This window comes from Pontibacter vulgaris (assembly GCF_022758145.1).
In the GTDB taxonomy this organism is placed as follows: domain Bacteria; phylum Bacteroidota; class Bacteroidia; order Cytophagales; family Hymenobacteraceae; genus Pontibacter; species Pontibacter vulgaris.
On the sequence record NZ_JAJVDH010000005.1, the window covers coordinates 230,687 to 287,779 of the forward strand.

58 protein-coding genes (1 of these 58 running past the window's edge) are annotated in these 57,093 nt (G+C 44.8%); 36 read left to right on the top strand and 22 right to left on the bottom strand.

The features are described from left to right. Positions 1-652: the 3' end of a SulP family inorganic anion transporter gene (locus tag LWP20_RS13425; protein WP_242928666.1), read on the top strand. It extends 920 nt beyond the left edge of the window; the window shows 652 of its 1,572 coding nt (coding positions 921-1,572); its start codon lies off the left edge, out of view; the stop codon is at positions 650-652. A gap of 56 nt (positions 653-708) precedes the next feature. Further along, positions 709-1,359 (top strand): carbonic anhydrase, encoded by a 651-nt coding sequence (locus tag LWP20_RS13430; protein ID WP_242928667.1) that lies wholly within the window; start codon positions 709-711, stop codon positions 1,357-1,359. 182 nt (positions 1,360-1,541) lie between these two features. Here LWP20_RS13430 and LWP20_RS13435 read toward each other — a convergent pair whose 3' ends face one another. Both LWP20_RS13435 and LWP20_RS13440 read right to left on the bottom strand, forming a co-directional pair. Beyond that, a complete protein-coding gene (locus LWP20_RS13435) occupies positions 1,542-2,156 on the bottom strand; it encodes a porin family protein (RefSeq protein WP_242928668.1) in 615 nt (204 codons plus the stop codon). A gap of 197 nt (positions 2,157-2,353) precedes the next feature. Further along, complete coding sequence (locus tag LWP20_RS13440; RefSeq protein WP_242928669.1) at positions 2,354-3,211, bottom strand: SWFGD domain-containing protein; 858 nt, start codon at positions 3,209-3,211, stop codon at positions 2,354-2,356. Between the two features lie 507 nt (positions 3,212-3,718). Between LWP20_RS13440 and LWP20_RS13445 the strand changes: the two genes are divergently transcribed. Further along, on the top strand, positions 3,719-4,120 hold the full coding sequence (locus tag LWP20_RS13445; RefSeq protein WP_242928670.1) for an Ig-like domain-containing protein: 402 nt from the start codon (positions 3,719-3,721) through the stop codon (positions 4,118-4,120). A 71-nt stretch (positions 4,121-4,191) separates the two neighbouring features. Here LWP20_RS13445 and LWP20_RS13450 read toward each other — a convergent pair whose 3' ends face one another. After that, positions 4,192-6,642, bottom strand: coding sequence for a type IA DNA topoisomerase (locus LWP20_RS13450; protein WP_242928671.1), 2,451 nt, complete (start codon positions 6,640-6,642; stop codon positions 4,192-4,194). A gap of 443 nt (positions 6,643-7,085) precedes the next feature. On the opposite strand from LWP20_RS13450, the gene LWP20_RS13455 reads away from it, so the two are divergent. The 4 genes from LWP20_RS13455 to LWP20_RS13470 all read left to right on the top strand — a co-directional run bounded on the left by LWP20_RS13455 (position 7,086) and on the right by LWP20_RS13470 (position 9,706). After that, positions 7,086-7,907, top strand: a complete 822-nt coding sequence (locus LWP20_RS13455) for a metallophosphoesterase family protein (RefSeq protein WP_242928672.1) — start codon at positions 7,086-7,088, stop codon at positions 7,905-7,907. 11 nt (positions 7,908-7,918) lie between these two features. Further along, positions 7,919-8,533: a hypothetical protein gene (locus tag LWP20_RS13460; protein ID WP_242928673.1), complete on the top strand. Its 615-nt coding sequence runs from the start codon at positions 7,919-7,921 to the stop codon at positions 8,531-8,533. 44 nt (positions 8,534-8,577) lie between these two features. Beyond that, positions 8,578-8,796, top strand: a complete 219-nt coding sequence (locus tag LWP20_RS13465; protein ID WP_242928674.1) for a DUF2905 domain-containing protein — start codon at positions 8,578-8,580, stop codon at positions 8,794-8,796. Between the two features lie 145 nt (positions 8,797-8,941). Beyond that, entirely contained in the window at positions 8,942-9,706 is a 765-nt protein-coding gene (locus tag LWP20_RS13470) for a YdcF family protein (RefSeq protein ID WP_242928675.1), read from the top strand. Between the two features lie 55 nt (positions 9,707-9,761). Here the strand turns inward: LWP20_RS13470 and LWP20_RS13475 are convergent, their stop codons facing one another. After that, positions 9,762-11,126 carry an NAD-dependent succinate-semialdehyde dehydrogenase gene (locus tag LWP20_RS13475; RefSeq protein WP_242928676.1) on the bottom strand — a complete coding sequence of 455 codons (1,365 nt, stop codon included), beginning with the start codon at positions 11,124-11,126 and terminating at the stop codon, positions 9,762-9,764. A gap of 193 nt (positions 11,127-11,319) precedes the next feature. Between LWP20_RS13475 and LWP20_RS13480 the strand changes: the two genes are divergently transcribed. From LWP20_RS13480 to LWP20_RS13510, 7 genes are all read left to right on the top strand, one after another. Next, complete coding sequence (locus LWP20_RS13480; protein ID WP_242928677.1) at positions 11,320-11,874, top strand: RNA polymerase sigma factor; 555 nt, start codon at positions 11,320-11,322, stop codon at positions 11,872-11,874. Beyond that, on the top strand, positions 11,867-12,724 hold the full coding sequence (locus tag LWP20_RS13485; RefSeq protein ID WP_242928678.1) for an anti-sigma factor: 858 nt from the start codon (positions 11,867-11,869) through the stop codon (positions 12,722-12,724). Before LWP20_RS13480 ends, LWP20_RS13485 begins: the two co-directional genes overlap by 8 nt. A gap of 147 nt (positions 12,725-12,871) precedes the next feature. Further along, positions 12,872-13,600, top strand: a complete 729-nt coding sequence (locus tag LWP20_RS13490; RefSeq protein WP_242928679.1) for a TIGR04282 family arsenosugar biosynthesis glycosyltransferase — start codon at positions 12,872-12,874, stop codon at positions 13,598-13,600. Between the two features lie 137 nt (positions 13,601-13,737). Continuing rightward, positions 13,738-14,076 (top strand): arsenosugar biosynthesis-associated peroxidase-like protein, encoded by a 339-nt coding sequence (locus LWP20_RS13495; RefSeq protein WP_242928680.1) that lies wholly within the window; start codon positions 13,738-13,740, stop codon positions 14,074-14,076. Between the two features lie 2 nt (positions 14,077-14,078). Further along, entirely contained in the window at positions 14,079-15,146 is a 1,068-nt protein-coding gene (gene arsS, locus LWP20_RS13500; protein ID WP_242928681.1) for an arsenosugar biosynthesis radical SAM (seleno)protein ArsS, read from the top strand. Between the two features lie 18 nt (positions 15,147-15,164). Continuing rightward, the gene (locus LWP20_RS13505; protein ID WP_242928682.1) at positions 15,165-15,674 is read left to right on the top strand and encodes a rhodanese-like domain-containing protein; all 510 of its coding nucleotides are present in this window, start codon (positions 15,165-15,167) and stop codon (positions 15,672-15,674) included. Continuing rightward, positions 15,667-16,281: a TIGR04282 family arsenosugar biosynthesis glycosyltransferase gene (locus LWP20_RS13510; RefSeq protein ID WP_242928683.1), complete on the top strand. Its 615-nt coding sequence runs from the start codon at positions 15,667-15,669 to the stop codon at positions 16,279-16,281. The genes LWP20_RS13505 and LWP20_RS13510 overlap by 8 nt, the downstream gene beginning before the upstream one ends. A gap of 18 nt (positions 16,282-16,299) precedes the next feature. On the opposite strand, the gene LWP20_RS13515 is transcribed toward LWP20_RS13510, so the two are convergent. After that, on the bottom strand, positions 16,300-17,466 hold the full coding sequence (locus tag LWP20_RS13515) for a L,D-transpeptidase family protein (protein WP_242928684.1): 1,167 nt from the start codon (positions 17,464-17,466) through the stop codon (positions 16,300-16,302). Between the two features lie 517 nt (positions 17,467-17,983). On the opposite strand from LWP20_RS13515, the gene LWP20_RS13520 reads away from it, so the two are divergent. Continuing rightward, positions 17,984-18,664, top strand: a complete 681-nt coding sequence (locus tag LWP20_RS13520; RefSeq protein ID WP_242928685.1) for a DUF2461 domain-containing protein — start codon at positions 17,984-17,986, stop codon at positions 18,662-18,664. Between the two features lie 187 nt (positions 18,665-18,851). Next, a complete protein-coding gene (locus LWP20_RS18265) occupies positions 18,852-18,980 on the top strand; it encodes a hypothetical protein (protein ID WP_262914598.1) in 129 nt (42 codons plus the stop codon). 361 nt (positions 18,981-19,341) lie between these two features. On the opposite strand, the gene LWP20_RS13525 is transcribed toward LWP20_RS18265, so the two are convergent. The 5 genes from LWP20_RS13525 to LWP20_RS13545 all read right to left on the bottom strand — a co-directional run bounded on the left by LWP20_RS13525 (position 19,342) and on the right by LWP20_RS13545 (position 25,171). After that, positions 19,342-20,319, bottom strand: coding sequence for a D-2-hydroxyacid dehydrogenase family protein (locus LWP20_RS13525; protein ID WP_242928686.1), 978 nt, complete (start codon positions 20,317-20,319; stop codon positions 19,342-19,344). Between the two features lie 12 nt (positions 20,320-20,331). Next, the gene (locus LWP20_RS13530; protein ID WP_242928687.1) at positions 20,332-21,402 is read right to left on the bottom strand and encodes a DUF5700 domain-containing putative Zn-dependent protease; all 1,071 of its coding nucleotides are present in this window, start codon (positions 21,400-21,402) and stop codon (positions 20,332-20,334) included. A gap of 282 nt (positions 21,403-21,684) precedes the next feature. After that, positions 21,685-23,016 (bottom strand): MptA/MptB family glycosyltransferase, encoded by a 1,332-nt coding sequence (locus LWP20_RS13535; RefSeq protein WP_242928688.1) that lies wholly within the window; start codon positions 23,014-23,016, stop codon positions 21,685-21,687. A 2-nt stretch (positions 23,017-23,018) separates the two neighbouring features. Next, a complete protein-coding gene (locus tag LWP20_RS13540; RefSeq protein ID WP_242928689.1) occupies positions 23,019-24,473 on the bottom strand; it encodes a cellulose synthase family protein in 1,455 nt (484 codons plus the stop codon). Positions 24,474-24,478: 5 nt separating this feature from the next. After that, the gene (locus LWP20_RS13545) at positions 24,479-25,171 is read right to left on the bottom strand and encodes a glycosyltransferase family 2 protein (RefSeq protein WP_242928876.1); all 693 of its coding nucleotides are present in this window, start codon (positions 25,169-25,171) and stop codon (positions 24,479-24,481) included. A gap of 331 nt (positions 25,172-25,502) precedes the next feature. Between LWP20_RS13545 and LWP20_RS13550 the strand changes: the two genes are divergently transcribed. Further along, positions 25,503-25,979, top strand: coding sequence for a peroxiredoxin (locus LWP20_RS13550; RefSeq protein WP_242928690.1), 477 nt, complete (start codon positions 25,503-25,505; stop codon positions 25,977-25,979). A 77-nt stretch (positions 25,980-26,056) separates the two neighbouring features. On the opposite strand, the gene LWP20_RS13555 is transcribed toward LWP20_RS13550, so the two are convergent. The 4 genes from LWP20_RS13555 to LWP20_RS13570 all read right to left on the bottom strand — a co-directional run bounded on the left by LWP20_RS13555 (position 26,057) and on the right by LWP20_RS13570 (position 30,726). Then, a complete protein-coding gene (locus LWP20_RS13555) occupies positions 26,057-26,617 on the bottom strand; it encodes a hypothetical protein (protein ID WP_242928691.1) in 561 nt (186 codons plus the stop codon). Between the two features lie 56 nt (positions 26,618-26,673). Further along, positions 26,674-27,621 (bottom strand): alpha/beta hydrolase family protein, encoded by a 948-nt coding sequence (locus LWP20_RS13560; protein ID WP_242928692.1) that lies wholly within the window; start codon positions 27,619-27,621, stop codon positions 26,674-26,676. A gap of 166 nt (positions 27,622-27,787) precedes the next feature. Further along, positions 27,788-28,009, bottom strand: coding sequence for a hypothetical protein (locus tag LWP20_RS13565; RefSeq protein WP_242928693.1), 222 nt, complete (start codon positions 28,007-28,009; stop codon positions 27,788-27,790). Positions 28,010-28,203: 194 nt separating this feature from the next. Further along, complete coding sequence (locus LWP20_RS13570; protein WP_242928694.1) at positions 28,204-30,726, bottom strand: cation-translocating P-type ATPase; 2,523 nt, start codon at positions 30,724-30,726, stop codon at positions 28,204-28,206. A 562-nt stretch (positions 30,727-31,288) separates the two neighbouring features. Here LWP20_RS13570 and LWP20_RS13575 point away from each other — a divergent pair. From LWP20_RS13575 to LWP20_RS13590, 4 genes are all read left to right on the top strand, one after another. After that, positions 31,289-33,550 carry a Tex family protein gene (locus tag LWP20_RS13575; protein ID WP_242928695.1) on the top strand — a complete coding sequence of 754 codons (2,262 nt, stop codon included), beginning with the start codon at positions 31,289-31,291 and terminating at the stop codon, positions 33,548-33,550. A gap of 340 nt (positions 33,551-33,890) precedes the next feature. Beyond that, positions 33,891-34,499, top strand: coding sequence for an outer membrane beta-barrel protein (locus LWP20_RS13580; RefSeq protein ID WP_242928696.1), 609 nt, complete (start codon positions 33,891-33,893; stop codon positions 34,497-34,499). A 241-nt stretch (positions 34,500-34,740) separates the two neighbouring features. Continuing rightward, positions 34,741-35,493, top strand: a complete 753-nt coding sequence (locus LWP20_RS13585) for an SRPBCC family protein (protein ID WP_242928697.1) — start codon at positions 34,741-34,743, stop codon at positions 35,491-35,493. Between the two features lie 187 nt (positions 35,494-35,680). After that, positions 35,681-36,277, top strand: coding sequence for a hypothetical protein (locus LWP20_RS13590; RefSeq protein ID WP_242928698.1), 597 nt, complete (start codon positions 35,681-35,683; stop codon positions 36,275-36,277). 52 nt (positions 36,278-36,329) lie between these two features. On the opposite strand, the gene LWP20_RS13595 is transcribed toward LWP20_RS13590, so the two are convergent. Then, the gene (locus LWP20_RS13595) at positions 36,330-37,766 is read right to left on the bottom strand and encodes an FAD/NAD(P)-binding protein (protein ID WP_242928699.1); all 1,437 of its coding nucleotides are present in this window, start codon (positions 37,764-37,766) and stop codon (positions 36,330-36,332) included. 431 nt (positions 37,767-38,197) lie between these two features. On the opposite strand from LWP20_RS13595, the gene LWP20_RS13600 reads away from it, so the two are divergent. The 7 genes from LWP20_RS13600 (at position 38,198) to LWP20_RS13630 (ending at position 44,177) form a co-directional block, all read left to right on the top strand. Next, positions 38,198-39,094 (top strand): M48 family metalloprotease, encoded by an 897-nt coding sequence (locus LWP20_RS13600; RefSeq protein ID WP_242928700.1) that lies wholly within the window; start codon positions 38,198-38,200, stop codon positions 39,092-39,094. 116 nt (positions 39,095-39,210) lie between these two features. Further along, positions 39,211-39,936, top strand: a complete 726-nt coding sequence (locus LWP20_RS13605; protein ID WP_242928701.1) for a head GIN domain-containing protein — start codon at positions 39,211-39,213, stop codon at positions 39,934-39,936. Between the two features lie 18 nt (positions 39,937-39,954). Then, on the top strand, positions 39,955-40,542 hold the full coding sequence (locus tag LWP20_RS13610; protein ID WP_242928702.1) for a hypothetical protein: 588 nt from the start codon (positions 39,955-39,957) through the stop codon (positions 40,540-40,542). Between the two features lie 142 nt (positions 40,543-40,684). Next, positions 40,685-40,888 (top strand): hypothetical protein, encoded by a 204-nt coding sequence (locus LWP20_RS13615; protein WP_242928703.1) that lies wholly within the window; start codon positions 40,685-40,687, stop codon positions 40,886-40,888. An 845-nt stretch (positions 40,889-41,733) separates the two neighbouring features. Then, positions 41,734-42,456 (top strand): porin family protein, encoded by a 723-nt coding sequence (locus LWP20_RS13620; protein ID WP_242928704.1) that lies wholly within the window; start codon positions 41,734-41,736, stop codon positions 42,454-42,456. Positions 42,457-42,564: 108 nt separating this feature from the next. Then, positions 42,565-43,587, top strand: a complete 1,023-nt coding sequence (locus tag LWP20_RS13625) for an SDR family NAD(P)-dependent oxidoreductase (RefSeq protein WP_242928705.1) — start codon at positions 42,565-42,567, stop codon at positions 43,585-43,587. A 65-nt stretch (positions 43,588-43,652) separates the two neighbouring features. Beyond that, positions 43,653-44,177, top strand: coding sequence for an NUDIX domain-containing protein (locus LWP20_RS13630; protein ID WP_242928706.1), 525 nt, complete (start codon positions 43,653-43,655; stop codon positions 44,175-44,177). Between the two features lie 93 nt (positions 44,178-44,270). On the opposite strand, the gene LWP20_RS13635 is transcribed toward LWP20_RS13630, so the two are convergent. Continuing rightward, entirely contained in the window at positions 44,271-44,987 is a 717-nt protein-coding gene (locus LWP20_RS13635) for a hypothetical protein (RefSeq protein WP_242928707.1), read from the bottom strand. Positions 44,988-45,063: 76 nt separating this feature from the next. Further along, positions 45,064-46,911: a glycoside hydrolase family 3 protein gene (locus LWP20_RS13640; RefSeq protein ID WP_242928708.1), complete on the bottom strand. Its 1,848-nt coding sequence runs from the start codon at positions 46,909-46,911 to the stop codon at positions 45,064-45,066. Between the two features lie 193 nt (positions 46,912-47,104). On the opposite strand from LWP20_RS13640, the gene LWP20_RS13645 reads away from it, so the two are divergent. From LWP20_RS13645 to LWP20_RS13660, 4 genes are all read left to right on the top strand, one after another. Continuing rightward, positions 47,105-47,932 (top strand): rhomboid family intramembrane serine protease, encoded by an 828-nt coding sequence (locus tag LWP20_RS13645; RefSeq protein ID WP_242928709.1) that lies wholly within the window; start codon positions 47,105-47,107, stop codon positions 47,930-47,932. Further along, positions 47,910-48,647: a TVP38/TMEM64 family protein gene (locus LWP20_RS13650; RefSeq protein ID WP_242928710.1), complete on the top strand. Its 738-nt coding sequence runs from the start codon at positions 47,910-47,912 to the stop codon at positions 48,645-48,647. Before LWP20_RS13645 ends, LWP20_RS13650 begins: the two co-directional genes overlap by 23 nt. A gap of 525 nt (positions 48,648-49,172) precedes the next feature. Next, the gene (locus tag LWP20_RS13655; protein WP_242928711.1) at positions 49,173-49,685 is read left to right on the top strand and encodes an RlpA-like double-psi beta-barrel domain-containing protein; all 513 of its coding nucleotides are present in this window, start codon (positions 49,173-49,175) and stop codon (positions 49,683-49,685) included. Between the two features lie 273 nt (positions 49,686-49,958). Further along, positions 49,959-50,522 carry an HD domain-containing protein gene (locus LWP20_RS13660; protein ID WP_242928712.1) on the top strand — a complete coding sequence of 188 codons (564 nt, stop codon included), beginning with the start codon at positions 49,959-49,961 and terminating at the stop codon, positions 50,520-50,522. 83 nt (positions 50,523-50,605) lie between these two features. On the opposite strand, the gene LWP20_RS13665 is transcribed toward LWP20_RS13660, so the two are convergent. Beyond that, the gene (locus LWP20_RS13665) at positions 50,606-50,797 is read right to left on the bottom strand and encodes a hypothetical protein (RefSeq protein ID WP_242928713.1); all 192 of its coding nucleotides are present in this window, start codon (positions 50,795-50,797) and stop codon (positions 50,606-50,608) included. 169 nt (positions 50,798-50,966) lie between these two features. Between LWP20_RS13665 and LWP20_RS13670 the strand changes: the two genes are divergently transcribed. Continuing rightward, positions 50,967-51,935: a sterol desaturase family protein gene (locus LWP20_RS13670; RefSeq protein ID WP_242928714.1), complete on the top strand. Its 969-nt coding sequence runs from the start codon at positions 50,967-50,969 to the stop codon at positions 51,933-51,935. A 36-nt stretch (positions 51,936-51,971) separates the two neighbouring features. Here LWP20_RS13670 and LWP20_RS13675 read toward each other — a convergent pair whose 3' ends face one another. Next, on the bottom strand, positions 51,972-52,412 hold the full coding sequence (locus LWP20_RS13675) for a DUF4890 domain-containing protein (RefSeq protein WP_242928715.1): 441 nt from the start codon (positions 52,410-52,412) through the stop codon (positions 51,972-51,974). 117 nt (positions 52,413-52,529) lie between these two features. Continuing rightward, the gene (locus LWP20_RS13680; protein ID WP_242928716.1) at positions 52,530-53,579 is read right to left on the bottom strand and encodes a nucleoid-associated protein; all 1,050 of its coding nucleotides are present in this window, start codon (positions 53,577-53,579) and stop codon (positions 52,530-52,532) included. Between the two features lie 280 nt (positions 53,580-53,859). Here LWP20_RS13680 and LWP20_RS13685 point away from each other — a divergent pair, with 280 nt between their 5' ends. Together LWP20_RS13685 and LWP20_RS13690 are read left to right on the top strand one after the other, a co-directional pair. Then, positions 53,860-54,537, top strand: coding sequence for a porin family protein (locus LWP20_RS13685; RefSeq protein WP_242928717.1), 678 nt, complete (start codon positions 53,860-53,862; stop codon positions 54,535-54,537). Positions 54,538-54,676: 139 nt separating this feature from the next. Further along, positions 54,677-55,675: an alpha/beta fold hydrolase gene (locus LWP20_RS13690; protein WP_242928718.1), complete on the top strand. Its 999-nt coding sequence runs from the start codon at positions 54,677-54,679 to the stop codon at positions 55,673-55,675. A 4-nt stretch (positions 55,676-55,679) separates the two neighbouring features. On the opposite strand, the gene LWP20_RS13695 is transcribed toward LWP20_RS13690, so the two are convergent. After that, positions 55,680-55,910: a hypothetical protein gene (locus LWP20_RS13695; RefSeq protein ID WP_242928719.1), complete on the bottom strand. Its 231-nt coding sequence runs from the start codon at positions 55,908-55,910 to the stop codon at positions 55,680-55,682. Positions 55,911-56,137: 227 nt separating this feature from the next. Between LWP20_RS13695 and LWP20_RS13700 the strand changes: the two genes are divergently transcribed. Next, complete coding sequence (locus LWP20_RS13700) at positions 56,138-56,509, top strand: hypothetical protein (RefSeq protein ID WP_242928720.1); 372 nt, start codon at positions 56,138-56,140, stop codon at positions 56,507-56,509. A 122-nt stretch (positions 56,510-56,631) separates the two neighbouring features. On the opposite strand, the gene LWP20_RS13705 is transcribed toward LWP20_RS13700, so the two are convergent. Continuing rightward, entirely contained in the window at positions 56,632-57,012 is a 381-nt protein-coding gene (locus tag LWP20_RS13705; protein WP_242928721.1) for a hypothetical protein, read from the bottom strand. Positions 57,013-57,093: the final 81 nt, after the last annotated feature.

The following is a 57,093-nucleotide window of genomic DNA, read 5'->3' on the forward strand; positions in this document are numbered from 1 at the left end:
TGTGGGTAATATCTTAAGCGGCCTGGTAGGTGGTTTGCCCATGACGGCAGTAATTGTACGTAGTACAGCTAACATTGCCGCAGGCGGCGAAACTAAGGTCTCAAGTTTTGTGCATGGCGTGTTTTTACTCTTATCGGTAGTATTGCTGGCTGGCTTCCTGAACCAGGTGCCGCTATCGGCGCTGGCTGCAGTGTTACTTATGGTAGGTTTTAAGCTTACAAAACCGGCCTTATACAAAGCGCAGATAAAACTTGGATCGGAGCAGTTTATTCCGTTTATAGTTACCATCATAGCTATACTTTTCACCGACTTGCTTGTTGGTATATGTGTGGGTCTGGCAATCGGGGTATTCTATATTCTGAAGGCTAACTATAAATCGCCATACTTCTACCATAAAGAGGAGCAGAAAGATAAAGATGTTATCCGTATTAAATTAAGTGAGCACGTTTCGTTCCTGAACAAAGCCAGTATCATACTTACTCTGGAACATTTGCCTGGTAACAGCCACGTAATTATTGATGGCGAGAACTCAGAGTTTATTGACTACGATGTGCTGGAGGCGATACAGGAATTTAAGCAAACTGCCCATGAGCGAAATATTATGGTAGAGGTAAAAAATGTGCCCGAAGTAGTAGCTTTGGGAATGCATTAACATCATTCAAAAATAGTAAATCAATTAAAATTTAATAAACCGAAGTATAATCATATATGGAAAAAATATTTGAGAACAATCAGAAATGGGTTGCAGAGAAGCTAGCCCAGGATAGTGAGTACTTTGTTAAAATGGCTCAAGGACAACAGCCACGTTACCTGTTTATCGGTTGCGCAGACAGCCGTGTGCCTGCAGGTGAAATTACTGGCACAGGACCAGGCGAATTATTTGTGCACCGTAACATTGCTAACATGGTGGTTCATACAGACATGAACATGCTATCGGTGTTACAGTATGCGGTGGAAGTACTGAAGGTTAAAGATATTATAGTTTGCGGGCACTATGGCTGCGGCGGTGTGGCTGCGGCTGCCAGTAACAAACAGTTTGGCCTGATAGACAACTGGCTTCGTAACATCAAAGATGTAATTCGCTTGCACGAAGATGAGATTTTGAGTGTCTCTGATGAAGATGCACGCCTGCGCCGCCTGGTAGAACTGAACGTGATTGAGCAGGTGCACAATCTTTCTAAAACATCTATCATCCAGAATGCCATGTTATCTGATAACCCTCCTAAGTTGCATGGCTTAGTATATGATATTAAAGAAGGCTTACTGCGCGACCTGAAAGTGAACATTGATACTTTTAAGCGTTACGAGCGCATATATAACACTGTGCAGGAAACAACTGATGAGGTTGCCTCCTCTTAGTGCATAGTCTGAAATTGTTATTTCAGTTAGTGACCTGGTCTGATGTGGAGCAGATCGGGTAAGTATAAAGTTTACAGCTGTGATTAATTTGGTTGTTCGAGTTAAAAGTAAACACAGAAAAGCCCCGGTTTTTGGCCGGGGCTTTTTTTATTGTTTTCAGTCTTGATTTATACTGTTTTCTGTTAGTTAAACAGGTAGCTAAGCATAAGTGAGATGGTTGAATTACGGCGCTGGCGTCCTGCAAACGGGCCTTCATCATCTATCTTTTTAAGACCTCCGGCATAACGGGCCTCAATGCCGAAGCCATTGCCGGCACGGTAACCAATATCTCCTACATAAGCAAAATCAACACCGTACGGATGGTCTGTAATGTCTGTTTCTACGGTAGTGGTAGTATTGCCATTGGCAGAAGTAATTTCGCTTACACGGCGTGCCTTGGCAATAAAGCTAACCTGTGGGCCAAGATCAAAGAAAAGGCCGCCAGCCGATACGTGCAGCAATACCGGCACATCTACATAATTCAGCCTGAATTTATCTTCTGTTTTAATACCGCTTGATGAAGTGGCCTCAAGTTGTGCACCTTTTGAAGTATACAGTGCTTCTACCTGCACGCCCACTAAATCAGTAATATGTTGCTGCAGCATCAGGCCTGCTGTGTAGCCCAACCTGTAGTCATAATTTTTGGCATCGTTGCCTTTAAAGTTGTTGTAAGTGGCACCAGCCTTAATACCAAGCTGCTGCGCAAAGCCAGCAGTTGCAAATAGGGTAAATGTTAAGAGTAGGATCGTTTTTTTCATTTCCAAAGGTAAAAAAGTAATTACAGAGGTGGCAAATTTATAGTCTGAAAAGGCAATAATTAATACATTTTTAAAGCATAAACATATTTTAAAGATGGCATTATAACACAATCGCCCGGCAAAAATTACCAGGCGATTGTGTAAGTTATAATATGTTATTGCTTACCGCTATCAGTTATAACTAATAGCTGCTAAGTTTACCATTCGTAGTCTCTTCTGGATGAAGAACCATAAGAATAAGGAGGGCCGCTATAGGTGCTGCCTGAATAAGACGAAGAACTGCCGTAACGGTTATAATCGCTGTCATGTCTTCTATCTTCCATTTCGTCCATTCTTCTGCGGCGTTCGGCTTCTTCATCACCAAACCATGATCTTACTTCGTCGCCGGCACGGTCAAAGAAACCGCGGTCTCTGTCTCTGTCGTAGTCTGATGAATAGCGGCTGCCTGAGCTATAGCCACTTCCATAGTTAGAAGTGCCATAGTTAGTGCTGCCATAACCCGTGCGGTCGCGGTCATAAGAAGAGCCTGTGCTGCCATAGCCTGTGCTACCATAAGTAGAACCTCTGTAGCTGCCAGGCGAGCTGCTGTAACCTGAGCCATAGCTTCTGTAAGATGATCTTCTGTTATCATCGTCGTCATCTGTCATTCTGTCCCAGGCATTTGAAACGCGGTCTTTGGTGCGCTCCCAGGCATTTTCAATACGGTTGCCTGCATTGTCCCAGCTGTCGCGGGTTCTGCCTGAACTGCCCCAGCCACCGCTATGACGTGAGCCATAATCGGAGCTACCGTAACGTGAGTTATAGTCTGTGTCGCCGTAGTTAGATGTACCACGACCGTAGGAAGAAGTGCCACCGTAACCAGACGATGCCATACTATCGCGTCCAGAGCCAAAATCACCGGTTCTGTTGCCGTAGTTCTGGCTGCCGTGGGCAGTTCTGGTACGGCCGCTTGTTAAGTCAAATTCATCTGAATAATAGTTTCGGGCTGAGCCCCTGCTTTCCGATCGTTGATTTTCATTGAATGGGTTGTAACCCGAGTTCTCATAGCTTCTCATAGGTCTTTATAGTTTAGTAATACATAATTTGGCACCCAAAGTGCTGCTTTTTTTACGGCATGTTCAGCAGGAGGTTATCAATTTGGTTACTCTTGCTAGTTGAAGTTGTGGTGTTTAAATCAGAAAATCCGGATTGAAAAGCGTTCTGGTGTGGAACAATAAAGTGTTTGTTTTAAGTGTACCTGTTAAATGAAAGATAAATTGTATACTTACTATTGCCTTTAATCTCTTGATTTGGCATTTTAGTCAGAGTAATATTGCAAGTAAATGCCTTTAAGGAGGAATATGTGGATTTTATTTATAACTTTTTTGGTGTAGTGTTTTTGTAGAAAATATAACTTTTTTTCTGAAGTTGTTTTATAAATGCTTTTATGTGAGTAATTTAGCAGCGCGTTAGCGGAGTTTATTTGCTGAAATTTAAGTTGAGTAGTTTTTGAATTAAATTTAATTAAGCTCTGTTGGTGTATTTTTCCAGATAACGATTACAATTTTTAGCCAAACTATAGTATGAATTTGAAAACAATGCTGGCCTCTGTGGTAGCCGTATTAATGCTAACGGCCTGTGAGGATCTTTTTGAGGATGGAAGCCTGCAACCTGATGGCTCAAACCCAAGCGTAACTATTAATGCACCAACCGGTAACCAGTCGCTTACCCGCACCCAGGGCCTGCGCGTTAATATTACTGCTGTAGACAAAGATAAGGTGAAGGATATGGAGTTTACCGTACGCGGTACAACCAGTGAAAAAGACCTTTTTACCTTTAAAAAGTTTCCGGAAAAGAATGTGATCGAGTTTGATACGCTGGTATCATTAGGTACTGTAACACCAGGTAGCTATATACTAACAGTTAAGGCTACCGACAAGCGTACTAATGTGACTTCGCAGGATGTTAACTTTACGGTGAAGTAAGTATAGAATAGAACTTTACACAAGTATAAGCTAAGCGGGCAAGTATAAATTTATACTTGCCCGCTTTCTTTTTAATCAAACTGGTACACGATCTGGCCTTGTTCGTTTATAATCAGGGCAGCATCGAAGGTGTTACCTGTTTTAGCTGAAGTAAAGCCTTTTATCTTCGGCGTTTTGCCTTTTAATAGTAGCGTGGCTATCTGCTTTTCGGAAATCTGTTTTCCGCCCATTTCAAACGGAACTTTAAACTCGCAACCTTCCCGGAAACGGCTGCAACCGTAGGCTGTTTTACCTTTGAGCAAAGGCCCCTGTTTGCAACGCGGGCACTGCGCAAACGGGTCGGCGGCCGGTGCTTTCTCAGCTTTTTCAAACACAAGTTGGGCGCTGGCATCTAACTTAAGCACTGCATCAAAACTTTCGCCGGTTTCCGTTTTAAATCCTTTTATAGTTGGTGTTTTGCCCTTGCTTAGCAATGCCGTAACCTGTTTTTCTGTAAGGTCTTTGCCTTGTTGGGTAATGGGAAGCAAAAAACGGCAACCTTCACTGTAGCGGCTGCAACCAAAAGCTTTAGAGCCTTTTAATATACGGCCCTGCTTGCAGGCCGGGCAGGAACCAAGGCCTTGTGCAGGCGTGGCAGCTTTTGCCATTTCCGTTTTTGCAGCCTTAGGTGCGGCTTTGCTTTTGGCTGCCGGCTGTTCCTGTTGCTGCGGCTCCATGGTAACTACAGACCGATCATACTTTACTTCCTGCACCAGGCTCTCCACAAAGGCCTGCAACTCCTGTAAAAATGCTTCGGCTTTAAACTCGCCGCCTTCTATCTGCCGCAGCTTGCGTTCCCACTGCCCGGTCATCTCGGCAGATTTAAGGGTCTGGTTTTTAATTACGCCAATCAGGTCGATGCCCATTTGGGTAGGCACGATCTTCTTTTTGTCTTTTCGGATGTACTGGCGCTTGTATAAGGTTTCGATAATGGCAGCGCGGGTAGAGGGCCGTCCAATGCCGTTTTCTTTCAGGGCATCCTTCAGTTCTTCATCCTCCACCTGTTTACCGGCAGTTTCCATGGCGCGCAGCAGGGTAGCTTCGGTATACTCTTTCGGAGGGTTGGTCATTTTTTTATCGAGAAGCGGCTGGTGCGGGCCATGTTCTCCTTTATCGAAATGCGGCAGTACACCAGCAGTTTCTTCTTCCTCTTTGTTTTCGCCTTCCTTGCCTGTGGGTTCCGGTTTTATGTCCTCAGCGCCATAGATCACACGCCAGCCGGGCTCCAGTATCTGTTTGCCCCTTACTCTGAAAGTATAACCCGCTGATTCGCCTATTACTGTTGTATTACTTACTATACAATCCGGGTAAAAAGCGGCGATAAAGCGGCGGGTAATAATATCGTATACATCACCCTCGCGGCCATATAAACCTCCGGCAGCTGCACCAGTAGGTATAATAGCGTGGTGGTCGGTTACCTTGTTGTTGTTAAATACTTTTTTGGTTTTGCGGATCTTGCTTTGCAGCAATGGCGCTACTTCCTGGTTATAGTTGCTCAGGCCCTGTAGTATACCTGGTATCTTGGGGTAAATATCATCCGGAAGGAAAACGGTATCAACACGCGGATAGGAAACCACTTTTTTCTCGTACAGGCTCTGCACGGTCTTCAGGGTTTCGTCGGCCGACATGCTTAATTTGTTGTTGCACTCAATTTGCAGCGAGGTCAGGTCGAATAAGTAACGTGGCGATTCAGAACCTTTTTTTGTCTCAACATCAGTAATTGTGAGCTCTTCCTGCCGGATGGCCTCCATTATTTTTTGAGCCTCTTCCTCTTTCTGAAAACGGCCGTTGGTGCTGGAGAAAGTAGTGTCGCGGTAAATGGTTTTAAGCTCCCAGAATGGTTGCGGCACAAAGTTGGCAATTTCGTGGTGGCGGTTCACGATCATGGCCAGTGTTGGCGTTTGCACTCTGCCTATCGACAACGTCTGGCGGCTGCCCTGCGCATACTTCAGTGTAAACAATCGGGTAGCATTCAGGCCCAGAAGCCAATCGCCAATAGCACGGCTTTTACCCGCCTGGTAAAGCGAATCAAATTCAGAGCCTTCGCGCAGTTTGGCAAAACCCTGACGTATGGCTTCTTCTGTCAGCGAAGATATCCAGAGGCGTTTAAAAGGTTTTCTATACTTGGCTTCTGTTAAAACCCAGCGCTGAATCACTTCTCCTTCCTGCCCGGCATCACCACAGTTTATTACTTCCTCTGCATTATCGAGCAGTTGCTGAATGATACGGAACTGCTTTTGTACGCCGCTGTCTTTCATTAGCTTAATGCCATAGCGCTCGGGTAACATTGGTAGGTCGTGCAGGTTCCAGCGTTTCCACTCAGGGCGGTAATCGTCGGGCTCGCGCAAGGTACAGAAGTGCCCGAAGGTCCAGGTTACCTGGTAGCCGTTGCCTTCGTAATAGCCGTCCTTTTTAGATTTGGCACCAATTACCATCGCTATCTCACGGGCTACACTTGGTTTTTCAGCAATACAAACTTTCAAGCTTTTCGGGGTTTTAGAATTCCAACAGAACTCAAATTTACGGCTTTTGTACCTTAAATCCGAACCCTGAAATACCTGTTTTAGGCGGCCTAACTGATCAATATATATATTCCGAATATTATGGTTTATACTTTGTAAAAGCCATGCGAGTATTTACTCAACCAGCCAGTTTATACTTTCAGTTTTCCCTTTTAATGTTAGATAAAGTATAAGTATAGTATAAGAGTTGTGTCGTAGTAAATTGTATTTAAATAATATTTAGTAGCCATTTTAAAATTTGTTTAAGAAAAAATGAATACTGCTATATTAAATTAAATAGCTCTTTTTAAGCGGTATATATAGTTTTTAAAGATCTCTGATAAAATGGTGATGCAAATTGCGTACAACCAATTTTTTGTACTTGAGTTAGTATACTATAGAATAGTAATTGTTGAGTTTATGATATGCAAACGTTATACAAACCCCGATTTATACTTAAGGCCTTGTTTATGGCTGTGTTCCTGTTAAGTCTGCAGGCCTGCGAAGAATTTGAATACAGCCCTTATGAGGTGCGCCTCGATAAGGATGAAAAGAATATAAACCAGCGCAACATCGGGAAAATACAGGCGCTGCCACTTTCCCCCACTGATACACTCCGTTTTATTTTAACTGCCGATTCGCAGGGTTTTTATGAAGAAAATTCTGAATTAGTGCAGCAAATAAATAAAAATGAAAAAGCTGCTTTCCTGTTGCTTGGTGGCGATGTAACTGACTTTGGTCTGGCAAAGGAATTTAAACTGGTGCACGACGACCTGAAGCGGTTGAAGATGCCTTATGTGGCTGTAGTTGGTAACCATGATGTTGTCAATAACGGCAAAGAGGTTTTTCAGGCCATGTATGGCAAATTCGATATCAGCTTTACGGTTGGTCGTAATAAATTTATACTGTTAAACACCAATTACCTGGAGTTTGCTAAAACCGTGCCTGACCTGGATTGGCTGGAGAATGAGTTAAAAGCCTCTGCTGATTTTGATAATGTATTTGTGTTATCGCACATCCCGCCAAAAAATACGGAGTTCGGGCGCGAAAAAGCAGTGCGCTACATACAATTAATGAGCCAGTATAATGTGCGTTTTTCGTTGCACGGCCATAACCACAGCTTCGATTATTATTTTCCTTTTGATGGCAAAGTGCCCTACCTGGAGTCTGGTGCTACCGAGAAAAAGGAATATGTGGTGTTTACTGTAATCGGCCAGAATGTGACGTTTAAGCGTGTTAAGTTTTAGCGTATCAAAAGATGAACATAAGAATATTATTGATCCTGGTAAGTATGCTGGGGATCTCTTACAATAGCCTGGGGCAGTGGTCAGGTGATAGCGCTACCGCTCCCATAAAACGCAAGTGGTATGCGCCCGATGGGGTAACGCTGCAGTTTGCCGGTAACATAGGTATGTTTGCCGGAGGCGCCAGTTATAGCTTTATACACGATAAAATAAATACAGAACTGCTTTATGGCATTGTGCCGAAATTTGATGCCCAGGAAGTACTGCACCTGTTAACTATAAAAGGAGTTTACAAACCATTCAGGAAAGTGCAGATAGATGAGAAGTATAGTATAACTCCATTGCGGGTTGGGTTGGGGCTTAGCTATTATTTCAGAGACCAGGTTTCTACCTCCTGGGACAGCTCTTACCCTACAAAAGACTATTATTGGTGGACCAGCAGCCTGCGTATAACAGGTGCCGCCGGAGCTTCTTTAAACCGAAGTATAAATAACAGCAAGATCAAAGAAGTCAGCCTTTACAGCGAAATCGGTACGTATGACCTTATCGTAACATCGGCATTTAAAGACCCAACACTTGGCCCATGGGATATAATGAGTTTTTCTGTTGGCACCCGGTTAGGTTTTTAGCAAAACCTGGTTATACTTTGCAATCCATTAAATGATGTAAGCCTATGCCAACAGGGAAGTATATCGTTATTATCGGGGTAGTTATAGTTGTAATTGGCCTGGTGGTTTGGCTGGCAGGCGACAAGCTTAGCTGGTTTGGCCACCTGCCCGGCGATATCAGGGTAGAGCGTAAGAACATGCGGTTTTATGCGCCCATTACAAGTATGTTGCTGCTAAGTATACTTTTTTCGCTATTGCTCTGGGTGTTCCGGCGGTTTTTTTAGCTACGTTTGTACGTTGCGGTATTGGCTATACTTTAGTTAATTTGCTCCTGCTTTAGCCACTAAACTTATTCCCAAGAAAATCAGGCTGCACAAAAATGTTAGTGCTGGTTTCCTGCTGCTGAGGCTTGTCATTTGATCTGTCTGCATGTTCTTTATACTTTCAAAACTACTTCAGCTTTTCCTGATGCCGCTCGTGTGGGTTCTGGCGTTGTTGTTATTGGCTATTTTTATTAAGCGACCTTCCCTGAAACGAACCTTCCTGCTGGCTGCTACAGGTTTGTTGCTCTTGTTTTCGAATCCTTTCCTGGAAAATGAAGCCATGCGCGCCTGGGAAATAGGAGCAGTGCCGATGAACCAGGTAAAAAATTACGATGCCGCTATTATACTTACCGGCGTTACCCGATACCGGGAAGATATACCTGACCGCGTGCATACCAGCAAAGGAGCAGACCGTTTTCTGCACCCGCTGCAACTTTACAGGCTAGGCAAGATCAAAAAGTTTATAATTACCGGTGGCGATGGAAAAGTGCTGGGCAAAGGTATACCCGAGGCAGAGCAGATAGAAAAAGTATTGCTGATGGCAGGCGTACCCGAAGAAGCAATTTACACAGAAGGCAACAGCCGCAATACCCGCGAAAATGCCTTAAACACAGCAGCTTTCCTGAAACAGCACCCGGAACTGAAGAAATTACTGCTGGTAACATCTGCTTTCCACATGCGCCGTTCCGAAGGCTGTTTCCGCAAAGCCGGCGTACAGGCAGATACCTTCAGCGCCGATTTTTACGGAAAAGAAAGAGCTTTTACACCCGACGAAATTATTATACCAAGTGCTGATGCTTTCGAAGGCTGGCATTTGCTCATACATGAAATAACCGGCTACATCGTGTATAAGCTGATGGGGTATTGCTAGGCCACTGCACAAGTGAATTTATACTTTTGTATTCAGCGATCCAGCATACTTTTACTTATCCAATCCAGATACTTTTCTGGTTTACAAACTCCCGGATTCCGATATAGGAAAGCTCACGGCCATAACCCGATTTCTTGATGCCGCCAAAAGGCATCTCGGGCGATGAAGCTACCATAGCATTTACAAACACAGCACCCGATTCTATCTGCCGGGCCAGTTTTAAGCCACGTTCTTTATCGTTCGTCCAGATGGAGCCAGCCAGGCCGTAACGGTGGTCGTTGGCAATACGAATAGCTTCCTGCTCATCTTTTGCAATGATTACGCTGGCTACGGGGCCAAACATTTCGTCATCGTAAGCGGGTGTGCCGGGCTTTACATCTTTCAGGATCATGGGCTTAAAGTAGGCAGTGTCTTTGCCTTCGCGGCCACCGTCTAAAACTATGGTTGCGCCTTTGGCTATACTTTCCTGAACCTGCTTTTCCAGTTCCTCTGCCAGGTCCTTGCGTGCCATCGGGCCGTAATCGCAATCTTCTTCCAGGGGGTTACCGGTGCGCAGGGCGGCCATTTTTTCTTTCATCCTATCCAGGAAAGCATCGGCTATACTTTCAACTATAATAAAACGCTTGGCAGCAATGCAGCTTTGCCCGGTGTTTACCATCCTGGATCGCACTGCAAAAGTAGCGGCTTCTTCCAGGTCGGCATCGTGGAGCACAATAAAAGGATCACTGCCACCTAATTCCAGTACCGTTTTTTTGATCTGTTGCCCTGATTTTTCTGCTACTTTAGAGCCCGCCGCTTCGCTGCCTGTCAGGGTTACGGCTTTTACAATATCGTTTTCAATAATCGCATCAACTTCTTTTGACCCAACCAGCAGCGATTGAAATACATTTTCCGGGAAACCGGCATTACGGATGATCTCCTCTATAGCCAAAGCGCATTGTGGCACATTGGAGGCGTGTTTAAGTATACCCACATTGCCAGCCATCAGAGCAGGGGCTACAAACCGGAAAACCTGCCAGAACGGGAAGTTCCAGGGCATAACGGCAAGTATAACTCCAAGTGGTTCGTACGCGATTAGGCTGCGCGATGCTTTGGTTTCCACTTCTTCGTCTTTCAGAAATTCGGCTGCGTGCTGCGCGTAATAATGGCAGGCTGTGGCACACTTTTTTACTTCGGCAATAGCATCTTTCAGGGGCTTGCCCATTTCCAGCGTAATAATGCGGCCATACTTTTCGGCTTGCGCTTCCAGCATTTCGGCGCAGCGCTGCATATATTTCGCCCGATCTTCAAAACTGGTGTTTCGCCAGCTTCGGAATGCTTCGTTGGCAGCTTTTAATTTTTGAGAAACCTCTTCAGAAGTATGCGCCTGGAAGGTTTTTACCACTTCGCCGGTTGCCGGATTTATAGATTGTATTGCCATCGTTTTATGTCAGGAATGTGAAGTAAATATACGCAGTGTCTGCAAAAATCTGTTTACGGCTATTGTGTAACTGCCGCACCAAAACTTATCCAAAACATTTTTAATCAAAACAAGTTTAGCCTAAAGTTTTCCAAGTTAATTTTAATGTTAATATTGTACTCTTAAATAAGCTTAGGCCAGAACGCATACACTTTTGTCGAACGAGCATACACATACTATAACGGAAGAAGAACTGGTAGCGCGCCTGCGTGCCAGAGATGCAGCTGCTGTATCGTTGTTGTATGATATGTACAGTAGTACGTTGTATGGTGTGGTGTTGCAGATTGTAAAAGTAGAAGCAGTGGCAGAAGATGTGTTGCAGGAAGCTTTTGTGAAGATATGGAATTCGTTTCAGAGTTATGATGAATCTAAGGGCCGTTTGTTTACCTGGATGATCAACATCTGCAGAAACTTAGCTATTGATAAAATCCGGTCGAAACACCACCGCGTAAGTGAAGCAACACGTGATTTACCTACCGGCTACCGACCCGAATTTGCTTCAGATGCTTTTAAACCGGAGCACATAGGTGTACGGGAACTGACGGAGCAGCTTAACCCTGAGCAAAAGCAGATTATCGACCTGATGTACTTTGAAGGCCTTACCCAAAGTGAGATTGCCGATGAGTTTAACATCCCGCTCGGTACTGTAAAAACAAGAGCAAGAAGTGCCATTAAATTATTAGGAAAACTATTTAAAGGTCGTGCATAACGAAGATTATATAGCGTCAGGAATTCTGGAACTCTATGCTGCCGGCGGATTAACCGAAGCCGAGCAGCAGGAGGTGGAACGTGTGGCTGCATCGTCGCCGGAAGTGCGTGCTGCCCTGGACGAGGCCTGCGCGACCATGGAAGCTTATGCTGCCCAGTACGCCGTACAGCCAAACCCAGCGCTGAAAACCAGGATACTGGAAACAATAGCTGCCCAAAATGATGCACAGAACCTGCACGAAGAACAAAGTACAGCTGAAACTGAGTTTACGACTCCTGTGGTACCTATGTATGCAGGTGCTGAAGAGAAGGAAACATCAGCTTATAAATGGATGTTTGCGGCAAGTATAGTTTTGTTTTTAGTATCGGGTTTGCTGAGCTACAATTTTTATAACAAGTGGCAGCAGGCAGAAAGCAGGCTGGCACTGGCACTGGCATCGGAGCAGCAAATGGCACAGAACTATAACACGGCTTCGCTTAAAATGGAGCAGCAGGAGCAGTTGCTGACTATTATGCGCAACCCTAACTACAAACCTGTACATTTACAGGGCGTTGAGGCCCACCCTGATGCCAACGTAATGGTATACTGGAACCCTACGCAACAACAAGTATACCTGGATATACTGCAGTTACCTGCACCACCAGCCGGCAAACAGTACCAACTCTGGGCTTTGGATAACGGCAAACCAATAGATGCCGGCATGCTGACAATGGAAGAAGGCAAAGCTACATTACAGCAAATGAAAGCCATACAATCTGCACAGGCGTTTGCTATTACCCTGGAGCCTACCGGTGGAAGTATAAACCCAACCCTGGAGCAGCTATTTGTAATGGGTGAAATAAAATCCTAAAATTTCAGGTATACAGTCAATTTTCTCAGATTCTGAGCTTTGATATCAGCTTTTAATCGCTATCTTGCCCAAAAGCTGCTCAACATAACAGTTCTCGGTAAGTGAAATAGGATTGTGCATAAACAACTTTAACCTGAAGCGTTTTAATTGGAAGCATCCACAAGTGATATCGCCATTTTACTTTTCGCGCATGCCCCTGCCGAGGAAATAAAGTATAAATCGTTTGTTGAGGAACAGGAACGTATAAACTTTAAGATAGCCAAAGCCTTACTCAAACAAACTGCCCGGGTAGCTGCAGCTTCGGGCTTGCCGGTAGTAACTATACTTTCAGATCAGCAGCAGGGCAATACTTTTGGCGAACGCTTAGCAAATGCTTTTCTTGCCGTGTTCGAGGCAGGGTATCAGCGGGTTATCTGCATTGGGAGCGATTGCCCCACACTCAGGGTTTCTAATCTTCAACGCGCGAACGAGGAATTGAATGAGCACAATATAGTGCTGGGGCCTGCTACTGATGGTGGCGTTTACCTGATCGGGTTGCATATTAACAGCTTTGAACCGGAATCTTTTTCTATGCTTAGCTGGCAGAGCGCCAATGTGCTGCAGGAGCTGACCATTTATTCTTACAGGTTACATTCCTGCATGGATTGCATCAGTTTATTACAAGTAAAAAGTGATGTAGACTGCAGCGAAGACTTTAAGAAAGCGCTGAACAGATTGCCTGCACGCAGTCGCCTGAAACGTAAACTGCTCACTATACTTCTGAACGAATATACATTCCGTACTTTCCCTAAATCCATACTAAGGCCGTTTGAGCATTACCTGCAGGAGGTGTTGCTGCGTGCCCCGCCTTTGTTTTTCCTGTTTGAGCTTTTGTAAACCTATCGCTTCGGCTGCTGTTATACTTATCTGGCAGCTTATACTTTTATTTTATACTTTAAGGTAGCAGTAAGTATGGCCGCAATCCGGCATTGCTTCCTGTTCGTACCTGTTTTATACTTTTTCAATTCTCCTTTATGGAAAAATCATCCTACTACAACCCGGCCGATCTCTCTAAATTTGGTAATATAACTGAATTACAACCTGAACTGGGCAAGAAATTCTTTGATTACTATGGCGAGGTTTTCAAGGAAGGCGCCCTTACAGAACGCGAAAAAGCATTGATTGCCCTGGCGGTGTCGCATGCCGTGCAGTGCCCTTACTGCATTGATGCCTATACTTCGGATTGTTTGCAGAAAGGCGCCAACGAAAACCAGATGATGGAGGCCGTGCATGTGGCTGCGGCAATAAAAGGCGGCGCAGCGTTGGTGCATGGCGTGCAGATGATGAATAAGATTAAGGAGCTTACCATGTAACTATGGCCGCTTCTGTTAAATCTTTACAGGGGTTGCAGCATCAGTTTGGCAACCCGGCTTACCAGTTGGAGGTGTTACAGCAACCCATACAAAATGGCACACATTTCCCCGATTTTGCGGAAAAGCTGCTGGCGCATGGTCTTTACCCACTCAAGCCAACCGGAACAACTATACTGCAGGTAAACCTGGGCAAAATGTGTAACCAGGTATGCAGGCATTGCCACGTAGATGCCGGCCCCGACCGAAAGGAAATGATGTCGCGCGAAACAATGCAGCTATGTCTGGATGCGCTGTTATTGGCTCCGCAGATTACAACGATAGATATTACAGGTGGTGCGCCCGAAATGAACCAGCACTTCCGGTGGTTTGTGGAAGAACTTTCTAAACTCAATCGGCAGGTAATTGTGCGCTGCAACCTAACCATTATACTTGCCAATAAAAAGTACCACGACCTGCCGCAGTTTTTTAAAACACACAATGCGCAGGTAGTTTCGTCTTTGCCATACTTTTCGGCCTCGCGCACCGATGCGCAGCGTGGCGAAGGTGTATTTGAAAAATCAGTAAAAGCGCTGCAAATGCTGAACAAAGCAGGCTATGGCATGGCGGGAACCGGCCTGACGCTGGATCTGGTCTACAACCCTTCGGGTGCTTTTTTGCCGGGTAGCCAGAAATCTTTGGAGGGCGAGTTTAAGCGCAGGTTGCGGAGCAGCTATGGCATTGAGTTTAATAACCTTTACTGCATCACAAACCTGCCCATAAGCCGCTACCTGGATTACCTGGTTGAGAGTGGCAATTTTGAAAGTTATATGGAAAAACTGGTAACAGCTTTTAACCCTGCCGCAGCTGCCAATGCAATGTGCCGGAACACCATTTCGGTTGGTTGGGATGGCTATTTGTACGACTGCGACTTTAACCAGATGCTGGCGTTAAATGTAGAGCATTCTGTATCGCAGCACATCCGTGATTTTGACCTGACAAGTTTAGACAATCGCTCAATCGTTTTAAACCAGCATTGCTATGGCTGTACAGCCGGGTCCGGGTCCAGTTGCGGCGGCGAAACCTTAAAATAAGTAACCTTTATACTTTACATGCATCTATTTTTATACTTTATCTTCACCCTGCTTATGCTTTCGCAGCAGGCCTGCGGGCAAACTACAGATAAGGCGTATAAACTGATGCTGGAAGGGCTGTATAAAAATACTGTGCCAAGTATAAGTGCAGTAAACGTATACAAACAACTGCAGCAGAAAGAGCCGGTTGTACTGCTGGATACGCGTACTTACGCAGAGTATAAAGTAAGCCATTTGCCTGGCTCGCAGTTCGTAGATTATGATTCCTTTAATGTGGGTAAACTGGAGCGTATACCTAAAAATGCGCGGGTTATAGTTTACTGTTCGGTAGGTTACCGCAGCGAGCGGGTAGGAGAGCAGCTGCGCGCGGCAGGCTACAGGCAGGTTTATAATTTGTATGGCGGCATCTTTGAATGGGTGAACCAGTCTTATCCCGTATACAACAGCAGTGGCCTTACAAATAAAGTACATGCCTATTCAAAAGTATGGGGCATGTGGCTGCAGGAAGGAGAAAAAGTATATGACTGACAAGCGCTTGCTATTGTTGTTTGTGCGCAACCCGGAATTAGGCAAAGTTAAAACCAGGCTTGCTGCCACCGTTGGCCCCGAAACTGCTCTTGAAATTTACCTGCACCTGCTGCAGCATACCCGTTCTGTTACCGAAAAGCTTTCTGTAGATAAAGCGGTATACTACTCTGATAAAGTGGAACTGCAGGACATGTGGCCTGATAAAGTATACCAGAAAAAGCTGCAACCGGCCGGTGATCTGGGTGAGAAAATGGCAGCTGCTTTCGAAAAAGCTTTTACCGAAGGTTATACTTCAGTGGTCATAATCGGGAGCGATTGCCAGCAACTGACACAGGAAATTATAGAGCGCGCTTTTGAAGAACTGAAATCACATGCTGTAGTAATTGGCCCTGCACTGGACGGAGGTTATTACCTCTTGGGCATGAACAGATTATACCCTGAACTTTTCAGAAATAAACATTGGAGCACCAAGCAGGTTTTTCCGGAAACAATTGAAGATCTGCAGCGGCTGCATGTAAACTATACTTTATTGCCGCACCTTTCCGATGTGGATTATCTGGAAGATCTAGAAAACCCTGAAGAGTGGTTGAACCAGGATAACCATTGAAGGCACAAGTATAAAAGTTTACTCTACCAGTACATGCTCCCTTTCGCCGCGCTCAAAACCATACACATCTTCCCTGAACTGCACCCGCATGTTATCATCAACCCAGGCAGTCTGGTAAGCAATAAGTAAAGGCATGGATTTTTTTACCCTGATGTAATGATCCGGAATACCATCAGTCTTAAATTTTGCGATCATTTTATCTGAATAACCAGACCTGTGTTTTAGGAGGTAATCAGCAAGCGCCATAGGTTGCTCCAGACGTATGCAGCCATGGCTGAAAGAGCGGTTATCATACTTAAACAGATCTTTATCCGGGGTATCATGCAGGTATTGGTTTACATTTGTTTTGAAAAGGAATTTAATTCTTCCGAGCTCATTTATACTTCCGGGCCGCTGCACAATTTTATAGTTAAAGGTATCTTCTGTTACTTTCTTCCAGTTAACGCGCCAGGGGTTGGTTCTTACAAAACCAGTTGGTGAGGGCTGGAAAAGCTGCATGCGTTTCTTGTATAAATAGCCGGGGTTACGCTTTAAAATAGGTAATATTTCTTTGGCTGCTATAGAGCGGGGTATATTCCAGGATGGGTTAAAAACCACGGTAGTCATTTCGCTTTTTACTACCCGCGTCTGATGATCCTTTTTGCCCACAATTACACGCATTTTTAGCACGGTCTTGTTGCTGTCAATTACCTGCAAAGTATAATCCGGAATATTTACAAGAAGGTAGGGTTGCTTCAGGTTGTGGGTAGCTGCTATCCAGTCGTCGTAACTGCACTTCAATTGCTCAAGGCGCTGTTCGGGTGTTATATTGAGAGCTGCAATAGTTTTCGGTCCGATAATTCCGTCGGCCTTTAAAGCATGCCGCTCCTGGAACCGGCGCACAGCCCGCGTTATTTCGTTTGTAAAAGCTGGTTGTTGGGTGGCATTGTCTAAACTAAGGTCGCCGGTTTGCAACAGATTCTCCTGCAACGGAAGAATATACCGGCTGGTATCGCCGGATTGCAGTTTCAGGTTTACAGGAAAAGTGTGCCAGTTATTCGTATCTACAAGTCGCTGATAAAGAAACAATGCCTGTTGCATGCGCTCTTTCTGAGCAATATAAACAGAAACTTTCCCGGCCACATCCTGCGCCTGTACAGCCGGAATTACCGGCAGCAACCATAAAAGCATTAAAATGCGATACATAGCAGAGAGTGTAAACAACAGTTTCTTTTACTACGCAAAATATGGACGCATGACGGGGCTTACAGCAAGCCAAACCTCTTAAACTAAAACAAAACCTGCAGCTGCTAAGTTTGCCTTCTTAAGAAAAGGGGTAAGCTTGATTTTTGCTGTAGCTTTATAAGTATAAATTAGCAGGAAGATTGAGCTACTTAGGGTCTAGTTTTGCATAAAGTATGTAGGTTACTGTTCGTACTTTAAGTTATATTGGAAGTATACTTTCGGGCTGCTCTGGCCTGAACAAGAATGCAGAAGCCAATTGCCAAAACGTTAAAAGCTACACATAGGTAAGCGGATTCTTTAATCGAAATTGAGTCCTGAAAAGCTGCAGGAAAGCGAGCTGACTGGAGCAGGTTGATTACAAAAAGAAACGAACAATGCAACCGAACCCAAAGTATACAAAGCTAACCTGATTGCTATTAAAACAAGTATATGCCTACCGGCAACCAGAATATAAAATAATTGATAAGCAAAAAGCTACATGGCTGCAACTATAGATAAAGCTACCCTCCGTTTTTTAACCGACCTGAAGCAGAACAATAACCGCGAATGGTTTAATGAAAATAAAAAGCAGTACGACGCTGCCCGCAAAAACTACATCGCTTTCCTGGATGAGATGCTGAAACAGATGCAGGACTTTGAACCAGTTGCTTACGGGCAGCAAGGCAAAGACCTGGTATTCCGCATTTACCGCGATGTGCGTTTCTCCAACGACAAGCGCCCTTATAAAGACCATTTTGGAGCTTATATAGCGGAAGGAGGCCGGAAATCTATACTTCCGGGCTACTACCTGCACCTGGCCAGCGGCAATAACTCTTTTGTAGCCGGCGGGCTTTGGATGCCACCAGCCGATCAACTAAAAGCCGTACGCCAGGAAATTGATTACAGCCTTGATGAGTTTGAAAGTATACTTCAGAAGCCGGAGTTTAAAACCAGGTTTGGAAATATATCAGGGGAACAGCTTAAAACCACACCCAAAGGCTATGAAAAGGATAACCCTGCCATAGCATACCTGCGCCACAAAAGCTGGAATGCCATTATGCCTATAGATGATAAATTGGTGTTAAGCCCTGATTTTATGAATGTAGTGTTGGATTCTTTCAAAGCTGTAAAACCATTAAATGATTTCCTGATGGCACCGTTACGGGATATTGGAGAGTAACTCGGATATTGTTTCGACACTAGGAGAAATCTGGTATAGTTTCATAGCTGAGGTTTATACTGGCTTTAATTAAGCTATACTTCCATAGTTATCTCTAATCCTGGGAGCTTTACTTGCCTGCTGTTTTATAGTTGCTTTGGCTCGCTCCAAGCCCGCGAGGGCTCGTCCTCGGGCATCGCGCTGTCTATTGAAGCTGCTCCTCGCCCCGCTGCGGGCTGCCCTTGCGGGCACCGCAACAATAGAAGGCGCTCAACCCAAGGACTGGAAAGGACACTTCTTCGCAGGCGGTTATGCAACAGGAACTACAAAGCAATAGCTTTTCGAAGTGCACCCAAGACGATTCGATGTTTGAGCGTTCAACGAGTGGGGGGAGGGGCCCTCGATAAACGAATTGTCTTGATTCTTTTGCTTACAGGGGTGCAGGGGCCCCTTTTAGACTTTCTCATCAAAGAGAAAAGTGAGGCCCAGCCGGCGAGGCGAAAAGCCTGATCAAAGCCTAGAAGATAAATGTTAAACAGAATATTTACAAAGAACAGTTGAGCTCCCCGCCTTGGATAAGGAGGGGTTGGGGGTGGTTGGACTACGGCAACTATAAGCAAGACACTCGCAGGAGCTGTGTATACTGCAAGGTCTCTGTTTTAGCTGATTTAATAGAAGTGGTTTATCTCTACACCAATTTAGAAAGGAGCAGTTTTTAAAACCTCAGGGTTGGCAATATTGGCAGGTTGGCCTTCGGCAAAAGAGATGATATTTTCAAAAGCTTTGCGGAAGTATAACTCGTAGCTGTTCTTCTCAACGTAGCCAAGGTGAGGCGTGCAGATTACGTTTGGCATTTGTAACAGCGGATGGTTCTGATCATAGATTGGTTCAGATTCATAAACATCCAGCGCAGCAAAACCAGGACGGCCATTTTGTAGCGCAACTTCCAACGCACCTTCTTCAACCAGTTCTGCACGGCTGATGTTTACCAGTATTGCCTCCGGTTTTATCAGGGCCAGGTCATTGGCTTTCACAATGCTTTTGGTAGTCTCGGTAAGTCGTAAATGCAGGCTCACAATATCAGCCCGCGAAAAGAAATCCTGCTTGCTGGCTGCAACCATAAACCCGTCTGCTTCGGCTAATTTTCTTGAGCTTTCGCTGCCCCAAACTATAACATCCGCTTCAAAAGCTTTGGCGTATGCCGCTATGCGCTTTCCGATTTTTCCGTAGCCCCAGATGCCTGTCAGTTTGCCTTTTATAGAGCTGCCGATATTTACCTGCCATTTACCTTCTTTCATGGCTTGAATGGCTTGTGGCAATTGCCGGGCGGCATTCATGATAAGTGCCCAGGCCAGTTCTGCAGGCGCAACCGGCGAGCCAACGCCTTCTGCTACGGCAACATGATGCCTGGTGCAGGCATCCAAATCGAGGTGGTTTGCTATTTTGCCGGTCTGGCTGATGAGCTTCAGATTGGGCAGTTTCGAAAGCAATGCTTCCGTTATAGCGGTTCTTTCGCGGGTCAGCACCAGCACATCTGCTGTAGCAAAGCGCCTGGCCAATTCCTCAGTTTCTGTAACCGTTTCGTTGTAAACAGTTACTTCGTGCCCGGCAAGTAGTTTAAAGCAGTCAAGTGTGCGGACAACATCCTGGTAATCGTCCGGGATAATAATGTGCATATTGCGGTATTATTAATTCTTGTGTTGCGATGCTGCAGCCTCTACTTTTTTCAGGTATGCAATGGCCTGATCGGAGAAAACAAAAGGTTTGGTTTTGTCTTTTTTAGCTGCCTTGTTGTAAAGATAAATGAACTGGAAAGGGTTCTGGATATTTTTAACGAGTTTTTCACGCAAGCCATTCCGCTCGATAATATCAGCCATGTAAAAGCCCGGAATGTGTCCGCTCATACTTGTAACCTGTTGCCTGATCTCGTTATTGCTATAGTTTTTGTTTCCTGCCGAGATATTTCTGATGGCTTCATCAACCATTGGTAAAGCTTTTTGGCCTGCCTGCAGCATGTATTCACCAAATTTCATCTCTTCCGGCATACCCGGCGAGGAAGTAAGTTTCTTGTCGATCAGGTCGGGTGCACCCTCGTTCATCAGCAAATTCAGCATATAAAACAGGCTTTTGTCTTTTTCAGCAACGTCATACTTTTTAGGCTCCCAAAGCAGGTGGTGTATCTCATGTCCGGCTAAAATGCCAGGCTTTATCTTATCAAAGTTGTAGCTGCCCCAAAGGTTAAGGATGAGATTTCCGCTCTGAGCAACAGCATCGTTATCCAAGGCGATGAAGTAAATAGTGGTTTCCGGCTTCTGGTTCTGCAATTTTTTCGGGAGCATGGTAAAGCACTTCTCGTACATGGCAGCGAGGTAAGCCTGTTTATCAGAAGTTATACCTGCAAAATATTGGCGTAAAGCGTGCTCGTTGGCTTTGTACTGATGGATGGTATAAGTGAGGTAATTCTGTTGCGAGTTTTGTAACCTTTTCTGAAGTATACTGTCATTCTTGGGCATGTACACAATCTCCATCGTCTTTCTGTACCGCTCCAGGAAAGCATCGGTATGGGCCATGTTTTTGATGTAAAGCCTGTTTCCTTCCATGTTCAGAAAAGCTTTCCAGGTTGTAGGGCTAATGGATTTTCCCTGCTTCAGGCTATCTGTGAGTTCGAAGTATCGAACTACGGCTGCTCCGTCTATCGTCTGGGCCATCATGCAGTGGGAGGCAGTAAACAGTAGTATAAGCGTAAAAAGTTTTTTCATGAGAAAGAAGTTTGTTTAGGGTGTAGGAAGTATAATTAGGGGGCTTGTTAGATGGTAAATTGCTTCAGGCTTTAATTTTGGTTGCTTTGGTACGCTTATTACCCGATTGGTTTTCTTCATTAGCTAGTTTAAACAGCTTCTGTGGTTTAATGGTCATAGCTGGAAGTTATAGTTCGGTGAAACTATGGCTAGAAGCAGTCAAGTCTGATTCTTGTGCCAAAAAGACTAAATACAATATAGTGAAAATATAATACAGGTCTATAAGTATAAAGCAGCTTTGTTTCACTCAGCTAAGTTCGGTTGTTTCTGGCGTTGGCGGTATAAGTATAGCTCTACCAAAACCCACAGAAAAACGATGGTATATTCAAGGGCTACCAGTGCCAGGTCTTCGTGGTAATTGTTGGTGCGGTAGTTGGCATAACTCAGGAAGGCAAGCCCCGACCACACTACGGCGTAGCGAAAATTGCTCATGGCTGTAAGTGCTATAAGCGTAGTGATGTACCAGGGGTGCACCGTTGTAGCCAGAAACAGATAAATTGTAAGGGCGGCTGCCATATAGCCTGCCAATCTTCGCAAAGAGCCCAGCTTTTTAACAGCAGCCATACTTAGCACTATCACCAATGTAGCCAAAGAAAGCAACGGCCCGATAACAGCAATCTGGTTATAACCCGAAATCCTGAAGCCAACCCAGCGGAGCAGGTAATAAATACTGGCATTAAACTCGAAACGCTGGAAGTATAGATTTATACTTTGGAAGAAATGGCTGATAACGGCAGGAGTAACCAGCGGCAGAAAAACCAGCACGAGTACGAGCCCAAGTATAGCTGCAAAACCAATAAACCTTTTGTAACCTAACCTGCGAAGTATAAATGGCAAAAAAAGAAACGGGAGCAATTTGGTAGCAATAGCCAGCCCTAATGCCGCACCTGCCCACAGGTAGCGCCTATAGTGCAGTAAGTATAATGCCAGCAGCACAAAAAACAGCATCAGTGCTTCGAAGTGCAGGTTGCCGGTTAGCTCAAGTATAACCAGCGGGTTCAGGGCGTACAGCAGCACCGACTTATCCGACAGGCCCATTTTGCGGAGCAGTTTCAGTAGCAGAAGTATATTCCCTGCATCGGCCAGCAGCAACACTACCCGCATCGTAACTATACTTGCAAGTATATTGCCACCAGCTAATTTTTCGGCCAGCCAGAAAACGCCTTGCGCTACAGGAGGGTAAACGGAGTAGTAATCCGGTGAATTGAGTTGCCGGAAAAGTGCTTGTGTAATGCCTGGAACAGGAGCCGCTTCAGCAGAAAAATAAAAAGAGGGCAGATGCAGGTAAGGGTTTTCGCCAGCCATTAATAATCGCCCATCCCAGATAAACCGGAAATAATCATCGGAAAGGGCTGGCACGGCAAACAGCAAAATCAGCCTGAAAGTAATGGCAGCGCCAATGCCCTGCCAGATACTGAAACGCTGGTTAATAAGATAAACATAGCCTGCAAAAACAATAGCATAAAGTATAAATAGCTGCACAAATTGCTGGCGTGGCGTAGCGTAACCAAGCGCTGCATAAGCCAGCGCAGAAATTAAAAGCAGCCCATAAATAACAACCTGTTTTTTGCCCATACTTACACGCGCCGGCTATGAAAAAGGGAGTAAAAGAAAACAGTGCCAAACCCAAGTACCAGCATCACATGAAAAGGCAGCAAACCAAAATCACGTAGCTGTATGCCTGCTGCAATGCCATAGCAAAAGTACACGGCCAGCATTCCTTCCAGCACTGTAATCGGGTTTATACTTTCTATTCTATAACCTTGTTTCTGCCAGCTATCGCTCCGGTGCACTATATTATACTTGGGCGTCCGGATAAAAGGGGTTTTGTGGCCAATGTAGCCTTCCAGCACAGCCAGGCTGTTGTGCAGCGAAAGCCCCATAGACATGCTCAGAAACATGAAAAAATCAGGTATAAATCTTACTGTTTTTTGCCTGCGAAGCGATGTCCAGTAAAAATAAATAAGGGCAACCAGGCTAAGTATAAGTAATGAACCTGTTTTAAACAAAAATGCCAGTTGCGGTTGCTGATGCTTGATAAAAAGAACCGGCACACTAAGTATAGCCGTGAATAGCACGCATACAAACACGCTGCTGTTAAGCAAATGGAAGACAGCATGCAGTTTTGTAAGCCAGGATACTGGGGCCCGCAATACGGTAAAGAGATGTTTTCGGGAAGTTTCGGCAGCGCCTTTTGTCCAGCGGAACTGTTGTGATTTAAGTGCGCCCATCGTGGCCGGTAATTCTGCCGGAGCGGTTACATTTTCGAGGTATTTAAATTTCCAGCCTTTCAGTTGGGCACGGTAGCTCAGGTCGAGGTCTTCGGTGAGGGTATCGGCTTGCCAGCCACCGGCATCCTGTATGCAGCTTTTACGCCACACGCCGGCCGTGCCATTAAAGTTTAAAAAATGGCCCCCGGTTGCGCGCCCAGTTTGTTCCACGGTAAAGTGTGCATTCAGCCCGAAGGCCTGCAACCTGGTCAGCAACGAATAATTGCTGTTCAGGTGCCCCCAGCGGGCTTGTACTACACCAATTTGGACATCCGTAAAAGCCGGAATTGTCTTCTTCAGGAAATCCGGAGGAGGTACAAAATCAGCATCAAAAATAGCGATGAAGTCGCCGGTTGCGGAGGTTAAGCCATGCTGCAAGGCGCCGGCTTTGTAGCCCTCGCGGTTGCGGCGCTGTATATGTTGGATGTTCAGGCCAAGTTGCCCGTAATGTTCTGCTTTTTCCCGGATAAGCTGGTAGGTATCGTCGGTGGAATCATCGAGCAGCTGTATCTGGAGTTTTTCGGATGGATAATCGAAGGCAGCCACAGCATCCATGAGTCGTTCTATTACATACCGTTCGTTATAAACCGGCAACTGTACGGTTACGCTGGGCCAATTGGTTATACTTTGCAGGTCAGGGCTGGTTCGTGGTTTGCGGAGGCGGTAAAGTATGGTAAGGTGCAGCTGTGCCATACTATAGCTGAAGATAAATGCCAGGCAGATGCCGTAGAGCAGTAGCACGATCAGGTCCAGCGTTCCCATAGGTTTTACAAGTATTTAAAGATAGTAAAAATGATCTTGTAACCTGCCAGTACAGTACCTTTTACCGTACCCGAAACTTTAGATACCCCGATGCGCTTGCGGTAACTTACAGGCACTTCTACATACTTTACTTTCTGTTTCGCTGCTTTGGCCTGCATTTCTACCGTCCAGCCATAGTTGCGGTCCTGCATGCCCAGCGCCAGCAGCGTTCCCATTCTGATTGCCCTGAAAGGCCCGAGATCGGTATACTTTACGCCATAAAGCCAGCGCAGTAGGGTAGTGGCCAGCCAGTTGCCAAATATCTGTTGTGGCAACATAGCGCCACGTTGCCTGTTACCCAGCGCCCGCGACCCGATCACCATATCTGCTTTACCGGCAAGTATAGGCTGCAGTATTTGCGGCATTTCTTCGGGATAATCCGAGTAATCTCCATCCAGGAAAACAAGGATATCTGGACGGCTGGAAGCGGGTTTAGCTAAAGTATACGCAATGCCTTTCAGGCAGGCGTTTCCGTAACCGGCAAGGGGCTGGTGCAAAACGGTAGCCCCGGCAATTTGTGCTATTTCAGCAGTACGGTCAGTAGAGTTGTTGTTTACCACGATCACTTCATCAACCAAGCCAGCAGGTATAGCAGAGATTACCTTTGCGATAGAATTTTCTTCGTTGTAAGCAGGAATAATAACGTTGATGCGTGGCATAGAAAACGGAACAGCCACAAATATGGCAATTTATACTTTAGAGCTTGTTTAAATTCATGTTTTATGCCGCAAACTGATTTCGAAAGAACCAATGTTAGCTTGCGAAAACGAAATTTTAGCATGTTCTCAATGCATAAGTATAGTTTTATACTTTAAAGCAGAATCTGGAAGTATAACTTTTGTGGAAGTAAATGGTTTGTAGCGACAGAAAAACAGACTAAGCATCTATATTTTATTACGATTGTAAAGTATAGATTAACTTCAGGCACTAAACATTTAGAGACTTGCATTCCGTTAAAGCAAAAGATAAAAAGTAAAGCATATAAATAGCATGGCTACAGAAAGTATAAAAGCAGGAGATAAAGCCCCGGATTTTGAATTACAGCAGCAGGATGGCAGCACCTTCCGCTTGTATGATATATTGAAAACAAAGAGCGTGGTGCTATACTTCTACCCGAAAGATAACACCCCGGGCTGCACCAAACAGGCTTGCGAATTCCGCGATCAGTATGAAGTTTTTAAAGAATATGGCGCCGAAGTTGTAGGCATCAGTTCCGATAGTGAGGTATCGCACGAGAAGTTCGGTCAGGTGCATCGCTTGCCTTTTGTGCTGCTCAGCGACAAAGGCGGGCGCATCCGGAAATTATTTGGCGTGCCACGGACTATGGGCATCGTGCCGGGCCGGGTTACTTACGTAATAGATCAGCAGGGCACGGTGCGCTTTGTGTTTAACTCGCTTACCAAACCGTTAGAGCATGTAAACAAAGTGCTGGAAGTATTAAAATGCCTGGGCGCAGCCGAAGTATAAATGCTTGGGTTGTGGCAATCAAAAAAGGCTTCTCTGTAAACCGGAGAAGCCTTTTTTGATTCAAATTGAAGTATAAATTAACGTTTCAGATCCAGTTTTCTGCCATCGTACATTTCTAAGCTCAGGAAACCGAATTCTTTATTAAAAAGTAGGCGTTTCAGGCTGGTGGCTTTTGTGCTGTCTGCCTTCACTTCAAACACATTGTTGTAAGTAAATCCGTTTAGATCGAGCGTTGCAAAAGTAGGGTTGGCCTTATCTATTTTATAAGTGCCCCGGTCTTCAACAACCAGGTTTACTGTCAGGTCTTCAGGAGTTTTAAGTATAGTGATGGCCAGGCCCGGCTGCTGGTTTTTTACCTGCTGGATAACGTTAACCACTTGCGTGTCCATTTTTTCAATGCAATCGTCGCTTACGCTGTAGCCGGCTCCCGGAATATTCTGAGTATAAGCATTTGTGCGGAGGTAAGTGAAAACCTTGTTGCTCTCGTTCACAAACCTGATAGAATCTTTGGTATCATACACCAGCCAGTCCAGGTCTTCGGTGGTTGGCTGGGTATAAGTTGGTTCGCATTTATCGCAGGAGGCAAGCAGGAAAGATCCGAAAGCAAGCGCAAGTACAGGGCGAAGAATTTTATTCATTTTGAGTAGCGTATAAGTATGTAAGCAAGTATAATCGAAAAGTTAAATAACAACCTTTAAAGTAAAGACCCTTTATTAACGTGATCCGTTGCAAGCGTCGTACTTTTTTCGAACCAGGCTAAAGCTAACGGAAAATGATCATGTACGGCATCGGGGTGCGTAAGTAGGTTTATGTGGTCGTAATTGTGCAGGTGTCCGCTTGCTTTGCCTATTATTTTAAACTCGCTTTGGTTGCTCCCGGTTTCCCGCATTAAGTTTTTAACATCGGTTGGGTGGCCCAGCACATCGTCGTTAGCGCCCGTTAAGTATAAAGTGGGAGGCAGGTTCATTTGTTGCAATATGGTGGCGTAGTCAAATTTATCGTGCCAGTGTAGCCAGCGGCGTTGCACTACCCAATGGTGCGTTTGCCGGTGTGTCAGGCGGGTTTCGCTGTCAGAGCCGATGCGCATTTTCTTAGCCGGCAGGGCACCGGTTATCGACACCACCAGCTTCGAAAGCCAGTTCCAGACAACATCCACCATCAGGAATTTTTTAGGGCTCCAGATACTGATGCGGCGCTTGCTGCCAAAGAAAACCATAGCCTGTACCTGCACAGGCACTACCGGCCGGGCCAGGTAAGCCAGCATCAACACGCCGCCCCATGAGTGAGCGCCCCAGTACTGCGGCACATCGCCCTTGAGTTGTTTTATCTTGTTTATGAAAGCAGGGAAATCTTCTTCTAAGGTATGGGTTTGGCCAAAATTTGAGCGGCCGGAAATTGGTGGCCGGCTTTTGCCCCGGCCACGCAAGTCGGCTACAAAAACATCGTAGTCATGGCGGGCCAGGTAGGGCGCAAAACCCTTTTCAGACCTGGAATAGAAAATACGGCCATTCTCAATGGAGCCATGCACCAGCAAAACAGGTTTGCCCGTCGGGTTCTGGTAAATGCGCTTCAAATGCAGCTCATCGGTTGCTGTTACAGGTATAAAAAGTGATTCGTGGTGTAGTTTTTCAGACTCTTGCATAACCTGTATAATAAGCAGATGATTTTGCTAAAGTATAAATTGCTGCCGACAGAACGCAAAACTGCCATTAAATAACTTCCTGCCTGTTAATGTATACTTGCCTTTAGGCAAAGCCCGGCTACTCTCAGAAGATATTTAATGGCAGTTTATAAGCTTGTAAAGTAAATTAACTTGCTCTTACGGGTACTGTTTTAAGCTTAGGCCTCAGCAGTAACCAGACTATTGTTCCGAAAATAGTGCCTGAAAAAAATGTCAGAAACACAACTAACCACCCTTTTATACCTCGTTGCTCGGCATCGAAATAAATACAGGTAAGTATAAAGGTCACGAGCAGCGAATACACCACAAACGTGAATAAAAATGCGAGACTTGCTATATTGATCATCATCAGTTCTATAAGTTTTATACTTCAGTTAAATTCTGGTTACCAGGTAATTGTGATAACCTCTCAGTATTTAAACTTAGCAAAATAGACGATGGTTTGTATTTTAAGCTGATTTGTTGCGAAATAATGATTTAAATGCAATTATGTAATTGTATTTTTCCATTCAGCGTAAAACCCGGAAATAGCATTACTATATTTCAGGTTGCAGATAGATGCCTGGGTAGGTGCAGGTGGTAGCGCAGTTGCTTGTATACCTCTACCCACAGTACTGCTACCATGGCTACTCCACCACTTAGCAGCAGTAAATGTCCGGGCACACTCTCCAGCCCGAATAACCGCTCCATAAATGGCACCTTAAACATTAGTACCATCAGCAGCAGTGTGATAAGTATAATTATAGGTATGAGCTTGTTGGGGTAGGCGAGTGTTGTGAAAATGGAGAATGTAAACGACCTGTTAACAAGCGTTAGAAATATGTTGCAGAACAATAAAGTGCTGAACGTGAGCGAACGGGTAAGTGCCTCGTTGTAACCCAGTGAAACGGCATAAGCATACATGCCCAAAACGCCTGCCGTAATTACCAGCCCCTGCACCAGGCTGATGCCCAACTCCCTGAAACTAAGAAAAGTGCTTTGCGGGTTGCGTGGCGGGCGCTGCATCGTGTCGCGTTCTATGGGTTCGTTTTCATAGATGATAGAGCAGGTTGGTCCCATAACCAGCTCCAGAAAAATTACATGTACAGGTGTAAAGATGTTGGGATATTTCCAGCCCAAAACCAGCGGTAGCGTTACGGTAAGTATGATCGGGATATGGATAGATACGATGTAGCGGACAGCTTTCTTTAAATTGGTGTAGATTTTCCGGCCCAAGGCAATGGCCTGTATCATTTTCTCGAGGTCATCATCAAGTAACACAAGCTCGGCGGCTCGTTTGGCAATTTCGGTGCCTTTACCGCCCATAGCTACACCAATATGCGCAGCTTTCAGGGCTGGGCCATCGTTTACGCCATCGCCGGTCATGGCCACCACTTCGCCGTTCGCCTTAAGCGCATTAATCACCCGCAGTTTTGCCTCCGGAAACATGCGGGCAAACAGGTTGCAGGTATTTACCTGGTTAGTAAGTTGCTGTTCGCTCAATTGCATAACAGCATCCCCGGTAAGTATGGCATCTATATTTCTGAAACCGCTTTCTGCAGCAATAGCTTTAGCAGTGGCGGGATAATCGCCGGTAATCATTTTTACTTTTATGCCAGCAGTGTAAAACTGGTTCAGCACTTGCTGTATGTTGTGCTTCGGAGGATCGTAAAGCGCTACGAGCCCTTCAAAATGCCAGTTAAAATCGTCCTGCTCCCGCGGATATTCACCTTCGCTTATCGCTGCACTGGCTACACCCAACACCCGGTAACCTGCAGCCGCTAGTTCCTGTACAGTTTGCTCTATCTTGCTTTTCTCATCACCCTGAATTTTACAGATCCGGATTATGCGCTCTGCCGCTCCCTTGCCTGCAATAATGCGGTCACCTGAATTAGTATGCTGGTGCACGTGTGTCATCATAGGAGGGATACCACCCAGCGGGTATTCATGTACCATCGTATGTTTGGGCCGTGCGTCTTCGGAAGTATGGCTGGCGTAGCCTTGGTGCAAAGCTTGCTCCATGGGGTCGAAGGGGGCTGGTTCGCTCGCCCACATCGCGTAGGCCAAAACGTTGGAGCAGGAGGGAGAGAGGCAATCTTCGATTGATAAAAGCTGATGGGTAGCAGCATCATATACTTTGGCCAGCTGCATTTTATTTTCAGTGATGGTGCCAGTTTTATCGAGGCAGATGACGGTGGCAGAGCCCAGGGTTTCAACGGTGCGGAGGCTTTTGGTAAGTATGCTCTGCTGCATCATGCGCCAGGCGCCAATTGCCATAAACGTTGAGAAAGCCACCGGAATTTCTTCGGGTAACACCGACATGGCCAGCGTGAGCCCAAAAAGCAATCCTTCCAGCATACTGCCTGTGTGCACATAATTCAGGAACCAGACCAGCATAAAAGCCCCGAAACCAAACAAGGCCATGCGGCGCACAAACTGGTTTATCTGTTGCTGCAGTGGCGTTTTTATTTCTTCAGCAACTTCAATGGATTTGCCAAGTTTGCCCAGCTGCGTTTGCATACCCACATGTGTTACCCGCGCATAAGCCTGCCCCGAAACAACCGTAGTACCCATTGCCAGGCGGTTATTGCCTTCAACATCGTTACGGTCTACGGCAAAAGATTCGCCGGTAAGTATAGATTCGTCTACCGAGAAGTCGTTTGATTGAAGTATAAGCCCGTCAGCCGGCACCTGGTTACCTTCCTGCACTAGCATCACATCGTTTACCACCAGCTCTTCGGTAAGTATAGAAATTTCCTGGCCATTGCGCACCACTACCGACATAGGCTGTGAAAGTTTGCGGAGCGCATCCAGGGCATTTTTGCTTCGCAGTTCCTGGAAAAATGAAATACTGGATACGATCAGGATCGCTACCAGCATCATCAGTCCTTCGCCGTACTCGCCAAGTATAAAGTATAAGCTGCACGCTACAGCCAGCAGTATAAACATCGGCTCATAAACGATGTGCCATAGCAGCGTTAAGTAAGGAAGCTTTTCGGATGAGTGGAGTTTGTTCTGGCCATGCCGGAGCCGCTGCTCTGTTACTTCAGCATCGGTAAGCCCTGTTATTTTTGAGCCGATCTCCATGGCATAGCGTATGGTGGATAAGTTTGGCAGCAAGTAGCTGCATGCTCTCTTAAAGCTTGTTTTAACTATACTTTTACTTATGTTGTTGCAGCAGTTGCTGGCTTGTGAGATTGCTGCTACAGGTGAGCCCGTAGAAATTCATAGTGCGGCCTCATACTTCTTCGGTTATAATAGTTAGTTAATGATGCTGTAGTAGCTTGTTTCTTTGTAAAGTGTTGTAATTGGGGCTGAATAACGCACGAAATTGTCAGTTGCAGAAGTATAGTTGCCAGGATAAAAACCAGTTTTTTATAGTTAAAAATACGCATCAGAGGTGCGAAGGTATAAAATATGGTTCCTGATAAGCTGTGCCTCAGTAGCTTACGGTAAATGGTAATTTAGAACAATTACTTGTTTCGGGTTTAGGCAATAAGCCTTAAATTTGACGTTCTTAAAAACATAGTTTATACTTAAAAACGATAGGAAGAGGCGGAAGAAACTACAGTAGCACCCCATATATTTTTATACTTTTTCTCCGCCCGGTTACACTTATACTTCGATTTCCTACTATTTACAGTTATACATGGAACCAAACATTGAGCATTTATTAAAGATCGCAACCGAACTTTCGGTAACTATAAAGCAGGTAGAGGCAACAGCCACTTTGCTCGACGAAGGTGCGACCGTACCTTTTATCTCGCGTTACCGGAAAGAGGCAACCGGGTCTTTAGATGAAGTACAGATTGCCGCTATTCGTGATAGAATGGAGCAATTACGCGAACTGGACAAGCGCCGCGAAAGCATTCTGAAGTCTATTAAGGACCAGGAGAAGCTAACGCCAGAGCTGGAAGCGCAGATCATGGCCGCCGAAACCATGGCCGTACTGGAAGATATTTACCTGCCTTACAAACCCAAGCGCCGTACCAAGGCAACCATCGCCCGCGAAAAAGGACTGGAGCCACTGGCACAGCGCATTTTTGAGCAGGAAAACTTTGATGTAGACAGCGAGGCCGCCAACTATATATCGGAAGAGAAAGAAGTAAAAGATACTGCCGAAGCGCTTGCCGGTGCCCGTGATATTATGGCTGAGTGGATGAACGAGAATGCCGAAGCCCGTGCTACCATGCGCCAGCTTTTCGAAAAGAAAGGCGTGTTCAAAAGCCGCGTGATGATGGGCAAGGAAGAAGAAGGCCAGAAGTTCAAGGATTATTTTGATTGGGAAGAACCGATCGAGAAAGCGCCATCGCACCGCATACTTGCCATGCGCCGCGGCGAAACCGAAATGGTACTCATGCTGAGTGCCCAGCCGGAAGAAGAAGCTGCACTGGCCAAATTGGAAGACATGTTTGTAAAAGGCAACAATGCCGCTTCGGAACAAGTGAAACTGGCTACCCGGGATTGCTACAAGCGTTTATTAAAACTAAGTATGGAAACAGAAGTGCGTTTGAGCTCTAAAAAACGCGCTGATGAAGAAGCCATTCGTGTATTTGCCGACAACCTACGTCAGTTATTATTGTCTTCGCCGCTTGGCCAGAAAACAGTTTTAGCCCTGGACCCGGGCTTCCGGACAGGTGTGAAATCTGTAGTGCTGGATAAACAAGGCAAGCTGCTGCACAACGAAACTATTTACCCGCATACAGGGCAGCACAAAGAGCAGGAAGCCGCGCAGGCCGTACGTTACATGGTTACCCGTTTCGAGGTAGAAGCTATAGCTATTGGTAACGGTACAGCCAGCCGCGAAACAGAAGCTTTTGTAAAGAGCCTGAAACTGCCTGCTTCGGTGCAGGTAGTGATGGTAAATGAAAGCGGTGCTTCTATTTATTCTGCCTCTGATGTAGCCCGCGAAGAGTTTCCGGACCAGGATGTAACGGTGCGTGGTGCCGTTTCTATTGGCCGCCGCCTGATGGACCCACTTGCTGAACTTGTAAAGATTGATCCGAAAAGTATAGGTGTTGGCCAGTATCAGCACGATGTGGACCAGTCTGCCCTGAAGCACTCGCTGGATGATGTGGTAATGAGCTGCGTGAACGCCGTAGGTGTGGAAGTAAACACGGCCAGCAAGCAGTTATTGACCTACGTTTCCGGTTTAGGCCCTGCTTTGGCACAAAACATTGTAGAGTATAGAAACCAGAACGGCCCATTCCGTACGCGCACCGAACTGAAAAAAGTACCCCGCTTAGGCGATAAAGCCTTTGAGCAGGCGGCAGGATTCCTACGTATCCGCGATGCTAAAAATCCGTTGGATGCTTCTGCTGTGCACCCTGAAAGCTATGCCATCGTGGAGCAAATGGCAAAAGATCTGGGCGTAACCGTTCAGGACCTAATCCAGAAAGAAGAGTTGCGTAAGCAGATCAGCCTGAAAAAGTATGTAACAGATACGGTAGGTTTGCCAACGTTGCAGGATATTGTAAACGAATTAGCCAAGCCAGGCCGCGACCCGCGCGAAACGTTTGAAGCTTTCAGCTTTACTGAAGGCGTAAATGAGATAAGAGACCTGCGTGCCGGCATGAAATTACCTGGTATCGTAACCAACATCACTGCTTTCGGAGCTTTCGTAGATATCGGGGTGCACCAGGATGGCCTGGTTCATGTGAGCCATTTATCCGACCGCTTTGTAAGCAACCCGCACGATGTGGTGAAAGTGGGGCAGAAAGTAGAGGTTACGGTGCTGGAAGTAGAAGAGAGCCGTAAGCGCATCTCCCTAAGTATGAAAGGAGACCCTACTTCAGCCCGACCAACAGGTGGTGGTAATACGAACAACAAAAAGACTGGCGCTAAAAAAGAAGAGGAGCCGATGGATGATTTCCAGGCAAAGCTGGCCAAGCTTAAAGGTATGTTTAAATAGACTGCCCGAAGTATAAATTCAGATGATTAAGAGCCCCGGTACTTTGTAAGTGCCGGGGCTCTTTGTTGCTGGTTAAACCGGGCTTATACTTTATAAAGCAGTTGTTTGAAAAGCTTTAAGCATGAATAAGTTATATAAACAGTGCAAAATACTTTTTATACATTTCAAATACAGTATGTTATACTTGTTGCTTTTTTCGATTTGCTTCTGCTGGTAATCCTTATGTATAACATTAGCAAATTAAAGCTAATTAATTGATAAATTATATATAGTTGAATTTGAATATTAGATAATCAGTTTAGTATATTTACAACACAAACTTTTAGCAAACTTAATATTTATGAAAAAATTATTACTATTATCCACAATAGTTTTGGCCTCTGCCACAGCTACTTTGGCTCAGAATGCAACTGCAACTAAAACGGCTGCTTCTGCACAAACTACAACGCAGCCAGTAGCGCAGGAAGAAGGCAAAATGAGAGTTGGTGCCGGCCTGGTTTACGGTACGGAAGCCGGTATCGAAAATGGTGGAATTGGTATTAACATTGGCGGAGAGTACTTCTTTACGGAGCAAATTGCTGCTGCACCAAGCCTTACTTATTTCTTCAAAACAGAAGCCGAATTTTCTAATGGTTGGGGCAAGTATACTTCATCAGCCAGATCTTTTACCATAAACCTGGATGGCAGATACTATTTCGCAGAAAAAGGTGGCGCTGATTTCTATGGCTTAGCAGGTCTTACATTTGCTTCTTCAAAAGTTGAAATGAAGGATTCTGAAGATAAAGTTTATGGCGAAGCAAAAGCTAATAAAGTAGGCCTTAACCTGGGTGCTGGTTTAATTTACCCAATCAATGAAAAGCTTAGCTTTAATGGACAGCTAAAGTATAATACCCCGATGAAGCAGATTGAGCTGCAGGCCGGAGTTACATTCCCGCTAAACATCAACTAATTTTATATCTGGTAGTAATACCAGCTTTTAAAGCCTCCTGGGTATTAGCTCAGGGGGCTTTATTTTTTACAACATTTGCTAAAGGCAATTATCAATGCAATTGCAGCCTGAATTATAAAGTTATTATACTTAGAGTGCCCGGGTATTTTTAACAAGCCCAGGTGGTACAGCAAAAAAATCATAGTTATACCAGAAACACTCTTTTGCATCTTACTCGTATCCATTAAGAAAACTTAAACTTATGGATACATATAATCCTCAACTTTCGAAGGTATTACAGACCGACCACATCTCGCCGCCAGCTACAGGCACAAGCCATCAGAATGTAAGCACAGTAGAGCGAATTGTGTCGGCGGTAGGAGGCGGAGCGCTAACAGCGCTGGGAATGAGAAAGTCTGGCAAAGCCGGTATGGCTATGGCCCTGGCCGGAGGTGCATTATTGTTTAGAGGCGCTACCGGTTACTGCCCGATGAACCAGTTGGTGGGCCGCGATACCGCCGATGGCAAAGATATAGCTCTGGATGCTACGAATACTTTTACCATCATGAAGCCCCGAACAGAGGTATACCAGTTCTGGCGTCAGCTCGAGAATTTACCACGCTTTATGAGCCACCTGAAAGAAGTGCGCCAGGAAGGGCCACAACGTTCGCATTGGGTAGCAAAATTGCCAGGAGGCGTTAGTACTGTAGAGTGGGATGCTGATATTGTGCACGAAGTAGAAAACTCACTCATAGCCTGGACATCGCTGCCAGGGGCAGATGTGGATAATGCCGGTGAAGTACGATTTTCAGACTCGCCGGATGGCAAGGGTACTATTGTGCAGGTTGTTATTTCTTATCGTCCGCCGGCAGGTACTGTTGGTGGCTTAGCCGCCAGAATGATCAATCCAGCGTTCAGGAAAACAGTAAAGTCTGATTTACGCTATTTAAAGCGTTACCTCGAAACCGGGCAGGTGCCACAAGCGGATCATAAACAACCACTTAAAAGCGCATAGAGTATGAAACTGATATAGCTAATAAGTATAACAACCTTATACTTATTTGTTCATAACAAAAAGGTCAGGCTCCGGAATGGGAAGCCTGACCTTTTTGTTATACTTGCTTTAACCTTTACTTCGTAATCCTGTCTGGCGCGTAGTTTGCGGAGTTATAGCCAAAAATATTATCCTTGATATGAAACGCATGAAACAACTAGCTATATATACTTTGCTGCTTCTTATACTTGCTGTAAGTGGGTGTAAGCAGGCCGATGACCTGAAAACGCTGAAAGCTTTTTCGGAAGCGAAGTATGAACTGAAACGGGTAGACGAGGTAAGATTGAACGGATTGGATGTAATGGATAAAACCGGTCCTAATGATTTTTCTCCGCGGGAAGGAGATAGCCTGCTGGCGTCTGTGTCGGATAACACATTGCGGGCGAGTAGCGTGCTGCAACTGCAGGTGCAATTACCTAGTCCTGAAGAAATACGGTCGCTAACGGTAACGCAACTAGAGTGGCAGCTCCTGGTAGATGGCAAAGAAACATTGAACGGCGTTGTGGAGGAAAGTATGGTTCTGAAACAAGGCTTGAACACTATTCCAATCAATACACCTGTACTGATGACAGAAGTAGAAGGCCATCGAAACTATGAAGGGCTTTCTAAACTGATGACATTAATGGCGCGAAAGCAGGATCTGCAAAAAAGCCTGACACTGCAGATAAAGCCCACAGTGCAAACACCTGTTGGCGAGGTAGAGTTGCCTAATTACATTACAGTCGCAAAACCAGGAAATTCTTAAGTATAAGCAAGTAAAAACCGAAGGCCAGCTCTATAGTGCTGGCCTTCGGTTTTTATGCAACCTGTGCTTCTAATCTTTTAAAATAATTTTCGTGCTTTAGTAACTCTGTAGCCAGTTCCTTTGCCTGTTGCCGTATCTCGCGTAATGCTGTAGATTCATATAGCATACTTTTACGCGGAGGGCCAAGGGTATAAAGGTTTATTACCGGATGGTTATTCCTGTCTGTTAAGGTGCCGTTTATAGTTGTAAGTATTCCTAATTTTAACTTGTCCGGCACCAGCATGCCGGCAGCTAGTAATTGCTTTACAAGCGGGTTAGGTATAGCATTATAATCGGCCTGTGGGCCGGTGCAGTTTATTACTTTATTTACTGCGATATGCTCTGTCGCTGTAGTACCTTTTCTGATTATAGTTGCTCTGGCCTGGTGCTCAAACTCCTGTAAATCTGCTATCCTGGCGGCTATTATTTCTAATTTTCCCTGTTGCTGTAATTGCTGTATCAGCGCTGCAGAGGATGCAGGCATGCGGTGGCGGTGCGGCTCCCAGTAAGATTTTATATGGCGTAAAAACCGTTTCTTTTCTTCCAGGTTAAAATTTTGCCAGATGTCAGGTAAGTGTGGGCGTAAAGCATCCAGAACACTGCGCCAGGTATAGCCTTTTGCTTCAGCATTTCTGATCTCACTTCTCACAAACTTAAAGATTTCCAGTGCCGTCAGACGCGGCGAAAGCGGCAACAGTTTTAAGGGATAAAGCTGAGTCGAAACATCAAATGGCTGAGGCAGCATTCCATGTCTCGATACCACATATATTTTCCCCTTATGCCCCAACTTTTGCAGGCTGCCAACCAGGTCTATCATGGTAAGGCTGGAGCCGATCAGCAACAGGGCGTCGTCTGGTTTAATTCCCTGTAACGCGCTTTTAGACCACGGCATTGAAGTATAAAATTGGCTCTTAAAAAAGACTTTGTTTGGGATGGGTACATCAGATGGAGCAAAATTACCCAATGCCAGCACAACTTTGTCTGCCCGTATACTTTCGCCAGTAGCGATATTAACTATAAAATCACCAATTGGTAAAAGCCGCTTTACTGAAAGCGCAGCTGCGTATATAGGTATAAGCTTAACGTTTTCATTTGCTTCGGTAATGGCTTGTTGCAACCTTTCCTTTACATAATCACCAAAAATAAAGCGGGGTATAAAGTCTGTTTTTTGTACAGGCACTTTTAAATGATCTGGGTAGGCAAATTGATTTTCCTGAAGCCAGTTGTAAAAATCATCGGGGCTGTCGGGGTCCAGGCTCATGGCCGAAGCCGGTACGTTAAGTGGTTGAAAAGGGAGTGCGCTTGAATAAGCAGCGCCGCGGTGCATTTTAGCAGGTTCAGCTTCAACTAAATAAATAGTTGTTTGCTGCGTTGCTGTTTTTAAAAGGTTAAGCGCAGTAAGTGTTCCGCTAAGGCCACCCCCAATTATGGCAATAGTTTTAGTGAGCATAGGCTTACTTTAGTTGGTTTGTAAATGCCACATGGCCGACGGCAGAATTCAGGCGCTGACTGCACGATGCAAGTTTAAAATAATTTGTACCCGTTATGCTTTCAGTGGATTGTAATGTAGCTACGGCGTTGTAATACTGCATGTTACAAAAGGGCAAGGCTGCAGATAGGCTATGCTATGTTAAAAACTCCTGCCAAGTATAATTTTACTTTGCTTAAAGCATTTTCAGAAATCACAGAAGTACAAGTATAAACACAGGCAAAGCTTAAAGTATATAAGTGGTTAAAAGAAAATAAGTTAGCGCTGTAATTCGTTTTTTATTTCCATAGACTGCGTAATTAAAGGTTTGGCAGAGTAGTTGCTTATCTTGTAACGTACATACATATTTCAGATTAACTTCTGATTATACACATTATAAAACTATAACGAGCATGAAACTGGTTAACAAATACATGATGCGACTGGCAATACTGCTGCTGTTAGCAGGTAGTTTGCCGGTAAGTGCAGCTGTGGAAGCACCAACAAAAATAAGCGGTACCCGCGATATTATTTCAGAGATTATAGATGTTATTGGGCTGAAGCCGCGTTTTCAGTTGCGGGCAGCCAACATTGATAATGCTGCCGCTGTAATTTATAACGGCGAGCGGTACATACTTTACAACGAACAATTCCTGGAGGAGATAAACAATGCCGTGCATACCGACTGGGCAGGCGTAAGTATACTTGCTCATGAAATTGGCCACCACCTGAACGGCCATACTTTATCGCGCAGTGGCAGCAACCCTGAAGATGAACTGGAAGCAGATGAATTCTCGGGCTTTGTACTCCGCAAGATGGGAGCAAGCCTGGAGGAAGCACAAGCCGCTATAAACCTGCTGGCCGAAGAAAGAACCTCCCGTACACACCCGGGTCGGAGTTACCGTTTGGCCGCTATCAGCAAAGGGTGGCAGAATGCCGAATCGCAGTTAATGGCAGGCACCAAGAGATCGCAACCTAAAGAGCAGCCCGTAGCTCGGAATACTGTAAAAAAGGCGGAGCCTGCACGTAACCAGGTATATGCTAAACAACAGCGTGCCCAACTGGATAGCCGTTATGTGCTTCGCAAAGTAACTTTTAATGGTGCTCCTGATGCGCAGTTTTACCTGACCACCAAACTCCACCTGGTGCAGGTTACCAGCGATGGCCTGAAGATAATTGGTAAACTGGCACGTACCAACAGCCGTGAATTTCCTTACTATTTCGAGAGTGATTATATTGAACCGGTTTTTGTATCCGATTCGGGCGTTTTAGTAAATAAAAGAGGGCAAAAAGTAGGGTATTTCAGCTGATTGCAGGCATAATTTTAGTAATAGCCCGCATTTGCTTAGCAAAGGAAAGTATAGGGCTTAGGCGGTGAAGTATAGTTTGCTTAATTTTGTGAACTTATACTATAACCACCAAAACTATGAAATTACCTTTTCAGCTTACCAAAAGTTGCCTGTTTATACTGGCAGTTACTTTCCTTTTTATATCCTGCGACGAAAATGGCCCATGTATCCGGGGCGAAGGCGATGTAGAAACCCGCGAACTACAACTCGATGAATTTAACGGTGTTTATGTAAACGGCAGCACAAAAGTTTACATTGAGCGGGGCGCGCAACAACATGTAGAAGTAAAAGGGCAACCAAATATACTGGACGAACTGGAAACAGAAGTATCGGATGGTGTCTGGCGCATAGAAACTGACCGTTGCCTGCGCCGCCATAAGACCATTGAAGTATACATTACGATACCTGAATTACGCTATGCTGAAGTAAATGGCTCCGGTAGCCTTGTTACAGAAGATACCTTCGAGGTGCAGGAGTTTCAGGCCCGTGTCAGTGGCTCAGGTGATATAACAGCTCGTTTTGATGCAAGTAAAGGCATTTCGCGTATCAGTGGCTCGGGTAATATAAGGCTAAACGGAAACGCCGCGCTGCATAATGTGTCTATTTCAGGGTCTGGCAACCTGCGGGCCTTTGGTTTAGATACCAGAACAACAACAGTAGATATTTCCGGCTCCGGAGAGGCTGAGGTTACGGCAACTGAAACACTGGATGCCACAATAAGCGGAAGCGGTAAAGTATACTACCAGGGTAGCCCAACCGTAAATTCAAGAATAACCGGCTCTGGCAAAGTGGTAAAGCGCTAAGCCAGGGCTCAACTGATTATGATGAAAAAACACGTTTTAAATTACTTACTGCTGGTTATGCTGGCAGCTTTTACATTTTCCTGTAAAACAAAAGACGACCTGCAGGCTTTTAAAGAAGCAAAGTATAGCCTGGCAGGTATAAACGAAGTAAAGCTGAATGGCATTAACCTGCTGGAGAAAAAGCGGCCCGAAGATTTTTCTTTTTCGGAAGCAGCTATACTTTTCACGGCTTTCTCCGAAAATGAGTTGTCGGCATCTTCTAACCTGGGCCTGAATGTAGAGCTAGGCGAGGGCAGTGAGGAAAGCTCTATGACTGTAACGCAGCTTAAATGGCAGTTGCTGATGGATGGAAAACATGTGCTGAACGGCATTGTGAATGAACCTGTAGAGCTTCACCACGGCCTTAATACCATTTCGGTGCGTACCCCGGTTACGTTTGCTGCAGAAAATGGTAAACCCAGTTTAAACAGCCTGCTGCGGCTTGTTTCTGTTGTATCTGAGCAGGATAAAGCTAAGCGGCCAAATCTTACTTTGCAGATAAAACCTACCATACAAACTTCCGTCGGGCCTTTTGAACTCCCGGCCTTTATCAATATCAAACAGTAAAAAACGCCAGCCCACAAGGCTGGCGTTTTTGCTGGCATCAGTATTTAAATATTTTTTGATGAGTTGTAACCTTTCAAACAACTTGTCGTAACGCGGCACATTCTTTGTTTTGTTGATGTTATCCCACTATCCAACCAAAAAAATGACAAGACAGATGAAAATGGATGTGATCAACAAGACTAAAGCTATTCGAAACAGCTGGGTACAAAGCGGTTACAACATCGTAGAATTTGCAAATGTTGCGCAGCAAGCTACCCCGCAGCATATTGAAGAAGCAAAACCTGAAAAAGTTTCAACAAGAACTATACGCCAGACAAGCTGGATTCCTTGGCCTAAGTTTTTCTAATATTGTACTTCATGCAGATGATTCTGGTAAATCATCTGCATGAAGTTTATACTTTAACTCACTGCAAGTGCTGCACTTCCTTTTAGGCGCAAACACAGTAATTGATTTCAATAAAAACCTCTCTCTTTACAAGGCCATTGCTTTCTGATATCTTAAAGGAGCAAACAAGAACTGCCGAATTGTACCTGTAAAAAGTGCTGGATAAAATGAAGTTGCTGTAAACAGATTAGCCAGAAAAAGCTTGTCAGCACTACTCTGTATCTTTAACTCTGCACTTTATCGGGCAGCTTCACTTTGCTAAATCTCTGGTACCAATGTTACTGTCGCCTTCATAACGAACTTGGCAGAAGTTAAGGTAAGGTACTGATTAAAATGCTTCCTGTTGCTTCTCGATCTCCAGACTTTCGGCTCCAAATAAATGCAAATATGCTGTAAATGAATAGGTTAAAAAGAACAGCTTAAGTAACAGGATAAAAGTAAATCCTGCATTTAAATTCAGACAAATAAATCTTACATTACACTCATCCTTGTAGTGCTAAATCTGCGTTAAAAGAATATAGAGCCGCTGATATATGTAAAATTATATTATTTTAATATAATAATGTAATTATCATTAAAATATTATCTTTCTATACTATTAATCGTAGATGAAAGAAAGGCTTTTTTTACTACTACGACGCTACGATTTGTGGCAGCCAGCTTAACAAACCTGTATACATTACAGAACAGTTTTTTAGCTCGACTGTCAGCCGGAATGGAGGAGTACCCATTATAATTTAAGATTTTAACCTGTCTGGCTTATGAGCAGGAACCTATACTTTCCAGTTATATTTTTAACCTTCTTCATGCTTCTGTCTCAGGATGTTATGGGGCAGGCTCAATTTTTAAAAAAGGGGCGCATCAGCCGTGTTCCGGAACGCGGTTTAGTAATACAGGCTGGCGCTGGTATTGCCGCTATTAAGAGCGATATCTGCGGTAGCTGGCGATGTAACGATTTTGGCCCCTACCTGGGCATTGGGGCACTCTATAAATTTACACCATACATTGCAGTAAGTACAGAGTTGAATTACCAAAGACTTGGAGCCGAGGAGAAAACCCCTAAACTGAATCTTGCTTTCCAGTCGGAGGTAACCGAGATATCGAGTATGCTGGTAGTTAACCTGCTGGATAGCTATAGTGGCTCGGGTAATTATCGCTCCTCGCGCAAGCGCTTTGTAGTGCCTTATGTAAAAGCAGGAGGGGGAATAGTATACTACACGGCCACTTCTTTTCCCGCCGATGGCAAGCTGAATGAATCCCAGACTACTTACGACCGTGAAATAGATTATCCGGCTCTTGCACCTGTGATTGCCTTTGGTGGCGGGCTTCGTTTCAGATTAAATGATGAGATCAGTATTGCGCCCGAAATGGTTTACCACATGACCACGACCGACCACCTGGACAACATCGGACCACGACTTGGTTCTGCCCAGTATAAAGATGATTATGGCGTAGGAGCTGTAAAAATATTGTATACACCGGTAGTTAAGAATAACATCTTCTCTAAAAAAAGCCAGCAGGCTAAATAATCTTCAGCACACGTATTTCTTCGTTTAAACAGGTTCTTACCGGGCCCGTAAAGGTAAACTATGCTGTTAATTTAACACAGCGGTGTAATTTATACTTGCAGGAGAACTATGAAAACGAAAGACAAGAAAAACCTGATGTGGCTTGCTGCCGGGGCTGCAGCATTAGTTGCAGGACGTGCCATTATCCGAAATTTATCTGCTTACAACTTCCGCAATAAGGTTGTGCTGATTACGGGTGGCGCACGGGGATTAGGTTTAGTGATGGCCCGGCAGCTGGCAAAAGAAGGAGCACGGCTTGTGCTGTGTTCCCGCAACGAAACCCAACTGGAAAATGCACGCTTGGAACTGGCCGGCAAAGGAGCAGATGTATTGGTGCTGAAATGCGATGTTACCAAAGAAGAGCAGGTGCAGGAGATGATACATCATGTGCAAAATTACTTTGGTCCGATAGATGTGCTCATTAATAATGCAGGCGTCATACATGCCGGGCCCGTTACCGAGATGACAGTTCAGGATTTTGAAGAAGCCATAAACACACACTACTGGGGGCCGATTTATACTACGCTGGCTGTGCTGCCAACTATGCGAGCAAGGGGCGGTGGCCGTATCCTGAATGTGTCCTCAATCGGGGGTAAGATCAGTGTACCGCACCTTGTGCCTTACAGTGCCAGTAAGTTTGCATTGGTTGGCCTTTCAGAAGGGCTGCGGGCAGAGCTGGACCAGTATAATATTATAGTTACTACAGCTACGCCCGGGCTTATGGTTTCCGGGAGCCCCCGCCATGCTATCATAAAAGGCCAGCATAAAAAGGAGTATTCGTTGTTTAAGATTATGGACTCGAGCCCTCTTTCGGCAATGAGTGTAGAAAAAACAGCCGCTTTAATTCTGGATGCACTGCGCCATGGCGACGCCGAGGTTACTACAACACTGCCTGCCAAATTCGGGGAGTTGGTACATCGGCTTTCGCCGGAGCTGATGACAGATGTATTTGCATTGGTAAACAGAATACTGCCCGGCGAAGGCGGCATTGGCAAAAATAGGGCAAAAGGCTATGAGAGCGAATCATCCTTATCCATGTCTGGCCTTACAGAGCGTACCGAGAAGGCTGCTGCCAAAAATAACGAACTATAATTTAACCAGATTTATACTTTAGCTTTGCCAGTTACTCAGTTGCTGGCAAACAGCTTACAAACTCTATGGAAATTTTAAAACGAGAAACTGCCTATGACGGCTACTTTAAAGTATACAAGTTAACCGTATCGCAGGAGGGTAAAACATTTACGCGTGAACAATTTGACAGGGGAGATGCCGTAGCAGCTCTTGTGTACGATACTACCGATCAGAAATACATACTTACCCGGCAGCAGCGCATTGGTTCAGAATCTGAATTAATAGAAGTTGTAGCAGGTATGGTAGATGCAGGCGAAGAACCTGAAACAAGTATAAAGCGCGAGATTGAAGAAGAAATAGGGTATGGTGTAGATCACTTAGAGCATCTGCATACTTTTTACTCATCACCCGGTGGTTGCACAGAACGCGTAATGCTGTACTATGCCGAGGTATCGCACCAGCACGCTGCCGGCGGCGGTAACAGCCACGAAAATGAGCACATCGAAAAAGTAACCTATACAGCTGAGGAATTGCAAAACCTGCAAACTCCGGATGCCAAAACTATCATTGCCCAACAGTGGCTGCAACTCAGGCTGGCTGGCAAAGTATGAATCTGTAATCAAGTATAAAGTATAAAAGCTGCCCTGGCAAAGGGCAGCTTTTATACTTTATACTTGATTCTTAAATCTTAAATCTTAAATCATTTAATCCTTTACATCATTGAGCATACTTTGGGTGTCAGCGGCACCTTCCAGCGTCAAGTACTCACCTTGCAGGGTTCTTATCTTAAAGTTATCAGAAGTGGAAATCTGGCCTTCTACCTGGCCACGGCGCTCGTTTAATTTGCTGTAAACATAGTCTACATAATCCCAGTCGCTTTGTGTCCAGCTCCGGCGTTTGGTGCGCACCACACCCATAAAAGTAAGGTAGGCTTCGCGTATATTTTTTGCAGTTATCTTATCTATATCTTTATACTCGCCCAGCAGCTGGTTTTGCCACTGTGTAATTTTCTGCTGGCTTAGCGGCATTTGTTGACGGCGCTGTTCACGTGCTTCCCAGCGCTCGTAACGCTGCTTAAGCTCATTGTATTCCTGCCTGGATTTGGCAGATAAGCTGTCTACGTTTTTATCCAGTTCTGCAGTACGCTGTCTTATTTTCTCACGAACTTCCGGCCAGTCGCTTCGGATTGCCGAGTCGCCCTGAGTAGATTTTTCATTCATCCAGCCGCGAAGCTCTTCCAGTTTTTCTTCTGTCGTTTCGCCGGTGCGCACCACTTTTGTAGTATCTCTTTCTATAGTATCTTCTTTTTCAGCAGTGTCTACAGTGATTTCTTTTGCATCGTCTACAGGTCTTTTGCGTTCGCAGCCTGTAAAGACTATACCCAGGCCAAACGCAATGGCAAGGGGTGTTATATTTTTCATAGTATTATAGTTTGGTTGATGCTTGATAGAAATATACTTTTTGCTTTTCTTACGCAAAGTGCAACAGCAGGATACTTCAGCGTACTGCTACCAATGGTTTATCTTTGCTGATGCCTGCACCAATAGGAAAATGCCGGTTAACAGTAACAGGCAACTGACCGCGTGCTGGTATCTCGCCAAAAGTCAGAGCTGCCACTGCTTTCTGTGCTTCTGTTAAAGGTTGGTATGCCACCAGTAGCGCGCGGCTGTTCTCGATATCCTCAAACTGGTTTAAAGTATACGCATTGTCGAATAAGGTAATAGCCGCTTTTTTAGAGTTTGCAAGATCTTTAACCAGCTCCGCAGCATCTTCAGAGTAACCCAATTGGTTGCTGGGTGTTATACTAGGACCGTAAAGGGCTACCAATACCACATCATACTTGCGTAGTTGTCGCTTTAACTTCTTTGTTTCTTTTTTATCTGCCTTTCTCGAGATTACAAAATCAGTGGATTTGATGCGTTTTCTGATCTCACGCTGGAAAACTGTAGGCTTTGCTGCTCCGAATGCCACCGTAGCTACTTTTAGCCTTCGTTTGTGGCGTAAAGGCAGCATGTGTTTGCGGTTTCGCAGTAATGTTAGGGACGCTCTGGCCAATGCTTTATTTATACTATCAGCTTCAGGGGGATTGAGGTCCTTCTGCAGGTTGCGTAAATTGATAGGTTTATACCTGGCTAGGCCCAACCATTGCTTAGCCGCCAGCATTTTCTTACAGCGCTTGTCAATATCTGCCTGTTGCAGGTGGCCTTCCAAAACAGCAAGCTTAATGGCATTAATCGCTTTCGGTACACTTGTAAGTCGTTCCAGTACATCATTTCCAGCCATCAGAGCCCGTGCTTCCGCTTCGCCAGGCGGAAAATATTTGGTTACACCTTTCATTACCATGGCATCTGTAAAAACCAGACCATTAAATTCCAGCCCTTTTTTAAGCAGCCCTGTTACTATTGGTTCTGATAAAGTGCTGGGCAGGTTGCGGGTTGTATCGAGTTGCGGAATGTGCATGTGCGCTACCATAATTCCTCCCAGGCCATGCTTTATCAATTCCTTAAAAGGGTAAAGCTCCAGGGTATCGAGGCGGTAACGGCTGTGGTTTATAACCGGCAGGTCGTGATGCGAATCTATGTTGGTGTCGCCATGGCCAGGAAAATGCTTGGCAGTAGCAATAATGCCGTTTTCCTGCATGCCCCGCATAAAAGCAAGGCTTTTGGCGGTTACATCCAGTCGGCTCTCGCCAAACGAACGGTATCCGATAATCGGATTATCAGGGTTGTTGTTGATATCGGCAACGGGTGCAAAATTTACGTGCATGCCCAGCCTCCTGAATTCTTTGGCTATCTCGGCACCCATGCGGTAAATCAGGCCATTGTCGTCTATTGCGCCCAACATCATCTGGTACGGGTACTGCACGGTGCTGTCGAGGCGCATGCCTACGCCTGTTTCCGCATCCATCGATATTATTAAGGGTATTTTAGAAGCAGCCTGGTAGCTGTTTGTAAGTTTAGCCTGGCGTATTGGCCCGCCCTGGAAAAAAATGATGCCACCTACTTTATAGTCTTTTATAAGCCGCATTACATCGGCTTCATAAGCAGGTCCTTTATTAGAAAAGGCCTCTACAATAATTAGCTGGGCAATGCGCTCATCCGGGGTCATGGTATTAAATACAGAATCTACCCACGGAGAAGGGGTTTCGAGCGCTTCCAGAAAATTTGCCGGCATTTCGTATTTACCAGCACCATCGGGATAAGAAGTATACTTTGGTTTTTCTGAAAAAGGCTGCCGTTGGGCATTGGAGCCGTCGCAGGAAAACAGTAGTATACAAACCAGTATGGTTAGTAACTGATTGAAAGGTAATTTGTTATAGATTTCAGGGTGAGATAGGGACAGCATGGTACATTATAAATGCATATCTACATACTTGCTTTGGCTTGATTGGGTTTGTTTTATACTTCAGATACCTGACCTTTAATGCGAAGTATGGCACCTGATTTACTTTACCCGCAAGCAGATAAATTGTAACTAATAGTTATGCTAATGCTGTAGTTCCTGAGTATATTCAACTTAAGTATTCAGTAAAAATTTAATGCAGAACCCCACACACATAGCAATAGATAGCAGCCCGCGCTTTGCCTACAGTTTTTTACCCGGAGCTCTGTTTGTAGCATTGCTCTGGCTTATCAGTTTGATGGCCTACTTTACAAACGCCGATCTTACCTGGCTGGGAGTGCTGCCGCATCGTTTTGTTGGGTTAATAGGTATTTTTACAGGCCCGCTGGTGCACAGTGGTTTAATGCATTTACTTTCCAATTCTTTCCCATTGCTGTTGCTGTCGGGGTTTATACTTTTCCTGCACAGGCCGGTAGCTGTTCGTGTGTTTGTACTGGTATACTTCCTGAGTGGTATACTTACCTGGTTTATCGGGAGGCAATCATATCATGTGGGCGCAAGCGGTGTAGTGTATGGCCTGGCAGGCTACCTGCTTTTTAATGGGTTATTTAGTCGCAACCGGGCAGGCTTGGCAGTGGCACTGGCGGTGCTGTTTTTATATGCAGGCCTTTTTCAGGGATTGTTTCCTACTGAAGAACGCATATCCTGGGAAGGACACCTGGGAGGTATGCTGGCAGGGCTGGTAGCTGCTATTTCCTATAGCCATGAAACTGCCAAACAGCGGCATCATGAATTGCACCAAACTATGAGCCCCGAACAGCACCAGAGCAGCACTTTAGGCCAGCATCAAAGCCGTTATAAGGTAAGCTATACTATAGGGTATACCGCATCTCAAAAAAGCCAGCAGCACATTTATACTTTAAACGCCGCGAAAGACCTGGCCCATACTTCAACCACACAAGCTATTGTACCGTCTTACACTTTAACTTATAAAAACAAGGATGACGGAAAAACAGAAATATAAATTACAGCAGCATCAACCAGATGAAATAAAGGAAAGCAAATGGCCGATGATAATTACCGGTGGTATTATTGCATGTTTGGTCGCTGCTTATTTTATTTTCCCGGGCGTGCATCAGGCCATGAAAGAAGGCTGGACGGTACTGACCAGTGGCGATCAGGAGCGGATTTCGGATTGGGTAAGTCAGTTTGGTTTCTGGGGGCCATTCCTGATTGTACTGGCCATGGTGGTACAAATGTTCCTGGTGGTTGTAAATGTTGTGCTCCTGATGCTGGTGGCTATACTTGCATATGGCCCGGTTTGGGGGTCTGTGATAGCCTTGATAGCAGTGTTGGTAGCATCTACTATTGGATATTTGATCGGGCGCAGTATAGGGCAGGCTGGTGTACGGAAGCTTATCGGAACAAAATCAGAAAAGAAAGTATCTGATTTTGTAAACAGGTATGGTGTCTGGGCCATTATAGCTGCTCGTATTTCCCCGTTTTTGTCGAACGATGCGGTTAGTTTTGTAGCCGGCTTAACAGGTATGAGTTTTGTACGGTTTATGGCTGCTACACTGGCCGGCATTGTGCCCCTTACTATACTGCTGGCCTGGCTGGGAGAAAACTATGAGCGGCTTAAAACCGGGCTGATCTGGGTTGGGGGTATTAGTTTGCTGCTTTTTGTTGCCTATGTGCTCTATGATAAGTATCTGAACAAACACAAAGACGCTTCCTGAAATATAAATTAAATTGTACTGATAGTAAGCCTCTGGAGATGTTATCCTCGCTTCAGTTGAAAAAATTAAAGACTTCTAAAACAGAAAAGCCGGTTAAAGTATAGCCGGCTTTTCTGTTTTAAAAATTGCTGGTATACCCCGATATGATACTTACATCTACCATAGTTTCGAACTGCTGGTGGTATGATTTTCAAAACCTGGTTGCCTGATAAAAAGCTAATGATATTTCGGTTTACAAGAAGCAAATTTTGCAGAATAATCATATCTGGTAAAATGCTTTTTTTGAGTTTAACAGATGATAATTTCGAATATGGTAAAACATATAAAATACAGGCTTTATTTAAGTAAAAAGTTAGTATTTTGATTGTAAAATTATATTATATATAGTAAAAATTATAATGTATAAAATTTTGTGTAAAAACTACTTTTTTTAGGCTGTCAGGCAACTTTGTAAAACCTATCTGATTTCGTGTCGTTTAAGCGGGTTATTGTTACGAAAATGATGTTCAACGAAACGGATTGCTTATGTTTAGGCTAAAATTACTGGCAGCTGTATTCTCCATTTTTGTGGCGTTTGCTGAAGAGATGTCCCTGTTAAGGGCCGAGACCCCAGAACCGAAGAAAGAAGTAAAACCACTTGACTGGCCACCCGAGCTAACCCTACAACCGGAAACACCCACTCCCGAAATTACCCCAGTACCACTTACCCTTACTGTTTCCGCCTCAGTATACCATCCCGAACCGAGCCAAACTGACTCTACACCTTACATCACGGCAGATGGTTCAAAAATCAACAAAAGACATCCTGGAAGACACCGCTGGATAGCCATATCCCGGGACTTGCATAGCCGTTGGGGTGGCCAGCTGAATTTTGGCGATTCCCTTTGGGTAAGCGGCATATCTGAAGATATGGATGGTTTATACATTGTGCGCGATACTATGAACAGAAGAATACGCAACCAGATTGATATTCTGGTAGGAAGAAAAGACGGCGTAATGGGCATGTGGGACAATGTTCAGATAGCTAAGCTCGATTAAACTAAGGCGGGTATTAGCTAAACCAACTCCATTTTAATTGCCTGATTTAACCCTTAAAGCTACTCGGGTATAAAACTGACGGTTTGATTTTGCAAACGTGTCAAGTACAAGCAGGCATTTAAAGCTATTACAGAGCTGAATTAACTGATGCACGATTATACTTTGGCAGATAACGTAAGCTGGTAATACCACTAATTTAAGACGCATGAAGTATAAACTGTTTGTGGCAAGAGCCCGGAATCTGTATATTAGGTGAGTAAATTAACTATACCTATGACCAGAGAAGAAGCCCAGACTATACTGCAGCAGATGACAACCAGCGACAGCCTGCTACGCCATGCACGAACCGTATCATTGGTAATGGAGGCTTATGCCGCTAAGTTAGGCGAGAACCAAGAGGAGTGGGCTATTACCGGCCTGCTACACGATGCTGACTACCAGGCTTACCCGGAACAGCACCCTAACGTGATCGTAAACCTGTTGCGCGAGCGTGGGGTAGAAAAGATAGCCCATGCCATATCAGCGCACTATACGCACTGGGGCGTGCCTTACGAAACTACCCTGGATAAGGGCCTGCTTGCTTGTGATGAATTAACCGGATTTATAGTTGCCTGTGCGCAGGTGCGACCGCAAAGGCTGGAGGGGCTGGAGCCAAAATCAGTAATTAAAAAGCTGGCTCAGAAAAGTTTTGCAGCCTCTGTAGACCGCGATGAAGTACGCATAGGAGCTGAGTTGTTTGGTGTGGAAATGAGCGAACACGTCGGCTTTATTATTAAGGTATTACGGCAACACCAGCTAGAACTGCAACTACAACCACAAGTAAGCAAAGAAGTATAGTTTTTATACTTCTCAACTATAAGCTATCGCCGGCTTTATACTTGCACAAAGTATAAAGCCGGCGATGTTATTTTCTGTAGCGGCTAAGCGCTGTAATCTTTTAAAATTTCGAAAGCTTCTTTATCGCTTTCAGCCTCCACAATCTCATTAATTACAAACTGGATTTCCTGCTCTGTCCAGTTTTCTTTCTCAGCTGCCTTTACAAACACATCGAGTGCTGCAAACCGTGATCCGGATGCCGGTAAAACTACCTTTAGTTTCTTCTTAATTCGCATATGTTCTTCTGTTTTATATCTATCGTCTAGCCCGAATTTATACTTTGCAAAACAGGTTTGCTTCCGGCCAGAAAGCTCCTTGTTAGCCGCAAAGCTACTTGGTGCACTAACTCTTTACAAGGTTACCCGTTCTATAAGCTATACTTTGGGGAGGTAAAGGTAGTGAACTATGGAAAAAGAAACTTTTACTTTTGAACAGATTAGCGAGCTTGACAACCACACCATCATGCATTATGCGGCGCCTGTTATAATAGTGGCCGTGCTGATTGAGTGGTTAGTTGGCCTTTACCGCAAACGAAATTATTACGATAGCAAAGACTTTACAGCAGCACTGGTAATTGGGGGCATAAATACATTGCTGAGCGTCGGTTTTAAAGTTTTGTTCTTTTACATAACCATGGCCATCTACAACATGGTGCCTTGGGCAGTACCCCGGTCGTGGTGGGGGTTTATACTTTGTTTTATAGCCGTAGACTTTTGCCGGTACTGGGCCCACCGTATATCGCATGAGCAGCGCTTCTGGTGGGCAACCCATGTTACGCACCACTCCTCCGAAAAAATGAACTTCTCCGTATCGTTTCGTACAGGCTGGACCCAGCAAATAAAGTTTATTTTCTTTTTGCCTGTTCCTTTCTTGGGCATAGACCCGATCACTTTTTTTATTTGCCACCAGATTGCCGTGTTGTACCAATTCTGGGTTCATACAGAGCTTATTGGCAAGCTTCCTGCTGCTATAGAATACATCTTTGTTACCCCATCGCACCACCGTGTGCATCACGGCTCCAATGCGCTTTATATCGATAAGAACTATGGCTCTACCTCAATTATCTGGGACAGGCTTTTTGGAACGTATCAGGAGGAGGTGGAAAGGCCCGTATATGGCTTAACCAAACCTATAGGGTCCTACAACCCGTTTTACCTCGTTTTTCATGAGTGGCTTGATATCTGGAAAGATTTGAAAGGGGCCAGCTCTCTAAAAGATATGTTTAACCTGCTGTTTATGCCGCCCGGCACGCTGGTTACAGAGAGGCAACGAAAAAATGAGGTACTTGAAAGTATAAAAACTTCGCCGGGCTATACTGTAGTTGAGCCCGCTTTAGAATTTGATAAAAGAGAGCAACTGCCACAGGGAGTATAAAAAGGAAAAAGCACGACCTGGGCCGTGCTTTCCATCTTAGTTTTGATCCTGCAAGGCAGCAGCGCCCTGCCTCGCCGACGGGCTGCTTTGTACCTCGCGTGGTACACCCATTTTCTCTTCGCGGCGTTGCTGGTATTGTTCAAATTGTGGCTGCGTCAGTACATCTTTAATCCTGGATAGGCGGGTCTGGCTGATTATGTCCATTTGCTGCACTACCTGTTTCGGATCCGCTTTATACTTCTTCTGCACCTTTTCGGCGTTGCGCATGCTCTCCAGGTTAATAGCCTGTACTTTCTTTACCTGATCAGGTGTAAGGCGCAGGTTCTTGGCCATGCTGGCTGTTATGGCTTCGGCACGTTGCTCCAGTGTTTTGGCAGGAGCCTGCGTTGCCTGGCTGGCTGGCTTTTGCTGTGCAGTTTGTGCAAAGGTGCAGGTAGCTGCAGCAGTAAAAAGTATGGCAAGGGCGATTTTCTTCATAATATCTTTTTCTTACTCCTGGTTCTGTACTTCAAAAATTGTTCCTGAATTGGCTTAAGCGTATCGTTTTCCTCTAACAAAGTATAAACTGCTATGGTTCGGGGCAGGTTAATAACGCTATGATTCCGAGTGAAAGTATACTTTGTAAAAGTGCATGCCGCGCTCCTGGTCAAAACCCCGCTCTACGTATTGCTCGCTTTGCTCCGGGTTATAGCCGCTAAACTTTATCTCGATCTGTGTATCAAGCTTAATAAAGTTTCGGAATTTGCGCTTCATGTTACGCACCGTGTTTTTGTTGATGGCAAAATCAGTAAAGCCTTCTATGTCGCGTTCTTCGGCAAAAGCCTGAGTATAGTTTTTAAAGCGTTCTGCTGTTTCGGGCTCATCTATTACGCTGCTGGTAAATTCTTCCAGGTCAAAGGTTTCGCTTTTAGAGAAATAGTCTACCGAGCGGCTTATAAAATCTACCTGTGCTTTTTTGCTTTCCGTTTTTGCAAACACTTCCTCCGAGAAATCCTTGCAAAGGTTAAGGGCAGTTTTGGTATTAAAGTTTGTATCCTTTAGCTCTGTTACGTTCAGGAAATCCTCTTTCCAGAATTGCGCATCAGTGCTGTTAGAATCTACCAGTTTTACCCTGAAACCATCTTCAGTTTCTATGTTAAAAATCAGGCAGCCCTTGTCCACGCTTTTCAGGTTTACACCGGCATGGTAATTCACGCTCAGGTCGTTGTCGCTATCCTGAAAGGTGAGGAAAGTATCTTTGTTCTCTGATTTGAAAATGCCGATAGCATCTACCAGCTGGTCGTCCATCATGCAGCCGGTAAAATACGCTACATATAACTCGCCGCTCTTCACTTTCGGGTGGTCCGACTGCTCGTACAAGTGGTTTAGGATGTGTACCGTGTAAGCATAGTATTTAGCCGGCTCATTAAACATAAGTGCTGCATAGGCAAACATCTCGTTCAAGGCCAGGTCCGAAGTATGGGTAAAGCGGTAAAACTCCTCCTGCTTAAACGGCGACAGAAAATAACCTAGTAAAAGCTGATGCAGCTGTTCATCCTGCAAATCAACCATCTCTTTCGAGATTACCACGCCTTCGTCTTTTGCTTTATTGCCTACCCGGTGCACGGCCAGTTGTTTCAGGGTTACCTGTGCTTTATCATTCATACTTATACTTTGTTTTTGCTACCACCAAAGGTTGCTGTTGCGGGTGCAAAGGTAAGGGCATCCGGGCTTTGGCCCAACACTCGCACATTAAAATCCTCCCCGCAAGCTATTATTGTTTTAATATAGTATGGTTTAGTTGTTAATTTATTGTTAGTCAGTTTGTTAAATATAATGCTATAAGTAAGTTATACTTGGTTTCGGATTCTGGCATGGTTTTTAATAATGATTCATCGGGCAGCGCGGCTTATTAAACATAGGAATTATTATTTAGGAGAAAACCATGAAAAGGATATTTTTACTTATAGCAGTTGTGCTTGGCTTTGCAGCCACTGAAGTAAGCGCGCAGCAGCAGCCGGTTAGGTTCGGTATAAAAGCCGGTGTAAACCTGGCCGAGTGGGAGGGAGAGACTGTGAACAGTGCCCAGGATTTAATTGAGATGACGGATGGCTCGGTTTCGCGTAAAATGCGGGAGGGTTTTCATGTAGGAGGTTATGTAACTATACCTGTAGCGCCGGGCTTTGAAATTGAGCCGGGGTTATTATACTCGCAAAAGGGTACTAAACTTATTGGTAAGCTCCCGATTGAGCAGGTTGAGTTTCTGAATGCAACAGTTACGCTAACTAACAAAGCAGAATACATTGATCTGCCGGTGCTGGCTAAAGTATACGTAGGCGAAGGTTTTCATATTTATGCAGGGCCGCAGGTTTCATACCTGGTTTCTAATAAAATACAGGCCGAGGCTGGCGCATTAGGATTTAAAGCGCTTAACCGCGAATGGGATGTGAAAAACGGTTTTAACGAGTTTGATTTTGGCCTAACAGGTGGTTTGGGCTACCGCTTCAACAGTGGTTTTAACCTGAGCGCCGGTTATGATTATGGCCTCAATCCAATTGATGAAAAAGGCAATTTCGAAACCTACAACCGCGTTATTAAGGCATCGGTAGGCTTTACTTTCTAATTGCGGTGAATAATTAAGAGTGAAGTTTAGTTTTTTGGTGAATGTTTGGTAGCCCCTGCAATAGTAGGGGCTACTTTATTATATAGGCTTAACTAATCAGCAGCATTAGTAGTAAAAGAAGCTGACTAAAAGTATACCTATGAAAATGAAAAGTATAGTTGCCTTTATACTGTGTATAGTAGTTTTCAGTGTGCAGGCGCAGCAAAAAGCTACTGTTTATAACGCCACCTTAGACGAGTATAAATACCCTTACCCGGTAAAACATTTTGAGGTTAGTATAGAGGGGCAACCATATAAAATGGCTTATATGGATGTGGCTCCCGTCAAAAAAATGCAGAACCCGCAGGCGGTATTGCTGCTACATGGCAAAAATTTTTTTGGAGCTTATTGGGCAGCAACTATAAAATACCTCACCGAAAATGGCTATCGGGTAATAGTGCCCGATCAGATTGGGTTTGGTAAATCAGATAAGCCGGAAATCTACTATACTTTCCATCAGTTGGCGCAGAATACTTATAAGTTGCTGGAAAGCCTTCAGATTAATAAAGTAACTGTAGTGGGGCACTCCATGGGAGGTATGGTGGCAACCCGTTTTGCACTTATGTACCCTAATGCAACAGCCGCTTTGGTACTAGAAAACCCGATTGGGCTGGAGGATTACCGTTTGTTTGTGCCTTACCGTAACCTGGAGGAACTTGCGAAAGAAGAGCAGAACCGTACTGCCGAATCTATCCGGAATTATCATAAAACCTATTATATTTCCTGGAAGCCAGCTTATGACGAATGGGTGCGGGTGCCTTCAGCTCAACTTAAAAGCCCGGATTACCCTAAAGTTGCAAAAGCCTCTGCTCTTACATACGCCATGATTTTTGAGCAGCCGGTAGTATATGAGTTCAGGAATTTAAAGGTGCCGGTTATGTTGGTAATTGGGCAGGAGGACAGAACAATTGTGGGCAAAGGCTATATTAAAGAACCTGAGGTAATAAAATTGCATGGCCAGTACCCTGAGTTAGGAAAACAGGTAGCAGCTGCTATACCTGGTGCTAAATTGGTAGAGTTGCCAAATGTTGGTCATATTCCGCACATCGAGGCACCAGACCAGTTTCATAAGGCTTTATCAGGGTTTATTAAAAAGTAATGTTTTAATGATGATGGTGATGATCGTGGCCATTGCCTGGTTTGCTGTTATAGTTTACATAAGTGCCGATGGCAAAAAATGTGAACCAGCAGATATATAATGCATTAAAATTATCTACCGATTTACCTAAGAAGAGCAGGATAAGGTTCGCTACCAGCGTCATGACCAGGCCAGTGGCAGCCACAAACTGGTAAGAGTTCATCTCCCGCGGATCGTAAATTTTCGATAATTTCATGAGGTCAGGTTATAGTATGATCTTAGGCATAACACAATGCAGGCAACAGAGGTGCCATTTTAATTTGTAAAGATAAGTATACTTAGCGTGTTTACTTTCTTTGCCAACATTATAACTGGTCAATTTATGTAATCTTTTAGGTTCTACAGCATAAGGCCCAAACCTGTTGATTTGAACATGCACAGGAGGAGCGCGTATACAAATATTCGAACCAGAAATTTCAGATTATGTCAATAAGAGAAGAAGATCAGCAAAATACACCCGGTAAGGTTAAAAATGTAAACGACGATTTTAACCAGCGCATGGCACCCGGTAATCGTCCAGACCCTTCAGCAAAACGTAATGTTGGGAAAGATGGCGCATTAGAACGAGAAGGGCAGAAAGACAAACTTGAAAACCTGCACATTCAAGGCAACGAAACCACAGGCTACGGTGCTAACGATAAAACCGAAATCGAATCTTTTGCACAAGGCCCGGGGTTTGAGTATGAAGGCAGCGATACTGCCATGGGCGATAGTGTAAACGGCATACGTAGCCAGGACCAGCCTTTGGGCAGCGATAAAACTAAACCAAACGACGCCGACCAAAGCCGGATTTAATTTTATATCTATAAAAAAGAAGCGGGCAACTATGAAGTATAGTTGCCCGCTTCTTTTTTATGTTGCGGATAAGATAAAGGCCTCCTTCTTCAGCTGGCCTTTATCATCCGTTGGGTTGGTTGCTATTTTTCGTTGGCAGCTGCCATATATGCTGCGTTTTGGCGAGATTTATAAGCATCGTAAGCTTGCAGCTGGTTAGGGGTAAGTATAGTTACTACCGCTTTTTCATAAACTGTTTTCAACTCTGTAAGCTTCGCATCACGCGCAGCCAAATCCTGGGCAAAAGCAATTCTTATTTCCTCGGTTTTAATCATGTGCTCACGGTTTAACGCTTTTAGCTTAATATATTCCGGCTCATTTAAGCGTAGTTTTTCTGCCATTTCCCGTGTCATTTCAGTGCATTTAGCCTCTGCTTCACGGCTTAGTGTTTGGCCAACAGACTGAGCAAAAGAATTTGTGTAGCAAAGCAAGGCAGTTATAGCTATAAGTAAAGTTTTTTTCATGGTTTTAAGGGTAAGTTATATTGTATTTGAACTATATTTAGTGTTTGGTATTTTGTGTTATTGTAATAGTTATATAAATAT

Bases quoted from the DNA above. Each gene is read 5' to 3' on its own strand.
- LWP20_RS13430 (WP_242928667.1), top strand. From the start codon at position 709: ATGGAAAAAATATTTGAGAACAATCAGAAATGGGTTGCAGAGAAGCTA.
- LWP20_RS13435 (WP_242928668.1), bottom strand. From the start codon at position 2,156: ATGAAAAAAACGATCCTACTCTTAACATTTACCCTATTTGCAACTGCT.
- LWP20_RS13440 (WP_242928669.1), bottom strand. From the start codon at position 3,211: ATGAGAAGCTATGAGAACTCGGGTTACAACCCATTCAATGAAAATCAA.
- LWP20_RS13445 (WP_242928670.1), top strand. From the start codon at position 3,719: ATGAATTTGAAAACAATGCTGGCCTCTGTGGTAGCCGTATTAATGCTA.
- LWP20_RS13455 (WP_242928672.1), top strand. From the start codon at position 7,086: ATGCAAACGTTATACAAACCCCGATTTATACTTAAGGCCTTGTTTATG.
- LWP20_RS13460 (WP_242928673.1), top strand. From the start codon at position 7,919: ATGAACATAAGAATATTATTGATCCTGGTAAGTATGCTGGGGATCTCT.
- LWP20_RS13465 (WP_242928674.1), top strand. From the start codon at position 8,578: ATGCCAACAGGGAAGTATATCGTTATTATCGGGGTAGTTATAGTTGTA.
- LWP20_RS13470 (WP_242928675.1), top strand. From the start codon at position 8,942: ATGTTCTTTATACTTTCAAAACTACTTCAGCTTTTCCTGATGCCGCTC.
- LWP20_RS13475 (WP_242928676.1), bottom strand. From the start codon at position 11,126: ATGGCAATACAATCTATAAATCCGGCAACCGGCGAAGTGGTAAAAACC.
- LWP20_RS13495 (WP_242928680.1), top strand. From the start codon at position 13,738: ATGGAAAAATCATCCTACTACAACCCGGCCGATCTCTCTAAATTTGGT.
- arsS (WP_242928681.1), top strand. From the start codon at position 14,079: ATGGCCGCTTCTGTTAAATCTTTACAGGGGTTGCAGCATCAGTTTGGC.
- LWP20_RS13505 (WP_242928682.1), top strand. From the start codon at position 15,165: ATGCATCTATTTTTATACTTTATCTTCACCCTGCTTATGCTTTCGCAG.
- LWP20_RS13510 (WP_242928683.1), top strand. From the start codon at position 15,667: ATGACTGACAAGCGCTTGCTATTGTTGTTTGTGCGCAACCCGGAATTA.
- LWP20_RS13515 (WP_242928684.1), bottom strand. From the start codon at position 17,466: ATGTATCGCATTTTAATGCTTTTATGGTTGCTGCCGGTAATTCCGGCT.
- LWP20_RS13520 (WP_242928685.1), top strand. From the start codon at position 17,984: ATGGCTGCAACTATAGATAAAGCTACCCTCCGTTTTTTAACCGACCTG.
- LWP20_RS13525 (WP_242928686.1), bottom strand. From the start codon at position 20,319: ATGCACATTATTATCCCGGACGATTACCAGGATGTTGTCCGCACACTT.
- LWP20_RS13530 (WP_242928687.1), bottom strand. From the start codon at position 21,402: ATGAAAAAACTTTTTACGCTTATACTACTGTTTACTGCCTCCCACTGC.
- LWP20_RS13535 (WP_242928688.1), bottom strand. From the start codon at position 23,016: ATGGGCAAAAAACAGGTTGTTATTTATGGGCTGCTTTTAATTTCTGCG.
- LWP20_RS13540 (WP_242928689.1), bottom strand. From the start codon at position 24,473: ATGGGAACGCTGGACCTGATCGTGCTACTGCTCTACGGCATCTGCCTG.
- LWP20_RS13545 (WP_242928876.1), bottom strand. From the start codon at position 25,171: ATGCCACGCATCAACGTTATTATTCCTGCTTACAACGAAGAAAATTCT.
- LWP20_RS13550 (WP_242928690.1), top strand. From the start codon at position 25,503: ATGGCTACAGAAAGTATAAAAGCAGGAGATAAAGCCCCGGATTTTGAA.
- LWP20_RS13555 (WP_242928691.1), bottom strand. From the start codon at position 26,617: ATGAATAAAATTCTTCGCCCTGTACTTGCGCTTGCTTTCGGATCTTTC.
- LWP20_RS13560 (WP_242928692.1), bottom strand. From the start codon at position 27,621: ATGCAAGAGTCTGAAAAACTACACCACGAATCACTTTTTATACCTGTA.
- LWP20_RS13565 (WP_242928693.1), bottom strand. From the start codon at position 28,009: ATGATGATCAATATAGCAAGTCTCGCATTTTTATTCACGTTTGTGGTG.
- LWP20_RS13570 (WP_242928694.1), bottom strand. From the start codon at position 30,726: ATGGAGATCGGCTCAAAAATAACAGGGCTTACCGATGCTGAAGTAACA.
- LWP20_RS13575 (WP_242928695.1), top strand. From the start codon at position 31,289: ATGGAACCAAACATTGAGCATTTATTAAAGATCGCAACCGAACTTTCG.
- LWP20_RS13580 (WP_242928696.1), top strand. From the start codon at position 33,891: ATGAAAAAATTATTACTATTATCCACAATAGTTTTGGCCTCTGCCACA.
- LWP20_RS13585 (WP_242928697.1), top strand. From the start codon at position 34,741: ATGGATACATATAATCCTCAACTTTCGAAGGTATTACAGACCGACCAC.
- LWP20_RS13590 (WP_242928698.1), top strand. From the start codon at position 35,681: ATGAAACAACTAGCTATATATACTTTGCTGCTTCTTATACTTGCTGTA.
- LWP20_RS13595 (WP_242928699.1), bottom strand. From the start codon at position 37,766: ATGCTCACTAAAACTATTGCCATAATTGGGGGTGGCCTTAGCGGAACA.
- LWP20_RS13600 (WP_242928700.1), top strand. From the start codon at position 38,198: ATGAAACTGGTTAACAAATACATGATGCGACTGGCAATACTGCTGCTG.
- LWP20_RS13605 (WP_242928701.1), top strand. From the start codon at position 39,211: ATGAAATTACCTTTTCAGCTTACCAAAAGTTGCCTGTTTATACTGGCA.
- LWP20_RS13610 (WP_242928702.1), top strand. From the start codon at position 39,955: ATGATGAAAAAACACGTTTTAAATTACTTACTGCTGGTTATGCTGGCA.
- LWP20_RS13615 (WP_242928703.1), top strand. From the start codon at position 40,685: ATGACAAGACAGATGAAAATGGATGTGATCAACAAGACTAAAGCTATT.
- LWP20_RS13620 (WP_242928704.1), top strand. From the start codon at position 41,734: ATGCTTCTGTCTCAGGATGTTATGGGGCAGGCTCAATTTTTAAAAAAG.
- LWP20_RS13625 (WP_242928705.1), top strand. From the start codon at position 42,565: ATGAAAACGAAAGACAAGAAAAACCTGATGTGGCTTGCTGCCGGGGCT.
- LWP20_RS13630 (WP_242928706.1), top strand. From the start codon at position 43,653: ATGGAAATTTTAAAACGAGAAACTGCCTATGACGGCTACTTTAAAGTA.
- LWP20_RS13635 (WP_242928707.1), bottom strand. From the start codon at position 44,987: ATGAAAAATATAACACCCCTTGCCATTGCGTTTGGCCTGGGTATAGTC.
- LWP20_RS13640 (WP_242928708.1), bottom strand. From the start codon at position 46,911: ATGCTGTCCCTATCTCACCCTGAAATCTATAACAAATTACCTTTCAAT.
- LWP20_RS13645 (WP_242928709.1), top strand. From the start codon at position 47,105: ATGCAGAACCCCACACACATAGCAATAGATAGCAGCCCGCGCTTTGCC.
- LWP20_RS13650 (WP_242928710.1), top strand. From the start codon at position 47,910: ATGACGGAAAAACAGAAATATAAATTACAGCAGCATCAACCAGATGAA.
- LWP20_RS13655 (WP_242928711.1), top strand. From the start codon at position 49,173: ATGTTTAGGCTAAAATTACTGGCAGCTGTATTCTCCATTTTTGTGGCG.
- LWP20_RS13660 (WP_242928712.1), top strand. From the start codon at position 49,959: ATGACCAGAGAAGAAGCCCAGACTATACTGCAGCAGATGACAACCAGC.
- LWP20_RS13665 (WP_242928713.1), bottom strand. From the start codon at position 50,797: ATGCGAATTAAGAAGAAACTAAAGGTAGTTTTACCGGCATCCGGATCA.
- LWP20_RS13670 (WP_242928714.1), top strand. From the start codon at position 50,967: ATGGAAAAAGAAACTTTTACTTTTGAACAGATTAGCGAGCTTGACAAC.
- LWP20_RS13675 (WP_242928715.1), bottom strand. From the start codon at position 52,412: ATGAAGAAAATCGCCCTTGCCATACTTTTTACTGCTGCAGCTACCTGC.
- LWP20_RS13680 (WP_242928716.1), bottom strand. From the start codon at position 53,579: ATGAATGATAAAGCACAGGTAACCCTGAAACAACTGGCCGTGCACCGG.
- LWP20_RS13685 (WP_242928717.1), top strand. From the start codon at position 53,860: ATGAAAAGGATATTTTTACTTATAGCAGTTGTGCTTGGCTTTGCAGCC.
- LWP20_RS13690 (WP_242928718.1), top strand. From the start codon at position 54,677: ATGAAAATGAAAAGTATAGTTGCCTTTATACTGTGTATAGTAGTTTTC.
- LWP20_RS13695 (WP_242928719.1), bottom strand. From the start codon at position 55,910: ATGAAATTATCGAAAATTTACGATCCGCGGGAGATGAACTCTTACCAG.
- LWP20_RS13700 (WP_242928720.1), top strand. From the start codon at position 56,138: ATGTCAATAAGAGAAGAAGATCAGCAAAATACACCCGGTAAGGTTAAA.
- LWP20_RS13705 (WP_242928721.1), bottom strand. From the start codon at position 57,012: ATGAAAAAAACTTTACTTATAGCTATAACTGCCTTGCTTTGCTACACA.